We start from the raw sequence: 53,596 nt of genomic DNA, 5'->3' as shown, positions 1-53,596 counted from the left end.
CCCCGCGGGGCGGGGCGAGGGCTTAGGGCGGCGTCAGCGAATAGCTCCGTTCCAGCCGGTACCTCGACCCTGCGTCGGTCACCGCGCTGGAATAGAGGCCGAAGCTGCGCACCTCGAAGGGCGGGGAGCGCAGCAGGTTGTTGGCCTGGATCCACCAGGCCACCTTGTCGGGATCCGGGCGGCGCAGATAGGCCAGCGTGACGTGCGGGCGATAGACCCGGGTCTCGGGCGGCAGGCCCGCGCGGCGGGCGGCGGTCTCGCAGGCCTTGGCGAGATGTTTGAGGGCGGGGGTCTCGTCGACCCCGGCCCAGACGGCGTGGATGTCGTCGGCCTCGCCAAAACAGCCGACGCCGGCCAGTTCCAGGGTCAGGGGCTCGCCCCGGATCGTCGACAGCTCGGCGTCAAGGTCCGCGGCCACGTCCTCGCGCAGGTCGCCGGCGAATTTCAGGGTGATGTGCAGGGTCTCGCGCGGCCGCCAGCGGGCGCCGGGCAGGCCGTTTTGTCGGCGGGCCAGGCCCTCGGCGATCTCATCGGGGACGGCCAGGGCGGCGAACAGGCGGATCATCACCCAAGGCTAGCGGCCCGCGCGCGCCAGGCAAGACCCCAGCCAGATCAAGGGGCGCCTTGCTAAAGCCGCGAAGGGCTCCGATATTCCGGTGTGCGCCCGCTTGGGGCGTGTGAAAGAGGGCTTTGCCTCCGATGAGCGACTCCAACCGCGGCTACACGCGCACGATCCCCGCCGATCGCGCCGACATGTCGGTGGACGCGGGACTTCGCGGCTTCATGCTCGGCGTCTTCAACAAGGTCGGGCTCGGCCTCGTCCTGTCCGCCGCCCTGGCCTATCTGACCGGCGCCTATCCGCCCGTGCGCGACCTGATGTTCAAGGTCAGCCCCGACGGCCGCGCGATCGGTCTCAGCATTCTGGGCATGGTCGTGGCCTTCGCCCCCCTGGCCGTGATCCTGTTCTCCCGCTTCACCAAGAACGTGACCGCCAAGTCGGCCGGGATCACCTATTGGACCGTCGTCAGCCTGATCGGCGCCTCGCTGGGCCTGGTCGTCCTGACCTATACCGGCGCCTCGATCGCCACGACCTTCCTGATCACCGCCACCTCGTTCGGCGCGCTCTCCCTGGTGGGCTACACCACCAAGAAGGACCTGACCGGCATGGGCAGCTTCCTGATCATGGGCGTGTGGGGTCTGGTCGGCGCAATGCTGGTGAACATGTTCCTGCAGCTGCCGGCCATCTCCTTCGTGGTGAACGTGGCCGGCGTGCTGATCTTCGCGGGCCTGACCGCCTATGACACCCAGCGCCTGAAGATGACCTACTACCAGCTGGGCGGTAACCAGGAGGCGATGGGCGTCGCCACCAACTACGGCGCGCTCAGCCTCTATCTGGACTTCATCAACCTGTTCCAGTTCCTGCTCAGCTTCCTGGGCAGCCGCCGCTAAGGCTTTTTCCGAACGGCCGAAACACGAAACCCCGGCGGGTGACCGCCGGGGTTTTTGTTTGCGCCTCAGTCCACCACCTTGAACCTGCCCTTGTCGAAGACCCGCAGGACCTGGTCGAGCTCGTGGCCGCGCTTGAGGATCATGCCGCCGTCGCCGATCACCGCCCAGGCGCCCTGGCGGCGGGCCAGGGCCGGGCGCTTTTCGATCCGGTAGAGCGGGTTCTCCGAGGCCCGGCGATAGACCGAGAACACGCAGACCTCGTCATTCGCGCCGATGGCGTAGTCGCGCCACTCGCCAGCGGCGACCATGCGGCCATAGAGATGCAGGATGCGCGTCAGTTCACGCCGGTCGAAGAAGACCTGGGTCGCGGGGGGCGGGGACGGGTCAAAGGCCATCGACTCAAAGCCTAGACCCAAATCCCTCAGGCTGGCGAGCGTCACCTTGGGGACACAGCCGCCGCGAATTCGGGACATGCCGCAATATCGCGCCGTGAAATGACCTTATTTCGGACCCGTCCCCGCCTGATCCGCCCCCGATAAATACATCGTCGGTTGAACAGAGACACGCGGGTCCCGGATCCTGAACAGCCCCCCCAGCCCCCCTGGATCGTGGGTCCTGGTCAGCCGACAACTCTCTCCCCAAAGTCTGGCCCGCGCGGTTTCCCCCCACCGCGCGGGTTTTGGCTTATCTGGGGCCAGCGTCTGCGTTCAGCGCGCGGCGGCGGCCGGCTCGGCCTTGCGGGCCACGCCCAGGACCTTGCCGCCCTTGGGCGCCTGGACCAGCACCGCCATGGCCAGGCCGTCCTCGGTCGCGGCGGGAATCTTGAAGGTCACGGGCTTGCCGCGCCACAGGCCCAGCTTGGCGATCTCGCGCACCACATTGGTGTGGGCGACGGTCTGGCCCTTGTTGTCGCCCTTCTTGACCACGACGTCCTGCTCGCGCGGATCGAAGCGGACCAGCCAGACCTCGGCCCCGCCCTTAGGCGCGACGCCGGTCCCGACATCGATCCGGCGCAGGCCATGGAACACCATGTCGGGACCGCGACGGCGCGCGTCTGCGGCGGCGGCGACCAGCTTTTCCACCTTGTCGGTCTGCAGCCCCCCGACCTGGGCGCGGCCATCGACCACCACCTGGGGCGTATAGGGCTCGCGCAGGGACAGCTTGGCCACATAGGCCTTCTGACGCAGGGCGAACTCCGGCTTGGCGAAGGTGTCGGCCCAGCCGAGATAGTCCCAGTAGTCGACCGGGAAGGTCAGGGCCAGCACGTCGGGACGCTCGGCCAGCTTGCCCAGATAGGCGTTGGCCTCGCCGCAGGAGGCGCAGCCCTGGGCGGTGTAGAGCTCGACGACCACGGGCGGCCTGGCGGCCAGGGCCAGGACCGGCAGGGCGGCGAGCAGGAGGCTGAGAACGGCGGCGCGACGCATCGGCCCGCACTTAAGCGGAGTCAGGCGCGCGCGGCGTTCAATATGGCGTGAAATGGCGCGGCGCGCGAAAACGGACATCAGTCCGCGAATACGCCACCGCGCCCGGCTGGATGCAACCGGGCGCGGGACGATTTTGGGCTTAACCCGCCTTGGCGAGGTTACGCAGCACGTAGTTCAGCACGCCGCCGTTCTTGAAATACTCAAGCTCGGTGGGCGTATCGATGCGGCAGCGGACCGGGAAGCGGGCGATGCGGCCGTCCGACGGACGGTACATCTCGACGGTCAGCTGGCGGCGCGGCGACAGTTCGGTGAGACCGCGGATGGTGACGATCTCCTCGCCGGTCAGGTTCAGCTTCTGCCAGCCTTCCTGCAGGAACTGCAGCGGCAGCACGCCCATGCCGACCAGGTTCGAACGGTGGATCCGCTCGAAGCTTTCGGCGATCACGGCGCGGACGCCGAGCAGGCGGGTGCCCTTGGCCGCCCAGTCGCGGGACGAGCCGGTGCCGTATTCCTTGCCGGCGAAGACCACCAGCGGGCGGCCTTCGGACTGGTAGCGCATGGCGGCGTCATAGATCGCCATGACATCGCCGGACGGGAAGTGCTTGGTCACCCCGCCTTCGATCTCCGGGGTGATCTTGTTGCGGATCCGGATGTTGGCGAAGGTGCCACGCATCATGATCTCATGGTTGCCGCGACGGGCGCCGTACTGGTTGAAGTCGATCGTCGGGACCTGGTGGTCGCGCAGATAGACGCCGGCCGGAGAGGTCAGCTTGATCGAGCCGGCCGGAGAGATGTGGTCGGTGGTGATCGAATCGCCGAACACGCCCAGCACGCGGGCCTCGACGATGTCGGTGACCGGCGCCGGCTCCATCTGCATGTTCTGGAAGTAGGGCGGGTTCTGGACATAGGTCGAGCCCATGTCCCAGGCGTAGGTCTGACCCCCGGCCACCTTGATGCCCTGCCAGTTCTTGTCGCCCTTGAAGACGTCGGAATAGCGGGTGGCGAACATCTTCTGGGTGACGTGCTTGCGCTGCAGGGTCGCGACCTCTTCCGAGGTCGGCCAGATGTCCTTCAGGTAGACCGGCTGGCCGTCCTTGCCTTCGCCGAGCGGCTCGGTGGCCAGGTCGATCAGCATGGAGCCGGCGAGCGCATAGGCGACCACCAGCGGCGGCGAGGCCAGGTAGTTGGCGCGGACGTCGGGGTTCACCCGGCCTTCGAAGTTGCGGTTGCCCGACAGCACCGAACAGGCGACCAGGTCGCCGGTCTGCACGGCTTCGGAGATGGCTTCCGGCAAGGGGCCGGAATTGCCGATGCAGGTGGTGCAGCCATAGCCGACCAGGTTGAAGCCCAGGGCGTCGAGGCTCTTGGTCAGGCCGGCGGACTTCAGATAGTCGGTGACCACCTGCGAGCCGGGGGCCAGCGAGGTCTTCACCCAGGGCTTCACCTTCAGACCCTTTTCGATCGCCTTCTTGGCGACCAGGCCAGCGGCGATCAGCACCGAGGGGTTGGAGGTGTTGGTGCACGAGGTGATGGCCGCAATGACAACGTCGCCGTTGCCGACGTCGAAGTTCTCACCAACCACCGGGGTGCGGGCCGCATAGTCGTCGCCCTTGCCGAAGTCCTTGCCGAGCGCCGAGCGGAACTCGACAGCGGCGTCGGAGAGCAGCACCCGGTCCTGGGGACGCTTGGGGCCGGCCAGGGACGGCAGCACCGAACCCAGGTCAAGCTCCAGGGTGTCGGTGAACACCGGATCCGGATCGCCGGGCTCGAACCACAGGCCCTGGGCCTTGGCGTAGGCCTCGACCAGGTCGGCGCGGTCCGATTCGCGGCCGGTGGCGCGCAGATAGTCGATGGTCGACTTGGTCACCGGGAAGAAGCCGCAGGTGGCGCCGTATTCCGGGGCCATGTTGGCCATGGTCGCCTGGTCTTCCAGGGTCAGGCCGGCGAGGCCCGGGCCGAAGAACTCGACGAACTTGCCGACCACGCCCTTCTTGCGCAGCATCTGGGTGACGGTCAGCACCAGGTCGGTGGCCGTCGCGCCTTCCGGCATGGCGCCGGTCATGCGGAAGCCGATGACTTCCGGGATCAGCATGGGGATCGGCTGGCCGAGCATGGCGGCCTCCGCCTCGATGCCGCCCACGCCCCAGCCCAGGACCGACAGGCCGTTGATCATGGTGGTGTGGCTGTCGGTGCCGACCACGGTGTCGGGATAGGCGACGGTGTCGGCGCCCTCTTCACCGGTCCAGACGGTCTGGGCCAGATATTCCAGGTTCACCTGGTGGCAGATGCCGGTGCCGGGGGGCACGACGCGGAAGTTGTTGAAGGCCGAGGAGCCCCAGCGCAGGAAGCGATAACGCTCGATATTGCGTTGATATTCGCGATCGACGTTCTCGCCGAAGGCCTTGGCGGTGCCGAAATAGTCGACCATCACCGAATGGTCGATGACCAGGTCGACGGGGGTCAGGGGATTGATCTTTTCCGGGTCGGCGCCGAGGTGGGTCATGGCGTCGCGCATGGCGGCCAAGTCGACCACGGCGGGGACGCCGGTGAAGTCCTGCATCAGGACGCGGGCGGGGCGGAAGCTGATCTCGTGCTCGACCGAGCCCTTGTTGTCGAGCCAGGCGGCGAGCGCCTTGAGGTCGTCGGGAGCGACGGTGTCGCCGTCTTCGTTACGCAGCAGATTTTCCAGCAGCACCTTCATGGAGGCGGGAAGACGCGAAACTCCGGTGAGACCGGCTTCCTCCGCCGCCGGAAGGCTGTAGTAAACGTAGGTCTTGTCGCCCACCGTCAGTTCGCGGCGGGTCTTCAGGCTGTCGTGAGACGCCATGCTAAAGGATCCTTCCTCTGTTCTCGGCCGCTCAACGACCGCATCGGGGATCGCGCGCTTTTCGAGGCGGACACACAGCGTTCGCCCCAGCGCCGCGTACGCCCCCCGAGGCGGCGCCGGCCGCGCGCGTCATAACCCTTAGATTCTTTCCCGTCCATGCAACGGGCGCGCGCGACCGATGATCACACGCCTGGAGATCGAGGGCCTCGCCCTGGCCCGTGGCGGGCGGCGTCTGTTTTCGCGGCTGAGCCTGACCTTGAGCGCTGGCGAGGCCTGCGCCCTGACCGGCCGCAACGGGGCCGGCAAGACCAGCCTGCTGCGCGCCGTGGCCGGCCTGATCGCGCCGGAGGCCGGGCGAATCGGCTTTGGCGACCTGGACGCCGCCGAGGCCCGGGCCAGCGGCCTGCACCTGCTGGGCCACCTGGACGGGCTGAAGTCCGGCCGCACGGCGCGCGAGGAGCTCGACTTCTGGACCCGCTGGAACGGCGGGACGGCCGAGGCGGCGACGGAAGCCGCGCGCCGGCTGGAGATCACCCCCCTGCTGGACCTGGAGATCCGCCGGCTGTCGGCTGGCCAGAGGCGGCGCCTGGCCCTGGCGCGGCTGCTGTCGGCGCCGCGCGCCCTGTGGCTGCTGGACGAGCCGCTCAGTCCGCTGGACAGCGATTGGCGCGCCCGGTTCGGGGAGATCATGGCCGAGCACCTGGCCGGGGGCGGCCTGATCCTGGCCGCCATCCACGATCCCCTGCCGATCCCCGCGCGGGCCGTGGACATCCGCGCCGACGGAGCCGCAGCATGAGCCCGGCCCTGGAGCTGTTCGCCCGCGAGGTGCGCCTGGCCTGGGGCCGGGGCGGCGGGCCCATGGTCTCGGTCGGCTTCTATGCCGGGGTCGCGACCCTCTTGCCGCTGGCCACGGGACCCGAGCCGGCGCGGCTGGCCGCCGTGGCGCCGGGCATGGCCTGGATCGGCCTGGCGCTCGCCGCCCTGCTCAGCCTCGATCGGTTGTTCGAGCGCGACTATGAGGATGGGGCGCTCGACCTGATCACGCTCTCGCCCATGCCGCTCGAGCTGACCTGCGCCATCAAGTGCCTGGGCCAATGGATCGCCACCGGCGCGCCCCTGGCGCTCGCCGCCCCGATCGCCGCCATCGCGCTTGGCGCGCCGCTCGCCTTGGCGCCGCTGATCTTCGCCAGCGCCCTGGTCGGCGGCCTGGCCTTCGCCTTCACCGGCGGGATCGGCGCGGCGCTCAGCCTCGGCGCCCGGCGCGGCGGCCTGCTGACCGCCGTGATCGTCCTGCCGCTGTTCGTGCCGCCGGTGATCTTCGGCGGCGGAGCGCTGGACGCCTTCGCCTCGGGCCTGCCCTGGCGCTCCGGATTCACCCTGCTGGGCGCCTATGCCGCCGCGGCCGTGGCCCTGGGCCCGGTGGCCATGGCCGCGGCCTGCCGCAACGCCCTGAGCTGACCCCCAAACATGACGAAAGCTTAAGGTCCGCCGACCGCCGGAACCGGCCGGGCCATCCGTTAGAGGCTGTAGGGGCGCTGCAACGGAGACACCCATGAACCTGAAATCCTTCCGACCGGCCGCCCTGGGCGCGTCATTGCTGATCCTCGCGGCTGCCGGCGCGGCCGTCGCTCAGACCGCTCCGCCGCCGCCCGGTATGATGGGCGGCGTCCACGACATGGCCGGGCCGGACGGCCATCCCGATCACGCCGCCATGATGCAGCGCCACATCCAGCACCTGCGAGACGTCCTGCAGCTGAGCCCCGCCCAGGAGCCGGCCCTGCAGGCCTTCATCGCGGCCATGAAGCCGCCGGAGGGCAGGATGGACAAGATGCGCGAGGAGCATGAGGAGATGGCCAAGCTGACCACCCCCCAGCGCCTCGACCAGATGAAGTCGCGCATGGCCGAGCACGAGGCGATGATGGACCAGCACATCGCGGCGGTGAAACGCTTCTACGCCCAGCTCTCCCCCACCCAGCAGAAGGCCTTCGACGCCCTGCCGCCGATGATGATGCGCCATGGCGGTCCGCGTGGCGGGATGGAAGGCCGCATGGGCGGCCATCACATGGGCGGACACGGGATGGACGGCGGCCACGAGGGCTGACGTCCGTGAGGACCGGCCGGCCTTCGCCATTGGGTCGGCCGGTCCTCGCGCCGCCTTGATCTAGACCATTGCCCCGGAAGGCCTTGGGGGCTAATCGGCGAGCCATGATTCCGGCGCCCGCGTTCCTGGCCAATCCCGAGCGGTTCATGGCGTTTTCACGCTGGGCCGCGCCGATGTTCGCGGCGATCGCCATCGCCCTGGCCCTGGCCGGACTGTGGCTCGGCTTCACCGCCCCGGACGACTATCAGCAGGGCGCTACGGTCAAGATCATGTTCATCCATGTGCCGGCGGCCTGGATGAGCATGTTCGTCTATGTCTGCATGGGCGTGGCCAGCTTCCTGGCCCTGGTGTTCCGCCACGCCCTGGCCGACGCCGCCGCCCAGGCTGCGGCCCCCCTGGGCGCCGCCTTTACGGCGCTCGCCCTGGTCACCGGCTCGCTCTGGGGCCGGCCCATGTGGGGCGCCTGGTGGGTGTGGGACGCTCGCCTGACCTCGGTCCTGGTGCTGTTCCTGTTCTACCTCGCCTATATGGCCCTGCGCGCCAGCCTCGATGACGAGGCCAAGGCCGCCCGGGCCGGCGCGATCCTGGCCCTGGTGGGCCTGGTCAATCTGCCGGTGGTGCACTGGTCGGTGACCTGGTGGAACACCCTGCATCAGGGCGCCTCGGTGTTCCGCAAGGGCGGCTCGACCCTGGCGCCTGTCTTCCTCACCCCCCTGCTGCTGATGGGCCTGGCCTATATGGCCGGCTTCGGCGCCCTGTGGCTGGTCCGCATCCGCGGCGAGGTCTGGCGACGCCGCGCCGAGGCCGCCGCCCTGCGCGCCGCGAGAGCCTGACCCCATGGCCGACCTGTTCACCGGCAAATACGCCGCCTTCATCGGCCCCGCCTATGCAATCACCGCCGCGACGCTGGCGGCCATGATCTGGACCAGCCTGGCCTATTCCCGCCGCTGGCGGAAACGCACCGAGGCGCTGAACGCCGCCCAGAGGACCGGGCAGGAGACCGAAGCGTGAGCCGCTGGCTGGCGCTGGCGCCCTTGGCGGTGCTGGCGGCGCTCGCCCTGCTGTTCGGGCTCTACGCCCTGCACCATGACCCCAAGGTCGAGCCCCGCGCCCTGGTCGGACACCCCCTGCCGGCGCTCTCCCTGCCCAGCCTCGACGACGGCCGGCCCTTGGCCCTCAGCGAAGCCGCCAGGGGCCCGGCGCTGGTCAATGTCTTCGCCTCCTGGTGCGCCCCCTGCGAGCTGGAAGCGCCCGTGCTGGTCTCCCTCAAGCGCCGGGGCGTCAAGCTGGTGGGCGTGGCCTACAAGGACGCGCCAGAGAACACGCAAGCCTTCCTGACCCGGCTGGGCGATCCCTATGCCGCGCGCCTGGTCGACCGCGATGGCCGGGCCGGGATCGAGCTCGGCGTCACCGGGGTGCCGGAGACCTATCTGGTCAGCGCCGACGGCATGATCCTCGACAAGCATTCCGGGCCGCTGACCGAGGCCGACGCCCAGGCGATGCTGGCCAAGGCCCCGCGTTAACCATATCTTCGGAGCGTCCAGCCCAGGGTAGGGTCTGGTTAACCATGTTTCCGGGGTCCCATGGCCGCGCCGATCCGCCCGAACTTCCAGCCCCAGGCCACGACGACGCCCAACGTCCAGCGGCCCGACGCGACGCGTTCTGCGGCGCAGCGCGCCTTCTTCGAGGCCGCGCTCGGCAAGGCCGCGCCCCAGGCCATCCAGACCCAGACGATCGCCCAGTCGGCTGCGACCCCGCGCACGGCCTCGCCCGCCGTGGCCCAGGCCGCCTATGTGCAAAAAATCCCTACGACCCTGCCGACCGAAGCGCCGACCCGCTACCTGCGGCCGGGCTCGATCCTCGACATCAAGGTTTAGGCGAGCCGTCCGCCCCCATGAAGCGGGGCGAGGATTCAGCTCACGCCGCCTTCTTGGCCTTCTTCTTTTCGGGTTTCGCGGCCTTGGCCGGTTTGTCGGCCTTGGCCTTCTTGGGCTTGTCCGCCTTGGGCTTCTTCGCCGGCTTTTCGGCGACAGGTCCCGGCGCCTGGGCCTCGTCCCCGGCCTTGATCAGGTCGCGCAGCAGGCCGGTCAGGGTCTCGCGCTTGCCGCCGGACAACAGCTTCAACAGCCGCGAGTCGGCGGCGGCCATCTTCGGACGCGCCTCATCAAGGGCGAAGCGGCCGGCTTCGGTCAGGCTGACGGCGTTGGCGCGGGCGTCGGAGGCCGAGCGCTGGCGTTCCAGCAGGCCCTTGGCGATCATGCGCGCGGCCATGTCGGCGAGGGTCGAGCGGTCGATGCCGGTGATCCGCACCAGGTCGGTCTGGGTGAGGCCTTCCTGGGTCTCCACCGCCGCCAGCACCGCGTACTGACGCTGGGTGACGCCGCCCGGACCGAATTCGTCGGCATAGATGTCTAGGGCCAGTTGCAGGGCCCGATGCAGCAGATGGCTGGGAGACCGGTCCAGGACGGGAAGCCCGTCCGCCTTGCCGCCCGACTTGCCCTTAGACATCGACCCAACCTCGCCGCTTGGAGCTGCCGGGAATCTATAGGCCCTTCACGTCTGTTTGACGACAGACGGTCCGTGGGCGGTCCAAAGCCCCTAGTCGGCCTCCGCCTCCAGGGCGTGGCGCATCATCACCGGCGCCTGGGTCAGCGCGAAGGCGACGGTCAGGATCATCAGGCCGGGGAAGCGGAACAGCACCCAGATGGTGTCGGGCTGGGTCCGCCAGACGGCTTCGTTCAGGGCGGCGAGCGCCAGGAAGAACAGGCCGTAGCGCAGGGTCAGCTTGCGCCAGCCGGCGTCATCCATCTGGAAGGCTTGGCCCACCACCAGCTGCAGCGGATTCTTGCGCATCGCCAGGCCGATCAGGAGGCCGCCGCCATAGAGCAGGTTCATGACCGTGGGCTTCATCTTCAGGAAGCGGGCGTCATGGAAGACCAGGGTGAGGCCCCCGAACACCAGGGCCGCGCCACCGGCGATCAGCGGGATGGGGGCGATGCGGCGCTCGAAGATCAGGCCGACCAGCAGTGCGATCGCCGAGCCGGCCATCAGCGCCCAGGTGGCCTGGATCAGGTTGCGGCCGGTGGCGAAGAAGGCGATCAGCCAGACCACCAGCGAGCCATAGTCGACGACATAGCGCACCCATTTGGGCGCAGCGGGCGAGGCGGTCATTGGTCCTCCAGGCCGACGAGGGAGCGGGCGAAGGCCCGGGCGTTGAACGGTTGCAGATCCTCGATGCCCTCGCCCACCCCGATCAGCTTGATCGGACTGTCGGAGGCCTGGGCCACCGGAACCAGCACCCCCCCGCGGGCGGTGCCGTCGAGCTTGGTCATGACAATGCCGGACACGCCGATCTGGTTGCCGAAGATGTTCTCCTGGGCCAGCGCGTTGCGCCCGACCGTGGCGTCGAGCACCAGCAGGGTCTCGTGCGGGGCGTCCGGCTCCAGCTTCTTGATCACCCGGATGATCTTGTGCAGCTCGTCCATCAGGCCCTGCTTGTTCTGCAGCCGGCCGGCGGTGTCGATCAGCACAACGTCGTAGTTCTCGGCCCTGGCGCGCTCCAGGGCCTCGAAGGCGAGGCCCGCGGCGTCCGAGCCGATGGGTCGCGACACGAAGTCGGCGCCGGCCCGGTCGGCCCAGATCTTGAGCTGTTCGACGGCGGCGGCGCGGAAGGTGTCCCCGGCCACGATCAGCACCTTGGCGCCCCGGGTCTTCAGGTCGGCGGCGATCTTCCCCAGCGTGGTGGTCTTGCCCGAGCCATTGACCCCGATGAACAGCACCACATAGGGCCGGGGGCCGGACAGGGGATCAAAATCGCCCTGGCGGGTCGAAAGCTCGTCACCGATGGCCTGGGCCAGGGCCTGCTTGATCTCGTCCTCGTCGACGCTCTTGCCGAATTTTTCCTCGGCGAAGCGCGCGGTGATGCGGGCGGCCGAATGCGGGCCAAGATCGGCCTCGATCAGCATCTCTTCGAGTTCGTCGAGCTTGGCCTGGTCCAGCGGCTGCTTGGTGAAGGTAGCGGCCACCTGCTCCGTCAGCGCCTTGGACGAGCGGGTGAGCCCGCCGGCGAGGCGCTGGAGCCAACCCTTCTTCGGTTCGGTCATGGGCCGCCTTCTAGCGGCTCGGACGCAGCCGGGATAGAGCAGGCTTGATGGATCAGATCGCCACGGCCCTTGTCTGGCTCGACTATGCCGCCGTCGCCGTGTTCGGGGCGACCGGGGCCCTGGCCGCCGCGCGTCGCCAGCACGACATCGTCACCTTCGGCTTCTTCGCCGCCGTGACCGGGGTAGGCGGCGGGACCCTGCGCGACCTCTTGCTCGGCGCCCCGGTGTTCTGGATCGCCAAGCCCGGCTATCTGGCCGCCTGCCTGGCCGCCGCCCTGGCGGTGTGGATCGTCGGGCCGGGGCCCGGGCGGGCCAAGGTGCTGCTCTGGCTCGATGCGGTGGGGCTGTCGGCCTATTGCATTGTCGGCGCAGCCAAGGCCTCCGCCCTGGGCGCCCCGCCCCTGACCGCCGTGGTCATGGGGGTGCTGACCGCCTGTCTGGGCGGGGTGATCCGCGACGTCCTGGCCCACGAACCCTCGGTGCTGCTGCGGCGCGAGATCTATGTGACCTGCGCCATGCTGGGGGCCGGGCTGTTTGTGATCCTGCAGACGTTCGGGGTTGCGGGCCTGCCGGCGGGACTGGCCGGCGCGGCCCTGGCCTTCGGGGTGCGGGCGGGCGCGATCCTGTGGGACTGGAGCTTGCCGGGGTTCCCGGGGCGGCGCAGCGACTAGGCCAATTCCGCCAGCAGCTTGCCGCCCTCGGCGCCGGTGACGCGCAGGGAGACGATCGATCCCACCACCGCTTCGCCCGCGAAGGCGATCTCTGTGAAATCCTCGGCGCGGGCGAGGCCGCCGCGCTCCACCAGACCCTGGACCTCGCGGCCGATCTGACGGGCCAGGTGACGGGCAAGCGCGACCTCGCCGGCGGTGCGCAGCTGGGCGGCCCGGGCCTTGATTACTGGGCGGGTCAGCTGCGGCATGCGGGCGGCGGGCGTGCCGGGGCGCGGGCTGAACGGGAAGACGTGCAGGAAGGCCAGGCCCGTCTCCTCGACCAGGCGGACGGTGTTCGCAAACATCTCGTCGGTCTCGGTCGGGAAGCCGGCGATCAGGTCGGCGCCGAACGCTGTATCCGGGCGCACGGCGCGCACCTCGGCGATCAGCTTCAGCGCATCGGCGCGGCTGTGGCGGCGCTTCATGCGCTTGAGGATCATGTCGTCGCCGGCCTGCAGCGACAGATGCAGATAGGGCATCAGCCGGGGTTCCTGCGCCAGGCAGCGCATCAGGTCCGGATCGATCTCGGCGGCGTCGATGGAGGAGAGCCGCAGGCGCGGCAGCTCGGGAACCAGCCTCAGGATTCGCGCGACCAGCTGGCCGAGCGTCGGGGCGCCCGGCAGGTCGGAGCCCCAGCTGGTGACGTCGACCCCGGTCAGCACCACCTCCTGGTAGCCTTGGGCGGTCAGGCGGCGGATCTGTTCGACCACTTCGCCGGCGGGGGCCGAGCGGGAGTTGCCGCGGCCATAGGGGATGACACAGAAGGTGCAGCGGTGGTCGCAACCGTTCTGGACCTCGACATAGGCCCGCGCCCGGTCCTTCAGCCCGTCGATCAGGTGACCGGCGGTCTCGCGCACGCTCATGATGTCATTGACCCGAACCCGCACCGGCTCGGCCTGGGGGGCGTAGGATCCGGCCTGGGACTTCTCGGCATTGCCCAGCACCAGGTCGACCTCGGCCATGCCGGCGAAGGCGGCGGGATCGATCTGGGCCGCGCAGCCAGTGACGATCAGCTTGGCGCCCGGGCGTTCGCGCCGCGCCTTGCGGATTGCCTGGCGGGCCTGACGCACCGCCTCGCCGGTGACCGCGCAGGTGTTGAAGACGATGGCGTCCTTGAGCCCATCCTCGGCGGCGCGGGCGCGGATGACCTCGCTCTCATAGGCGTTCAGCCGACAGCCGAAGGTCACCACCCGGACGTCGGCATGGGGGTCGTCCTCGCGGACCGGGGCGTCGGCGACCGAGCCGGAATCGAGGAGGTCGTGGTCGCCGCTCACGGCAGGTTCCCGGTGAATTCGAGCTCCAGCGGCCCGGTCATGATCACGTGGCCGTCGCTTTCGCGCCATTCGATGGTGAGCTCGCCGCCGTCGAGCTCGAGCGTCGCCTTGCGGTCGGTGAGACCCCGCCGGGCGCAGGCGACCAGGGCGGCGCAGGCGCCGGTGCCGCAGGCCCGGGTCAGGCCGGTGCCCCGTTCCCAGACCTTCAGCCGGATACGGTCGCGGGCCTTCACCTGGGCGAAGCCGACATTGACGCCTTCGGGGAACAGGTGGTGGTGCTCGATCATCGGCCCGACCTCGCGGACTGGGGCCAATTCGGCGTCGGGCACGAAGAACACCACATGGGGATTGCCCATGGAGACGCAGCCCGGCGTGTGCAGGATCGGCGCGTCGATGGGGCCGACCTGCAGCTCTATGCCCTTGGTGTCCATGTCCTCGGCGAGCGGGATTTCGGTCCAGGCCAGGCGGGGTTCGCCCATGTCGACACTGACCCGGTGGTCGCCGGCGCGGGTGGCCCGCAGGAGGCCGCCCCGGGTGTCGAGCACGGCGGTGTCCGTTCCGCCAGCCTCCATCAACAGCCAGCCTACGCAGCGCGAGGCATTGCCGCAGGCGCCGACCTCGTCGCCATCGGCGTTCCAGAACCGCACCCGGGCGTCGCCCTTTGCAGAGCGCTCGAGCGAGACCAGCTGGTCGCAGCCGATCCCGGCGGTCCGGTCACAGATCTTCCGCACCTCGTCCTGGGAAGGATCAAAGGGGGCGGTGCGGGCCTCGACCACGACGAAGTCGTTGCCGAGCCCGTTCATCTTCAGGAACGGACGGCTCATGATCGGCGCTATATAGGGGAGAACGCGCGCGGGATCACCTTTGGCGAGACAAGTCCTGCCCGGGGCGTTTAACTCACGCGCCATGAAGCCGATCCACGCCGCCCTCGCCGCCGCCCTCGCCCTGCCCGCCCTGGCCCATGCCCAGGCGCCCGGCCAGACCGCGGCCGACCCCTTCCAATGGTTGGAAGACATCGACGCGCCCAAGGCGATGAGCTGGGTGGAGGGTCAGAACGCCAGGACCGCCGGGCGGCTGGAGACCGATCCCCGCTACGCGACCTTCCATGCGCAGGCGCGAGCGATCTTCACCGCCAAGGACCGTATTCCGTGGCCGGAGTTCCGGGCCGGCGGCATCGACAACTTCTGGCAGGACGCCGAGCACATCCATGGAGTCTGGCGCCACGCCGGCCTGGCCAGCTATCGGACGGCCGCGCCCGCCTGGGACGTGACGCTCGACCTCGACGCGCTGTCCAAGGCCGAGGGCAAGAACTGGATCTGGAAAGGCGCGGACTGCCGCAAGCCGGCCGAGACCCTCTGCCTGGTGCGGCTGTCCAATGGCGGCGGCGACGCGGTCGAGATCCGCGAATATGATACGGTCAGCAAAGCCTTCGTGGCCAAAGGCTTCCGCTTCGCCGAGGGCAAGCAGAGCACCGACTGGATCGACGCCGACCACTTGGCCGTGGCCCGGGAATGGACGCCGGGCGAGGTGACCGCCTCGGGCTATGCCTATGTGGTCAAGATCGTCGGCCGCGACGGAAGCGCCCGCGAGGTGTTCCGGGGCGACAAGGCCGACGTTTCCGCCCAGCCGGCGGTGCTGCACGGCGCGGGCGGTAAGGCCGACGCCCTGCTGGTCCGGCGGGGCGTGAGCTTCTTCGAAAGCGAATACCAGCTGATCGGCGCGGCGGGCGCCACCCGGGTTCCGTTGCCGAAGAAGGCGGACCTCGAGGCCTATGTCGACGGCCAGGCGGTGTTCGCCCTGAAGGAGGCCTGGGGCGGGTTCGGAGCCGGGGCGCTGATTTCCTACGACCTCAAGGCGCTGCAGGCCGACGCGGCCCACGCCAAGCCGACACTGATCTTCCAGCCCGGCCCGCGCCAGGCGATCCAGTCGGTGGAGTCCACCGACAGCCGGCTGGTGGTGAACCTGCTGGACGAGGTGAAGGGCGCGGTCGATGTCTACGGCTTCACGGGCGGCAAGTGGTCAGGCGCCAAGCGCCTGCCCCTGCCCAAGGACGCCACATTCACCCTGCGCGCCACGGCCTCGGCCGACGACCAGCTGTTCGTGGCGGCGGAGGGGTTCCTTGATCCCACCAGCCTGTGGCTGGCCGACGCCGGCGCCGTGACAGCGGCCCAGGTCAAGGCCCTGCCGGCCAGGTTCGATGCGTCCAAGGACGGGGTGCGGCAATATTGGGCGACCTCTTCCGACGGGACCAAGATCCCCTACTTCGTGGTCTGGCCGAAGGCGGCCAAGCTCGACGGCTCCACGCCGACCATCATGTACGGCTATGGCGGATTCGAGATCGCCAAGCCGCCGATCTATCTGCCGGAGATGGGCAAGATCTGGCTGGAGCGGGGCGGCGCCTATGTGATCGCCAATATCCGGGGCGGCGGGGAGTTCGGCCCGGCCTGGCACGACGCCGTGCTGCGCGAGAAGCGCCAGCTGTCCTTCGACGACTTCGCGGCGGTGGCCAGGGACATGACCGCGCGCGGCCTGACCTCGCCCCGGCGGCTCGGCATCTATGGCCGCTCGAACGGCGGGGTACTGACCACGGTGTCCCTGACCCAGCATCCGGAACTGTGGAACGCGGTCGTGGTGGAGAGCCCGCTGATCGACATGCTGCGCTATCACAAGCTGTCGGCCGGCGCCTCGTGGATCGGGGAATATGGCGACCCCGACGTGCCCGCCGACGCGGCCTTCATCGGCAAATATTCGGGCTATCAGAACCTGAAGGCCGGGGTGAAATATCCCGAGGCCTATATCACCACCAACACCCGCGACGACCGGGTCCATCCCGGCCACGCGCGCAAGTTTGCGGCCAAGCTCGAGGCGATGGGGGTTCCCTACCTCTATTACGAACAGACTTTCGGCGGCCACGCCAACGACGCCGACCCGGAGCTGAACGCCCGCCGCTGGGCCCGGCACTATGTGTACCTGGCGCAGAAGCTGATGGATTGAGGGTGGTCTAAATCAGGCGGGTCGCAACGCCGAGGGCGAGGCCCGCCTCAGCCACTTTCTGATCCAGGGTCGCCACGGTCAGGCCGTGGTCCGACGCAATGGCCAGATGCAGGGCGTCCCCGGCCCGCAGTCCAAGCTCGTGACGATCGACGAAAGCCGTCGCCGCGCGGAAATGCAGGGGCAGTACAGGCAAGGTGGTCAAGGTGTCCGCCGTGAGCCGATGGTACATCGCAAGCGCCTCGGCCCGGTGAGTGAGATGGATCTGACCGGTTCTGAGCTTGATCGACAGCGCGGAAGAGACCTCTGTCGCCACCCAGTCACTGACGAACAATTCCTCCTCCGCCGCCAGCCAGGACTGGACCCGCCCGGTCGCGACCTCCGGCGTCAGGGCCGCGACCACGAGCGAAGTGTCGAGATAGATCAATAGCGATCCTCATCTCGCATCTGCCGGACGATGCTCTCCGCCGCGATATCCGGCTGGGGCATTGACGCCGTCAGGGCCTGGAGCGCTTCGAGATCCAAGGGCTTGCGCGGCCGGCCAGCGGCGATCAGCTGCGCGGCGGGTTTGCCCCGCCGCGTGATGCTGACCGGGTCGCCGGCCTGAGCCTGGGCGATCAATTCGCTGAGTCGAGCCTTGGCTTCGGCGATGTTGACGCTCGCCATCACGGCCTCCTGACCAACTTGTTGGTCAGATATAGTCGATGTCGACCCCCAGGTCGAGCCGCCCTCCCCCGTCAGACGGGAGAGGGTGGAAGGCCTCAGGTCCGCTCCACCTTGGCTGCGGCCTCATCGATGGCGGCGGCTATGGCTTCGACCTGGGCTTCGGTGACGTCGCCGCGCTGCATGCGCAGGGCGAGCGCGGTGCCGAGGTTCTGCATCGCCCTTTGCAGCTTGGGCCGGGCGCCGGAGGATTGGGTTCCGGCTTCGTCCAGGCGGGCGAAGATGGCGTCCACGCCGGCGCGGTTCTTCTCGAGGGCCTCGCGGCCGGCGGGCGTGATCTCATAGGCCTTGCGGCCGCCCTCGACCCCGACCTGGGCGACGAAACCTTCGTCTTCCAGCAGCGAGAAGGTCGGGTAGATGACCCCGGGCGAGGGCCGATAGGCGCCGCCGGTGCGTTCCTCGAGTTCCTTCATCACGTCATAGCCGTGACGGGGCTTTTCGGAGACCAGCGCCAGGACCACGAAGCGAAGATCGCCGTGCTCCAGGAGGCGGCCGATGCGGCCCTCAGGCCCCCGGCCGTGGCGGCCACGGATGTGGTCGCGGATATGTCCGCCCCAACCATGGCGGCTGTGATGTTCGTGGCGATCCCAAAAGTGTCTGTGCATGTTTCGATCCTATTTCGATATGTCTGATTGCTAGATATATCGGACCCTATCGGACCGCAAGATGTTTTTAGATATATCTGGAATAATCTTTTCAGGCGTCCTGGAGCGTCTGGGCCAGAAGCCGGCCCTCGGCCCCACGGCTGGAGCCGGCGCGCCAGGCGACGACGATCTCGCGGCTGGGGTGATCGGCGCGCAGGGGCCGGACGGAGACGGGCGCTGCGTCGGTCAGGCCGGCGCGCACGGCCATGGCCGGCAGGAAGGTGACGCCAAGGCCCGAGCCCACCATCTGGACCAGGGTCGGCAGGGAGGTCGCGGCGAAGGCCTCCTCGTCGCCCGTAGCCTTGGGCGGCTTGAGGCCACAGGCGGCCAGAGCGTGGTCGCGCAGGCAGTGGCCGTCCTCCAGCAGGATCAGGTCCTCGCCCTCCAGCTCAACAGGCAGGGAGCCGCCGCCGGCCAGCAGCCGGTGATTGGAGGGCAGGGCCGCCATCAGTTCGTCGTCGGAGACGTGGGCGTGGGCGAGGCCGGCCATGTCGAAGGGCAAGGCGATCAGGGCGGCGTCGAGTTGGCCGGCCTTCAGCGCCGCGATCAGCCGCTGGGTCAGGTCCTCGCGCAGGAACAGCCGCAGCTTGGGGAAGCGGGCGCGCAGGATCGGCAGGGCCTTGGGCAACAGGAAGGGCGCGACCGTGGGGATGACGCCCAGGCGGAAGCGGCCGGTCAGGGGCTGGGCGGCGTTGCGCGCCGATTGCACCAGCTCTTCGGCCTCGTTGAGGATGACATTGGCCCGGGCCAGGGCCGCCTCGCCTACGGCGGTGAGGATCACGCCGGATCGGGCCCGGTCGACGACCGGCGCGCCGAGCGTGCGCTCCAGCTCCTGGATGCCGGCCGAGAGGGTCGGCTGGGTGACATGGGCGGCCTCGGCGGCGCGCCCGAAGGCGCCATGCTCGGCGAGGAGCTTGAGATATTGCAGTTGGCGAATGGTGGGGAGCATGGGCGGAATATAGGAATTATCTATGGCGGGGTGAAGAGCGATAGATTGGTCCAACCCCACGCTTAAAAGCCCTCTCCCGCAGAGCGAGAGAGGGAACACACTGGCTCAGGCCGCCTGGGCTTCCGCTTCTTCCGGGGCCAGGCGGATCAGGTGGTCGAAGGCCGAGAGCGCGGCCTTGGCCCCGTCACCGGCGGCGATGATGATCTGCTTGAACGGGGTGGTGGTGGCGTCGCCGGCGGCGAACACGCCGGTCAGAGACGTCGCCCCATGGGCGTCGACCTCGATCTCCCCGCGCGGGGTCAGGGCCAAAGCCCCCTTCAGCCACTCGGTATTGGGGACCAGGCCGATCTGGACGAAGATCCCCTCCAGCTCCAGGCCGTGCAGGCTCTGGTCGGTACGGTCCTGCCAGGTCAGGCCCACCACCTTCTCGCCGTCGCCCAGCACCTCGGTGGTCAGGGCCGAGGTGATGACCGTGACGTTCTTCAGGCTGCCCAGCTTGCGCTGGAGCACGGCGTCGGCCCGCAGCTGGCTGTCGAACTCGATCAGGGTCACGTGGGCGACGATGCCCGCCAGGTCGATGGCCGCCTCGACGCCGGAATTGCCGCCGCCGATCACCGCCACGCGCTTACCCTTGTAGAGCGGGCCATCGCAGTGCGGACAATAGGCCACGCCCTTGTTGCGGTACTGGTCCTCGCCAGGCGCGCCCATCTGCCGCCAGCGGGCGCCGGGGGCCAGGATGATGGTCTTGGCCTTCAGGGTCGCGCCGCTCTCCAGCGCGATCTCGGTCAAGCCGCCCGCCTGCTTCAAGCCCACGGCCTTTTGCAGGTTCATGACGTCGACGTCGTAGTCGCGGACATGGGCCTCCAGGCCGGAGACCAGCTTGGGGCCTTCGGTGTGCGGCACGGAGATGAAGTTCTCGATGGCCATGGTGTCGAGCACCTGGCCGCCGAAGCGCTCGGCCGCCAGGCCGGTGGCGATGCCCTTGCGCGCCGCATAGACCGCCGCCGCCGCGCCGGCCGGGCCGCCGCCCACCACCAGCACGTCGAAGACCGGCTTGGCAGCGATCTTCTCGGCCTCGCGGGCGACGGCGCCGGTGTCGAGCCTGGCCAGGATCTGCTCGACGCTCATCCGGCCCTGGTCGAAGGTCTCGCCGTTCAACAGGACTGTGGGGACGGCCATGACCTTGCGGGCCTCGACCTCGCCCTGGAACAGGGCGCCGTCGATCGCGACGTGGCGGATGTTCGGGTTGAGCACGCTCATCAGGTTCAGCGCCTGCACCACGTCGGGGCAGTTCTGGCAGGTCAGGGAGAAATAGGTCTCGAAGCTGAAGTCGCCCTCCAGCGCCTTGATCTGCGCGATGACTTCTGGCGCGACGCGGGGCGGATGGCCGCCGACCTGCAGCAGGGCGAGCACTAGGGAGGTGAATTCGTGGCCCATGGGCAGGCCGGCGAAGCTGATGCGCGGGGCCACGCCCGGCGTGGTGATCGCGAAAGAGGGTTTGCGGGCGGCGTCGCCGTCCAGGCGGAGCGAGACGTTGTCGGACACCGAGACGATGTCTTCCAGCAGTTCACGCATCTCAGCCGACTTGGGCTGGGCGTCGAGGCTGGCGACCAGCTCCACCGGATGGCGGAGGTTTTCCAGATAGGTCTTGAGCTGGGACTTCAGGCCTTGGTCCAACATGGCGGACTCCTAAGCGGGCGCGGAAACAACGGAAGGCATGGGGGTGCGCCGCCGCCGCCCGGTCTGGGGGGAGACGGGTCGGGTGACGGCGACGCGGGGCAGACTCTCTAGATCTTGCCGACCAGGTCGAGCGAGGGGGCCAGGGTCTTCTCGCCTTCCTGCCACTTGGCGGGGCAGACTTCGCCCGGGTGCGAGGCGACGTACTGGGCAGCCTTGATCTTGCGCAGCAGCTCCAGGGCGTCACGGCCGATGCCGCCGGCGGTGATCTCGACGATCTGGATCTTGCCCTCGGGGTCGATCACGAAGGTGCCGCGATCGGCCAGGCCGGCGTCTTCGATCAGGACGTCGAAGTTGCGCGAGATGGTGGTCGTGGGATCGCCGACCATCACATATTCGATCTTCTTCACCGCTTCCGAGGTGTCGTGCCAGGCCTTGTGGGCGAAGTGGGTGTCGGTGGAGACCGAATAGATCTCGACGCCCAGCTTCTTGAACTCGGCGTAGTTGTCAGCCAGGTCCTCGAGCTCGGTCGGGCAGACGAAGGTGAAGTCGGCCGGGTAGAAGAACACCACGGACCACTTGCCCTTCAGGTCAGCGTCGCTGACCGTGATGAACTTGCCGTTCTGGAAGGCTTCGGCTTTGAACGGCTTGATTTCGGTATTGATAAGGGACATCGCGCACTCACGGTTAGCGTTTCGGGAGGAAACGAGGCCGCTTCTAGAGTGCGCTGCGGCATTGGGGAAATTGATAGTTTTTGGGCTATGGATAGATTTTATCTATCAATCCCACTGTGACCCACCCCGTCGTTCCAGGGACAAGCCCCGGCGATGACGATCGGGGTTAGGCCAGCGTCTTCTGGCCGATCAGGCCGCGCTCGTGCAGCAGTTGGGCGATCTGGACGGCGTTCAGCGCCGCGCCCTTGCGCAGGTTGTCGGCCACGACCCACATGTTCAGGCCGTGCTCGACGGTCGGGTCGTTGCGGATGCGGCTGACGAAGACCGGGAATTCGCCCTGGGCTTCCTTGGGGGTCATGTAGCCCTTGTCGTGGCGCTGATCGATGACCACGAGGCCGGGGCTGTCGCGCAGCAGGTCGCGGGCCTCGTCGGCGTCCAGATGCTCATGGAACTCGATGTTCACGGCTTCCGAGTGGCCGACCATCACCGGCACCCGCACGCAGGTGACGGTGAGCTTGATGTCGGGATCGATCATCTTGTGGGTTTCATTCCACATCTTGGCTTCTTCGTCGGTGTTCCCGTCCTCGTCGAAGGCGCCGATATAGGGGATGACGTTGAAGGCGATCTGCTTGGGGAACTTCTTGGGTTCCGGCGCCCCCAGCACGAAGACGCCCTTGGTCTGGTCCCACAGCTCGTCCATGCCCTCCTTGCCGGCCCCGGAGACCGACTGATAGGTCGAGACCACGACCCGCTTGATCCGCGCGCGGTCGTGCAGGGGCTTCAGCGCCACCACCAGCTGGGCGGTGGAGCAGTTGGGATTGGCGATGATGTTCTTGCGGTCGGCCCACTCGACGTCGTCGGGGTTCACCTCCGGCACGATCAGCGGCACGTCCGGGTCCATCCGCCAGGCCGAGGAGTTGTCGATCACCATCGGACCGGCCTCGCCGATCTTGGCCGCCCACTGCTTGGAGAATTCGCCAGACACGCTCATCAGCACCAGGTCGACGGTGGAGAAGTCGAACTGCTCCACGTCCTGGCACTTGATGATCTTGTCGCCGAAGGAGACCTCGACGCCCATCGACTTGCGGCTGGCGATGGCGTGGATCTTGTCGACGGGGAATTCGACTTCCTCGAGGATGTTCAACATCTCGCGGCCCACATTACCTGTGGCGCCCACGATGGCGACGCGATAGCCCATCGGGGTCTCTCCCTATGAAAAGCGGAGCGTCCCGTTACGCCTATGGGGCGCTGGGCGCAAGGCGAGGCGGCGGAAGACCAGCAAGGACAGGGTGATGGCGCAGGACACCGGAATGCCGTTCTCGAACCTGATGGGGGTCGAGATCACCGAGCGGTCCAAGGACCGGGTGGTGGGGCAGCTGGTCGTGCGGGAGGACCTCTGCACCGCCGGCGGCATATTGCACGGGGGCGCCTTCATGGCTTTCGCCGACGCTCTGGGCGCCATAGGCGGCTTTCTCAACCTGCCGGCCGGAGCGCGGACCACGACCCTGGAGTCCAAGACCAACTTCCTGGGCTCGGCCAAGGTCGGAACCACCGTGACTGGCGAGGCGACGCCGCTGCACATCGGCCGGCGCTCCAGCGTCTGGCAGACCAGGGTCACCAGCGCCGAGGGCAAGCTATTGGCCCTGATCCTCCAGACCCAGATGACGGTGGAGGTTTAGGCCGCCGACATCCCCAGGATCACATCCCATTCCTCATCGGTGATCGGACAGACCGAGAGGCGGAACTGGCGGAACATGGCCATGCCGGCCAGGGCGGGCTCGGCCTTCATCCGGGCGAGGCTGACCGGCTTGGCCAGGGGGCGGACGGGGGCGAACTCCACCGCCACGAAGCGGCCGGCGGAATCGGTGGGGTCGATGAAGGCCTCGCGCACCACCTGCGCGATCCCCACCACCTCGAGCCCCTCCTGGGAATGATAGAAGAAGGCCTGGTCGCCCAGCCGCATGGCCCGCAGATAGAGCGCCGCCTGATTGTTGCGCACCCCGTCCCAGACCGTGCGCCCCTCGCGCACCAGGTCGGCGAAGGCGTATTTCACCGGTTCCGACTTCACCAGCCAATGGGACGGCGTCTGATCCATATGTGCTGCTCCCCGCGCGGCGGCGCCGGCTGATATCGCCGCGCCCGGCTGGGTTTGGCAATCCGCCATGCCACAGCGCGAACAGGTCGTGAACAAAAAGATTGGCGAAACCGCAGTTTTGAGTACCTTGGGTTGCGTGAATGTGAGGGGGACGGCGTGATCTGGAGGGGACGGTCGGGCGGCGCGGCGACGCTGGCCCTGGGGATTCTGGCCTTCGGGGCCATGGCTGCAGCGCCTCCGGCCTGCGCCCAGGCGCCGGCGGTCACCGGGACGGACCTGCCCCAGGACCCGGCGCTCAGGTCCGGAACCCTATCCAATGGCCTGCGCTACGCGGTGATGCGCAGCGCCACGCCCAAAGGGGCGGTCTCGATCCGCTTCGCCGTCGACGTGGGCAGCTATGAGGAGACCGAGGCCGAGCGCGGCCTGGCCCATTTCGTCGAGCACATGGCCTTTCGCGCCACCACCCACTTCGAGGAAGGCCGGTTGGAGCATGACCTGGCCGGTCTCGGCGTGGCGGCCGGCCGCGACCACAACGCCTTCACCCAGATGTTCTCGACCCTCTACCAGTTGGACCTGCCGGACGGCGATGGGGCGCGGCTGGGCCTGGCCTTCCGCTGGCTGCGCGACGTGGCCGACGGCGTGGTCTTCGCCCCCGAGGCGGTGGAGCGCGAGCGCGGCGTGGTGCTGGCCGAGAAGGAGGCGCGCAATTCCAACGACCAGTCGGCTGAGGACCGGGTGACCCGTTTCCAGGGGCCTGACCTGCGCTCCACAGTCCGCTCGCCGATCGGGCTGGAGTCGGTGCTGCGCAGCGCCCGGGCCGAGGATCTGCGCCGGTTTCACGACCGCTGGTATCGCCCGGACACCGCAGTGATCGCCGTCGCCGGCGACCTGCCGGTCGAGACCATGGAGGGCTGGATCAAGGCCGCCTTCGAGACCTGGGCCCCGAACGGACCACCGACCGCGCGGGCGGCCCTGGGCCGCCTGGACCTGAGCCGGGGCCTCGACGCCCTTTCCATCGCCGATCCGGGCCTGACGCCCCAGGTGCGGGCCTGTCGCCTGCGGGTCCCGGAACGGTTTGGGGCCCAGGCGCTGGCCGACCGCCGCCTGCAGGATTTGCAGGACCTTTGGACAGACATCCTGAACACGCGCCTCGCCGACCGCGCCGACCACGACCCAGCGCTGCTGGAGGCCCAGGTCTCGCTCTATGCCGGGAACCGCGACGCCCAGCGCGCCTGCCTGGAGGTGACGCCGAGGGGCGACGCCTGGGCTCCGGCCCTGGCGGCGGCCGACGCCGAGCTGCAGCGGCTGCGCCGGGAGGGGCCGACCGAGCTGGAGCTGGAAGCCGCCCTGGAACGGCGGCGCGCCAGCCTGAGAGGCGCCATCTCGGTGGTCTCCACCGAGACCGCTCCGGATCTCGCCGACGAGATCGTCAACACCCAGCTGGGCCGCCAGGCCTTTGTCGAACCCCGCCAGCTGCTGCGGGCCTACGGGATGGAGGTCGAGGACGTCACGCCCCAGGACGTGCGCCTGGCCATCGATCATGACTGGACCGGGGCCGGCCCGCTGATCGACGCCCAGGGCGAGGCGCCGCCAGGGCGCGAGGCCCTGCTGAGCGCCTGGCGCCAGGCCGAGGCCGCGCCTCCGCTCGCCCCCTTCGCCGATCCGCCCACGCCGAAATGGGCCTATGAGAACTTTGGTCCGGTCGGGCGGATCGCGCGGCGGGAGACCCTCACCGCGCCGGACTTCACGCGGATCACCTTCCGCAACGGGGTGGTGCTGAACCTCAAGTCCACCGGCTTCGCCAAGGACTCGGTCGAGGTCCGGGTGACCTTCGGCGCCGGCCGCCGCGAGATCTCGCCCGGCGATCTGTTCAAGGCCCGGGTCGCTTCCGACCTGATCCTGGTCGGCGGGTTGGGGCGGCAGTCCTACCGCGAAATCGAAGCCGCCCTGGCGCCGCTCGACTGGGCGTTCCAGCTCGACGTGCGCGATCGGGCCTTCATGCTGTCAGCCGCGCCGCTGACCAGCAATCTGAAGACCCAGTTGCAGGTGATGACCGCCTATGTCAGCGACCCGGGCTTCAGGCCGCAGATCGACGCGCGCATCCACGCCGTCATCGACGACGCCTATCGCACCTATCGGACCGATCCCTCGGTCCTGGCCTCCACCGCCCCCTATGCGCTGCTGGCGCCCGGCTCGGGTCAGGCCCCGCCGCCCCGCAGGCAGCTGGATTCCATGGACGCGGCGGACGTCGCGCGGCTGTATCGTGGCCCACTGACCGAGGCGCCTCTGGAGGTCACCCTGGTCGGCGACGTGGACGAAAAGACCGCCACGGACCTGGTCGCCGCCACGTTCGGCGCCTTGCCGCCCCGGGTCGAGCGCGCCCGGGAGCGCCCTGACGTCGTCTTCCTGCGCTATGGCGATGCGCTGCCCGCGCCCCTGCAGTTGCGCCATCAGGGCCCTGGCGACCGGGCCGAGGTCAGCCTGACCTGGCCGCTGTTCGTCGGCACGCCACAGAGCCGCCGGGAGGAAGCCGTGGTCGATCTGTTGGCCGACGTGTTCAGCGACGCCCTGACCCACGCCGCCCGCGACCGGCTGGGTAAGACCTACTCCCCGGACGTCTCGGCCTATGTTCCCGACGCGGGCGACCAGGGCGGTCTGACCGCAGAGGTCGAGACCTATCCCGCCGACGTGGAGATCGTGCGGGCCGAGACCCTGGCGGTCGCCGCGCGCCTCGCCCGGGGCGAGATCAGCGCCGCCGAGCTGGACGCCGCCCGCCAACCTCAGCTGAGCGGCATGGCCTCCCGCCGCCAGACCAACGAGACCTGGGCCGCCATCCTGGCCGGATCGAGCCGCGACCCGCGCAGGGTGAAGGACTTCGCCGAAAATCCGCGCCTGACCACGGAGATCGGGTTGGACGAAGTCCGCGCCGCCGCCGCCCGCTGGCTGAGCCGCGCCCCCCTGCAAGTCATTGTCATGCCTGGCCCCGAGGAGATCGTCCGATGACCCGCGCCTGGCCGCTCGCGGCCTTATTGCTGCTGTTCGCGCCCCTTCCGGCTATGGCCAGGCCGGCGATGGAGGCCTGCGTCACGCCCGATCGACCGCCTGCCGAGACGGTCGCCGCCTGCGGCGACGCGGTCTCGGACCCTGGCCTCTCCGCCGAGCAGCGGGTCAAGGCGCTGGGCCTGCGGGCTGACGCCCTTCTCGCCCTGGACCGCCCCAAGGAGGCGGTCGTCGACGCGACCGCCGCCCTCCAGCTCGCTCCCAATGATGTGCTGGCCCTGGTGATGCGGGCCGAGGGTTTGCAGATGCAACGGCAATACGCCCCCGCGCTCGCCGATCTTCGCTTGGCCCTGGCGCAGCAGCCGCGCGCCCTCCGCGCCCTGCTGAACCTCGGCGTTGTCCTGCAGAGGTCCGGCGCCCCGCCCGAAAGCGCCCGAGAGGCCTTTGACAAGGCCGTGGCCGTGGCGCCCGACAACACCGACGCCCTCGCCAAGCGGGCCGAATGGAGCTCGGAGGCTGGCCGCTGGGATGAGGCCCTTCCCTACCTCGAGCGGGCCCACCGGGTAGCGCCGAACGACGGCTACATTCTGCACCGGCGCGGCGAGGTCTATCGGGCGCTCGGCCGGGACAGCGAGGCCTTGGCCGACTTCAAGGCCGCCCTGAAGGCCGATCCGGCCGATCAGATCGCGCTCTATGGTCTCGGCTATCTGCAGGTCGATATGGGGGATCAGGCCGGCGCCCTGGCGACCGCCGATCGGCTGTTCAAGCTGTCGCCGCAGGACGGCTCGGGGCTGTTCATCCGCGCCCTCGTGCTGCGCGCGCAAAACAAGATTCCCGAGGCCATCGCCGTGCTAGAAGACCTTGTGAAGCGAGACCCCAAGAGCGGCCTCGCCCACAATTCCCTGGGCGAACTCTATCTGGACACGGATCGCGCCGAACTCGCCCAGGCCGAGGCCGCCGCCGCCCTCGCGCTCGACGCCGACGACGTCGACGCCCTGCTGCTGCGCGGCAAGGTCCGCGCGGCGCAAGGTGACTTCAAGAACGCCCTGGCCGACGACGAGCGCGCGATCAGTCTGACGCCGAAGTTCAATTCAATCTACCAGCGCGGACTGCATCGCAGCGCCACCAACGACCACAAGGGCGCGATGGAGGACTATCGCAAGGCGGTGGAGCTGAATCCGGATTCCTCGGGCGTCTGGTATGCGATCGGACGCGAGGCGCGCGAACTGAACGATCACGCCGCCGCCGTCGAGGCTGCGGATCGGACCCTCAAACTGGCCCCCGACGACCCCGACGCCTGGGATCTGCGCGCCGCAATCTACACCGACGCCAGCGATTGGGCCCAGGCCGCACCCGCCTATGAGCGAGCCGGCGAGTTCCTCTATGCCGGCGAGGCCTGGGCGGCGACGGGCGATGTGGCCAGCGCGCTCAAGGCCTATGACCGGGCCGTGAAGGACGATCCGAAATCGGCCCAGGCCTGGCAGGAACGCGGCGATCTGCTGGCCGGCCAGAACCGGCTTCGCGAGGCGCTCAGGTCCTATGACCAGGGCCTGGCGCTCGCCCCCGCCGACGCCCACCTGCTGGTCGGCCGCGCCAATACCCGGGCCGCGCTGAAGGACGGGGCCGGCGCGCAGGCAGACCTCGACGCGGCCGCTAAGGCCGAACCCAAGGCCGCCTTCGTGTTTAGCGCCCGCGGCCTGCTGGCGGTGAATCGCGGCGAGCTGGACGCGGGAATCGCCGAATATGACAAGGCGATCGCCCTCGATCCCAAATATGCCGACGCCTATTACAACCGGGCCTTCGCCCTGATGGGCCAGGATCACAATGACCGGGCGATCCGCGATCTCAACGCGGCGCTTGCCCTGAATCCGAAGGACGCTGAGGCCATGGCGCTGAAGGGCGAGGGCTTCCGCCGATTGGGCGACCACGCCCGGGCGCTGGAGGTGTTGGATGCGGCCATAGCGCTCGACCCGGAACTGGCCATGGCGTTCTGGAGCCGCAGCCAGGTGCAGGCGGCCCTGGGCGACAAGGCCGCCGCCGAGGTCGACCGGGCCCGGGCCCTGAAGCTCGACCCCAGCCTGGCGAAGTCCGACAGCTGAGCGACGGCCGATTTCCGCGACGACCCCGATTGACTTGGGCCGACGGGGCCTGACTTCCTGACATGCCAGTCACCTCGGGGCCGACCATGTCCAATGCCATTCCCGACCGTCCCGCCCTGCAGCGGGCCTTCGACCATGCGCTTGCCTATCTGGAGGATCTGGGCACAGCGCCGGTCGCCCCCCGGGCCACACTTGAGGCGCTACGCGGCGCCCTCGGCCGCCCGCTCGGCGCGCGTCCCCTGGCCGCCCCCCAGGTGATCGACGACCTGGTCGCCGACGTGGCCGGCGGGCTGCACGGATCCCAGGGCGGTCGGTTCTTCGGCTGGGTGATCGGCGGTGGGGTTCCGGCCGCCATCGGCGCCGACTGGCTGACCTCGGTCTGGGATCAGAACGCCTGCCTGCACGCCTCCGGTCCCGCCGCCGCCGTGGCCGAGGAGGTGGCCGGCGCCTGGCTGAAGGACCTGTTCGACCTGCCTGCCGAAGCCAGCTTCGCCTTCGTCACCGGCTGCCAGATGGCCCATGTCACCTGCCTGGCCGCCGCCCGCCACGCCGTGTTGCGCGACCGGGGCTGGGACGTGGAGCGCAGGGGCCTGGCCGGCGGCCCGCCGATCCGGGTGCTGGCCAATGCCGATCGCCATGGCTCGGTCGACGTCGCCCTGCGCATCCTGGGCCTGGGGGTCGACGCCCTGCGGCCGCTGGCGCTGGACGCCGACGGCCGGGTCTCGCCGGAGGTCCTGCGCGCCGCCCTGGCCGAGGGCGATAGCCCGACCATCGTCATCCTGCAGGCCGGAGAGCTGAACTGCGCCGCCTTCGACCCGTTCGGCGACCTCGTGCCCATCGCCAAGGCGGCCGGGGCCTGGGTGCATGTGGACGGCGCTTTTGGCCTCTGGGCCAAGGCGAGCCCGACGCGCCGCGCCCTGGCCGGCGGCATTGAGCTGGCCGATTCCTGGAGCACGGACGGCCACAAATATCTGAACGTGCCCTATGACAGCGGCCTGGCCTTCGTCCGCGACGCCGAGGCCCATCGCGCCGCCATGACCATCGCCACCAGCTATCTGCCCGCCGGCGGCGGGGTGGCGCGCGACCCGATCGACTGGAACCCGGAACTGTCGCGCCGCGCCCGGGGCTTCCCGGTCTATGCCGCCCTGCGCCAGCTGGGGCGCTCCGGTCTGGCCGACCTGGTCGACCGCACCTGCGATCACGCCCAGGCCCTGATCGACGGGGTCGGCGCGCTTGAGGGGGCGGAGAAAATCTCCGGCTCCAGCCTCAATCAAGGGCTGGTGCGGTTCCTGGCGGCGGGACCCGGCGCTTCGGAGGCCGATCACGACCGGCGCACCGACGCGGTGATCGCCGCGATCAACGCCTCGGGCGAGGCGCTGTTCGGCGGGGTGACCTGGCGCGGGCGCCGCTGCATGCGGGTGAGCGTCAGCAACTGGCGCACGGACGCCGACGACGTGGCCCGGGCCGTGGTCGCCGTCCACGCCGCGATGGTCGCCACGAGTTAATTGACTTAGTCAATTATATGGGTGTTTCCTGAGCGCGGAGGCGACGCGCCATGCCCGAAATCCCGCCCGAACCCGTCGCCGCCATCCGGCGCTTCAACCGCTTCTACACCCGCCAGATCGGCGCCCTGGATGAGGCCCACCTGGGCGAGCCCTTCGGCCTGGCGGAGGGGCGGGTGCTCTATGAGATCGCCCAGGCGGGCCCGAACCTGACCCCCGGCCTCCTGGCCCTGCGCACCGGCCTGGACGCCGGATATCTCAGCCGCATTCTCAAGCGCTTCGAGGGCAAGGCCCTGATCGCCCGCGTCCGCTCAGCCGAGGACGGGCGCAGCTGGACCCTCAGCCTCACGGACCCGGGCTGGGCCGCCTATGAGCATCTGCGCCGGGTCGCTGAAGGCGCCGTCGAGGCCATGATCGGGACGCTGGCGTCCGACCAGCGCGCGCGTCTCACCGCCGCCATGGGCGAGATCGAGACCCTGCTCGGCGCCCCGGCCCCAGGCGACATCCGACTGCGGTCGCATCGGGTGGGCGACATGGGCTGGGTGACCGAACGCCACGCCACCCTCTATGCCCGCGACTATGGCTGGGATGAGCGGTTCGAGGCCCTGGTCGCCCGGATCTGCGCCGACTTCGTCGAGCGCCTCGAGCCGGCGCGCGAGCACTGCTGGATCGCCGAGCGTGAGGGCGCGCGGCTGGGCTCGGTGTTCCTGGTCCAGGGCGACCGGCCGGGCCAGGCCAAGCTGCGCCTGCTGCTGATCGAGCCCTCGGCCCGGGGACTGGGCCTGGGCAAGCGGCTGGTGGCCCAGTGTGTCGCCTTCGCCCGGGCTTGCGGATATGACGAGGTCAGTCTCTGGACCCAGTCGATCCTGACCGCGGCCCGGGGCGTCTACGCCGCCGCCGGCTTCGAGCTGATCGACCAGACGCCGCACATGACCATCGGGGTTCCGCTGGTGGGGGAGACCTGGCGGCTGAGGCTCTGAGGCGGCCCATGCATCCCGCCTCCCGGTTCGCGCGTATCCCCAGGGTCCCGTTCGACGGAGGTCCGCGATGCCCCAACCCCTGGACGGTCTGTCCCGCCGCGCCTTGATCGGCATCGGCCTGGCGCTGGGAACGCCGATCGTCGCCTGGGCGACCGCCCCGCGCCGGCTGGTGTTCGGGGTCTATCGCAACGGCGCCCACATCGGCGAACATCAGATGAGCTTCGCCGGCGATCCGGCGGCGCCCCTGGTCACCACCGAGGTGCAGATGCTGGTCAGGCTCGGCCCCGTGCCGGTCTATCGCTATCGCCACCACGCCGTGGAACGCTGGCAGGCGGGCCACTTCGCCAGCCTGGAGACCACCACCGACGCCAATGGCAAGGCCCAGAAGGTCGAGGCCGAGCGCCAGGCCGGCGGGGTGCTGATCCAGACCGCCAAGACCCGCGTCCAGGCCCCGGTCGGCGCTTCGCCCTTCACCCATTGGAACCCCCAGGCCCTGGCCGGCCCGCTGTTCAATCCACAGGAGGGCAAGATGCTGCAGGTGACCGCGCGCCGCCGGCCCGACGGCCTCGCGGCGCCCGGCGGGCGGACAGCCGCGACGCTGTGGTCGGTGCGCGGCGAGGCCGAGATCGACGACTGGTACGACGCCGACGGATCGTGGCTGGCGCTCAAGGGTCGGCTGAAGGACGGCTCGGTGATGGAGTATCGGCGGGTCTGACCGGCTCTAAATCAAAGAGTTAGAGTATTTCCGGATCGGAAACGTGCGTCACACTCTTCGGGAGATGCTCTATCGCCCCAGCCAGACCTCGACATAGCCGGGCCGGACCTGGCTGTCCTGGTACTGCTTCACGGTGAAGGTGCGGCCCTTGAGCGCGAAGTTGACGTGCTCGAGGATCGCCTTGGCGGTATTGGCGTCGTCGGCGAAGAAATAGCGAATCTCAGGCCCGTCCTGGCGGCCAGCGTCGACGATGGTCTTGGCGCCCAGCAACTGGACATGGGCTGCGGACAACTCGGCCTTCAGCACCGTGAAGTCCTCGGCGCGCGCGGCGGTCCCGGACAGCAGATAGACCCGGGTCCCCTCGCTCGGCGGCGGCGGGGCGGACGCGACGGCGGTGGTCGGCTTGACCTGAGGCACGATCCCTGGATTGGCGCTGGCCTCCTTGGCATAGGCCTCGACCCCCTCGCTGACCTCCTTATCCTTGATCAGGTGGGTCTTGGTCAGCATCTGCAGGGTCTTGACCCGCTCTTCCGGCGAGGGCGACTCCAGCGCCTTCAGGACCAGGTCGGAGTAGAACTTGCGCTCGGCGAGGGCGACGTCGGTATTGCCCTTGAGATAGGCCCCGCCCAGGGCGCCCACCACGGCCGAGGCCGCGGCGATCAGCGAGGTCATCACCGCCGCGCGGTTTTCAGGAGTCACGTTCAGCCCTCCGCCGCCTTGTCGGCGAGGGTGACTATAGCGCGCCTTCAGGTTGAGTCGAGACGGCGGCGCTACAGGGCGGCCAGCACCGCATCGCCCATCTGGACCGTGGTCAGGGTCCCACCCAGGTCGCGGGTGCGGGCGCCGGCGTCCAGCGCCGTGACCACCGCCGCATAGAGCCGGTCGGCGGCCTCCGACCGATCCAGCGACCAGCGCAGGGCCATCTCGAAGGACAGGATGGCGGCCAGCGGATTGGCCACGCCTTGCCCCGCGATGTCCGGCGCCGAGCCATGGATCGGTTCGTAGAGACCGGGCTTTCCCGCCGCGCCGAGCGCCGCCGAGGGCAACATGCCGAGCGAGCCGGTCAGCTGGGCGGAAATATCCGACAGGATGTCGCCGAACAGATTGTCGGTGACCATGACGTCGAACTGCTTGGGGTTCTTGACGATCTGCATGGCGGCGTTGTCGGCCAGGATGTGTTCCAGCTCGACATCGGCATAGTCGCGCGCATGCAGGGCGGTGACCACCTGGCGCCAGAGCAGGCCGGAATCCATCACATTGGACTTCTCGGCCGATGTCACCTTGTTGCGGCGACCACGGGCCAGTTCAAAGGCCACCCGGGCGACGCGCTCGATCTCGGCGGTCGTATAGACCTGGGTGTCGACGGCGCGCTGGCCGCCTTCGGCCAGGTCCTCGATATAGCGCGGCGAACCGAAATAGATGCCGCCGGTCAGCTCGCGGACGATCATGAAGTCCAGCCCCTCGACCACCTCGCGCTTGAGGCTGGAGGCGTCGGCGAGGGCGTTGAAGCACAGGGCCGGGCGCAGGTTGGCGAACACCTCCATGCCGGCGCGCAGGGCCAGCAGGCCGGCCTCGGGGCGTTTGTCGCGGGGAACATTGGCCCATTTCGGCCCGCCGACCGCGCCCATCAGCACCGCCTTGGACGCCTTGGCGGCGGCGAGCGCTTCTTCGGTCAGGGGTGTGCCGTGTTCGTCATAGGAGGCGCCGCCGAACAGCCGCTCGCCGATCTGGAGGTCGGGGGTCAGGGCATGGGCGACGCGGCGGACCTGCGCCACGACTTCCGGACCGATCCCGTCGCCGGGCAGGATGAGCAGGTCGGACATGGGGTAACCCTTAGGTGTCTAGAGCGCGCGTTCGGAGGCCGTCTCGTAGGCGAACAGCCGGCGATCGGAAACCCCGAACTGCGGCCAGTGGCTGCGCCAGGTCGCCATATGGGCGGTCTGGAAATGGGCGTCGAGGCAGGCCTGGTCGCGCCAGGCCTCGAACACCCGGATCAGGCCGGGCTCGGCCACGTCCTCGGCATAGGAATATTCAAGGCAGCCGTCCTCGGCCCGGCTGGCCGCAAGCATGGCCAGCATGTGGGGGCGGAAGGTCTCGAGATTCCCAGACGGAACCCGGACCGTGCCGGCGATGATCAGGGTCATGCGTCTTCCAGCCAGGGCCGGTCGAGCGCGCGCTTGCTCTCGAAGACGTCGATGTCGAGCGCCGCCTGCAAGGTTTCGCCGATGGCGTCGAGGCCCTTCAGCATCTTCTCCTTGCGGTTGGCGTCGATCTGGAAGCCGAAGGTCTTGCCGGAGGGAGAGACCACGGTCTGGGCCTCGAGATCGACCGTGACCATGTGGTTGCCGCCCTTGGCCTCGTCCATCAGGGCCTCGACCTCGTCGGCCTTCAGCACCACGGGCAACAGGCCGTTCTGGAAGCAGTTATTGTAGAAGATGTCGGCGAAGCTGGTGGCGACCACACAGCTGATCCCGAAGTCCATCAGCGCCCAGGGGGCATGCTCGCGCGACGAGCCGCAGCCGAAATTGTCGCCGGTGACCAGCACGCCGGCCGACTTGTATTCCGGGCGGTTGAGCACGAAGTCGGGCTTTTCCTTGCCCTCGGGATCGAAGCGGAAGTCGTAGAACAGGCCCCGCGCCAGGCCCTCGCGTTCCACGGTCTTGAGGAACTGCTTGGGGATGATCTGGTCGGTGTCGATATTGGCCAGCGGCAGGGGGGCCAGCTTGGCGTCCAGCTTGGTGAAAGCTTTCATGGGTGCGCCTCAGGCGTTCTGCTGAATGAGGATGGTCGGCACGCCGGCGGCCACATGGCGGGCGGTGAAGACGCGGGTGCCGGGCTTGCGGCCCACGCGCACCTCGGAGACCTCGAAGCCGGCGGCGGCGATCCGGGCCTGGGCGGCCTCGGCGTCGGCCACCCGCCATGCCAGGCCGCCGAACGTGTCGGGAGCGTCGCTGGCGGGCGTCTTCAGGCTGGCGGCCATCTCGACCACTGCGGCGCCGGCACGGAAGAACAGCTGGCGCACCCCCCACTGTTCGTTGGAGCGGTCGAGCCGCAGGTCGAGGCCGAGCTTGGCGCCCCAGATGGCCAGCGCCCGGTCGGCGTTGGCGGTCTGGACCACCACATGGTCGAGCTCGGTGACGGTCGCAGCCGCATCGCCAATCACCGGCGACTGCGGCCAGGGCTCGCCGCTGCGGGGCGGATCGACCAAGAGGATGTTCAGCCCGCCGGTGTCGGCGGCGTTCAGCGCCGAGGTGGTCCAATAGCGCTTGCGACCGTCGTCATGGGTTGAGCGGGTGGGGCCGGGAACCGAGCCGCGCAGGCCGCGGCGACCGACCAGCTTCTGGGCGGCCTCGGCGTTCTCCACCGTGAAGGCCACGGCCCAGATTCCCTCGCCGTGCTCGGCCAGGTGCTTGCGGATGGTGTCGCCGAAAGCGCCCTCGCCGTGCGGGGTGATGACGTCCAGCGCCATGTTGGGGAACTGGAACCAGGCGTGGCGCGCACCGCCGTCGCCGCCTAGCCAATTGGGCTCACGCCCCAGAAGCTCGCGATAGGAGGCCACCGCCGCGTCGAGGTCGTTCACCGCGAGGGCGACATGGTCGAGGGCGGTGATCATCGTCATCACAGGAAATCCCGGACGTCGGCCAGGTGGCCGGCGATGGCGGCGGCGGCGGCCATGGCCGGACTGACCAGGTGGGTGCGGCCGCCCCGGCCCTGACGGCCCTCGAAATTGCGGTTCGAGGTCGAGGCGCAGCGTTCGCCCGGCGCCAGCTTGTCGGGGTTCATGCCCAGGCACATCGAGCAGCCCGGCTCGCGCCAGTCAAAGCCCGAGGCCTTGAAGATGGCGTCGAGGCCTTCGGACTCGGCCTGTTCCTTCACCAGTCCGGAGCCCGGCACCACCATGGCCCGCACATGGGGGGCGACCATGCGGCCATTGAGGAAGGCGGTCTGGACGATGGCGGCGGCGGCGCGCAGGTCCTCGATCCGGCTGTTGGTGCAGGAGCCGATGAACACCACGTCGACCTTGGCCTCGGCGATCGGTTGGCCGGCCACGAGACCCATATAGTCGAGGGCGCGCTCGACCGAGGCGCGCTTGTCCGGCGTGGCGAAACTGGCCGGGTCCGGCACGGTGTCGGTGATGGCGATGACGTCCTCAGGGCTGGTGCCCCAGGTGACCAGGGGCGCGATCTTGGCGGCGTCCAGCCGGACCTCGCGGTCGAACACCGCGTCGTCGTCTGTGGTCATGGTCTGCCAATAGGCCTTGGCCATCTCCCAGGCCGCACCCTTCGGGGCGGCGGGACGGCCCATCATATAGGCGTAGGTCTTGTCGTCCGGGGCCACCAGGCCGGCGCGGGCGCCGCCTTCGATGGTCAGGTTGCAGAGCGTCATCCGCCCTTCCATCGAAAGATCACGCACAGCCTGGCCGGCGTATTCGATCACATAGCCGGTGCCGCCGGCGGTGCCGATCTCGCCGATCACGGCGAGGGCGAAGTCCTTGGCGCCGACACCGGGAGCCGGGGCGCCGTCAATGGTCACCCGCAGGTTCTTGGCCTTCTTGGCGCGCAGGGTCTGGGTGGCCAGCACATGCTCGACCTCAGAGGTGCCGATGCCGTGGGCCAGAGCCCCGAAGGCGCCGTGGGTCGAGGTGTGGCTGTCGCCGCAGACAATGGTCATGCCCGGTTGGGTGCGGCCCTGCTCAGGCCCGACCACATGGACGATGCCGTTGCGGATATCGCCCATCGAAAAGAACTCGATCCCGTTGTCGCGCACGTTGCGCTCCAGCGTCTGGAGCTGGAGCCGCGCTTCCTCGTCCGCCACCTTGTCCACGCCGAGCGCCTGGCCCTCGGTGGGGATATTGTGGTCGGCCACCGCCAGGGTGCGATCGGGCCGGCGCACGGGGCGCTTCGCCGCCCTGAGGCCCGCGAAGGCCTGGGGCGTCGTCACCTCATGGATGAGGTGCAGGTCGATATAGAGGATCGCCTCGCCGTCCTGTTCAGCGACGACGTGGGCGTCCCAGATCTTGTCATAGAGGGTCTTGCCGGACATGGGCCGCATGTAGGGTCTGCGGCCCGGTGAAGTCCAGGGCTGGATTGGGGTATTTCATGCCTCAGGCCGCCATGCGGACGCTGGGTTTGAGGCATCCTTGCCCCTCCAGGGTCCGGCGCAGGGCGATATCCAGGGGCGTGTGCGGCTCGGCGCCCAGTTCGGCGACCAGCTTGCTGTTATCCATCACCACCTCATGGTCCCAGAGGTAGCGCATCTCCATCATCTCGCGCAGCATCTCGACGAAGGGCGAGGCCACGGCCATGGCGAACCAGGGCACGGACTGGCGTTTCAGCTTGCGGCCCGCGACCCGTTGCAGGGCCTGGAACATCTCCTCGCCGGTCACGACGTGGCCGCGATGGTTGTAGAGCGCGAAGGCCTCCAGTTCGGCCTCGCGATCCGCCAGCTGGGCCATGCTCTCGGCCAGGTCCGGCAGATAGGCCCAGTCGTGCGCGATCCCGGCCGGGCCCGGCAGGGCGACGGCGGTGAGCGGCTTGTCCTTCCGCACCCAGCCCTCGGTCAGCCAGGATGAGGCGCTGATCGGGCCGAAGAAGTCTCCGGCCCGGACCACCAGGGTCCGCACCCCCTCGTCGCGAGCCGCGCGGATCAGGCGCTGTTCGAGGGCGACGCGGATCGCGCCCTTGCGGGTCTTGGGGTTCTGCGGCGAGGTCTCGGTGAACATCGGCCAGGCGTCGGGGCCATAGTTATAGACATTGCCGGGCAGCAGGATGCGGGCGCCGCTGGCCTTGGCGGCGGCGATGACGTTCTCCATCATCGGCGGCAGCAGCTTGGCCCAACCGGAATAGCCGGCCGGATTGCCGGCATGGACGATGATCTGCGCGCCCTGGGCGGCGGCGACCAGGTCAGCCTCCACCATGGCGTCGCCCCGGACCCAGTCGCAGGCTTCCAGACCGGCCGCGTCGCGGCGGGCGGCGGCGGGATTGCGGTTCATGGCCCGCACGCGCCAGCCATGGGCCAGCAGGGCGGCGGCGACGGCGCCCCCGATCGAGCCCGTGGCGCCGATCACCAGGGCGAGGGGCGTGTCAGCTTGGGGGGATTGTTCACGCATCGGTCCATCTCCATGTCTCACCGGATGCGTCAGATCCTCGGCCCGGCTCGGCTTGAACGGAATTGCGGTTTGATGTGGAACAGGTATTCATAAGCGCATGAGCGATCCAGCCTGGGACCTGTTTCAAAGCCTGCACGCGGTCATGCAGGCTGGGAGCTTTTCCGGCGCGGCCCGGGCGCGGGGCCTGACCCAGCCGACGCTCGGCCGCCATATCGAGGCCCTGGAGCAGAATCTCGGCGCGCCACTGTTCATCCGCTCGCCCCGCGGCCTGACGCCCACCGACCTGGCCCAGACCTTGAAGCCGCATCTGGAGGAGATGGCCGCCGCCGCCGCCTCGGCCCTGCGCGACGCTTCTGGGGTTTCTGACGCCAAGGGCGGGGTGGTGCGGCTGGCGGCCAGCGACATCATGGGCGCCGAGGTCCTGCCGCAGATCCTGGCGGGGTTCGCCGAGGCCCATCCGGACATCCAGATCGAGCTGGTGCTGTCCAACAAGACCGAGGATCTGTCGCGCCGCGACGCCGACATCGCCGTGCGCATGGTGCGCCCGACCCAGGGGTCGCTGGTGGCGCGCAAGGTGGGGAGCACGGGGGTCGGCTTCTACGCCACCCCGGAATATATAGCCCGGCGCGGCATGCCGGCCAGTCTCGACGAGCTGGAGGCCGGTCACATGCTGATCGGCTTCGACCGCAACCGGCCGACCATCGAGTCCCTGGAACAGATCAATATCGGCCGCGAGATCACCCGCGAGATCTTCAATTTCCGCACGGACAATGACGCCGCCCAGATCGCCGCCGTCCGCGCCGGCCTGGGGATCGGCGCGATCCAGCACGCGCTTGGCCGGCGCTATGGCCTGACGCCGGTGCTGGGCAACGCCTTCGGGTTCGAGCTGGATATCTGGGTCGCCATGCCCGAGACCCTGAAGGGCTCGCGCCGCATGCGGCTGATGTTCGACCACCTGGTCGAGGGCCTGACCCGGTTCTCGCAGGAAGGACGTCAGAGGTAGGCGAACCTGCCCGGTTCGCTTCCACGTCGCCTCAGCATACGAAAACGGCGGCCCCATTGCTGGGGCCGCCGCTGAATTTCCAACCGCGATAGCGGCTTAGGCCTCGGGGGTTTCCTTGGCCGTGTCCTTGGTGGAGGACATCTGGCGCTCGGCGATCCGGGCCGACTTCCCGCGACGATCGCGCAGGTAATAGAGCTTGGCGCGACGGACGACGCCGCGACGCTTCACTTCGATGGATTCGATGTTCGGCGAGTGCAGGGGGAACAGACGTTCCACGCCCTCGCCGAAGGAGATCTTGCGGACGGTGAAGCTCTCATTGATGCCGCCGCCTTGACGGGCGATGCAGACACCTTCGTAGGCCTGAACGCGTTCGCGTTCGCCTTCCTTGATCTTCACATTGACGCGCACGGTGTCGCCGGGCTGGAAGTCCGGGGTGCTGCGCAGGGCGGCGAGGCGATCGGCCTCTTCCTTTTCCAGCTGCTGGATCACGTTCATGGGTTCGGTCCTTGGTTCACTGGGCTTTACTCGCCCTTTGGCTGTTGTTTGGCGAGATGCGCCGCCCAAAGATCGGGCCGCCGCTCCCGCGTCGTCTCTTCCCGCAGCGCGTGACGCCATTTCCGCACCAGGGCGTGATGGCCGCTCAACAGCACCTCGGGAATCTCCAGGCCTTCGAACGTCCGCGGTCGCGTGTACTGCGGATGCTCCAGGAGCCCGTCCTCGAAACTCTCTTCACTCAAGCTCTCAGCCTGGCCGAGGACGCCGGGCACGAGCCTTACGCACGCTTCGATCGCCACCAGGGCCGCCGCCTCGCCACCGGCGAGCACCGCGTCACCGACAGTGACCTCCTCGAACCCGCGCGCGTCGAGCACCCGCTGGTCCACCCCCTCGAACCGCCCGGCCAGGACAATCAGTCCCGGCCCCTTGGCCCACTCCGCAACCCGCGCCTGGGTCAGGGGTCTGCCCCTGGCGCTCATATACAAAAGCGGCCGTCCCCGAGGCTCCACGCTGTCCAGCGCAGCCGCGATGACGTCCGCTCGCATCACCTGTCCAGGACCGCCACCCGCAGGGGTATCGTCGAGGAAGCCGCGCTTATCCTTGGAAAAGCTGCGAATGTCCAGTGTTTCCAAGGACCACAGGCCTTGCTCGCGCCAGGCGGTTCCGATCAGGGAAACGCCCAGCGGCCCAGGAAAGGCCTCAGGGAACATGGTCAGCATGGTGACGTCGAAGGAGGGACGCGGGGACATGGCGGGCTTTTGGACCATTGGGCGCGTTTTCGCCACTGCCCCAGCGCGGATGCGTCGCCTTGCCCCTCGCTCCGCCAGGGACTAGAGCGGGCGCTTTCGCATCGCAGCAATTTTCAAGAGCCTCCCATGGACACCCCCGAGAACCTGGTTGAAACCCTCGCCCTCGAACGGCTGGAGGTGAATCTGTTCCGTGGCGTGAGCCCCGAGGACGGTCCGGGGCGGATCTTCGGCGGCCAGGTGATCGCCCAGTCGCTGCTGGCGGCCTATGAGACGGTCGAGGACCGGGCCTGCCACTCCCTGCACTGCTACTTCATCCGTCCGGGCGATCCGCGTGTGCCGATCGTCTTCGAGGTCGACCGCTCCCGCGACGGCGGCTCCTTCACCACGCGCCGGGTGGTGGCGATCCAGCACGGCCAGCAGATCTTCAACCTCGCCGCCTCGTTCCAGGTGGCGGAGGACGGCTTCGAGCACCAGGCGCCGATGCCGGCCGTAGCCATGCCCGACGACCTGCCCAGCGAGGCCGAGGCTCAGAAGGCGCTGCTGGACAAACTGCCTGAAGAACAGCGCCGGTGGGCGTCGCGGCCCCGGCCGATCGAGATGCGCCCGGTCGACGGGTCCTCGTTGTTCGGCCGACCCAATGTTCAGCCCCGCGAGCCGGAGAGCCAGGTCTGGTTCCGCGCCAAGGCCCCGATCGGCGACGACCTGCACATGCACCAGGTGGTGCTGGCCTATGCGTCGGACATGAACCTCCTGTCGACCGCCATGCGCCCGCACGGGGTGCATTGGCAGACCAAGGGCTTCCAGTCGGCCAGCCTCGACCACGCCATGTGGTTCCACAAGCAGCCGAACTTCAACAACTGGCACCTCTACGCCCAGGACAGCCCCTCGGCCTCCGGCGGGCGCGGCTTCATCCGCGGTTCGATCTATTCGCAGGACGGCGAACTGGTGGCCTCGGTCGCCCAGGAAGGCCTGATCCGGATGCGGAAGGACTAGACTCTGCTGCTCCTCCTCCGGGGGAGCTGGCCCAGGGGGCCAGAGGGGGCCGCCCTCGATTGAGGGCGGTTGGGGCTGACGGTCTGAATCCGTCCCTGCGGGCCGGCCCCCTCAACCGCTGCGCGGCAGCTCCGCCAACAGGGGAGCAGCGACGATCGCGCCTACTCCACCTCGTCGGGACGCACGACGATCAGCTTGCCCTGCGCGATCAGCACCTGAGGCACGGTCTCGCGGGTGAAGGGCAGCCACCAGCTCTGGCCCTTGGGCGGCTGGATCTCCAAGAGATCGCCGGCGCCGAAATCATTGACGGCCTTCACATGGCCCATGGCTGCGCCGTCGGGACTCTCGACGGCCAAGCCCAGCAGGTCGGCGAGATAGAATTCGTCCTCGTCAGGCGCCGGCAAGTCGTCGCGGTCGATGAACAGGGTCATGCCCCGAAGCGCCTCGGCCTGGTCACGGTCCGTAACCTCGGCGGCGCGGGCGATCACCCCGCCCTTCACCGCGCGCGCCTGGGTGATGGTGAGCGCCGGGCTCCCATTCTCGCGCTTCAGGGCCCGATAGCGCGCGAGCGCCAGCGGGTCCTCGGTGAAGGTGGTGATGCGGATCTCACCCTTGACGCCAAAGGCGCCGGCGACCCGGGCGATCTGGAGGAGGCGGTCAGCCATGGGCGATAGCCGCCTCCCTTACAGGTCTCAGCCTTCCGACGTTTCGGCCGCGGGGGCCTCTTCGGCGGGGGCTTCGGCGGCCGGCGCTTCTTCAGCGGCGGGAGCTTCTTCCGCAGCGGCTTCGGCCACGGGGGCTTCCTCGGCCGGAGCTTCGATCACGGCGGGCTCTTCAACCGGCGGGGGCGGCGGGGCGGCGGCGGCTTCCGCAGCAGCGGCGGCCATGTCGGCGTCGCGCTGGGCGCGTTCGGCGGCGCGTTCCTTGGCCTTCTGGCCGGGCAGGCCCTTGGTCGGGTTGTTGCCGGCTTCCCACTTGGCCAGGCCCTGTTGCGACAGGAAGCGAGCGACGCGGTCGGTCGGCTGGGCGCCCTTGCTGATCCATTCCTGGATGCGCTCGACCTTCAGGACCACGCGCGACGGGTCGTCCTTCTTCAGCAGCGGGTTATAGGCGCCGACCTTCTCGATGAAGCGGCCGTCGCGGGGCGAGTGGCTGTCGGCGACGACGATCGAGTAATAGGGGCGCTTCTTGGCGCCGCCACGGGCGAGACGAATCTTGAGCATGATAGTCCTTTGTAAGATCTAGGATTTCTTGAAGGGATTGAAGCCGGGCGGAAGACCGCCGAGACCGGGAAGCTTGGGTGCGCCGGGGCCGCCAAGCCCCGGGAGATTGGGAAGTCCGCCGCCGCCCTGCTGGGCGAGCTTGCCGAGTTCCTCGAGTTGACTGGCGTCCGGCTGGGGCAGCTTGCCGCCGCCCAGCGCCTTGAGGCGGTCCTGGCCGCCGCCGGCGCCCATCATGCCGGCCATGCGGGCGAAGCCCTTGCCGCCGTCCTTGCTCATCATCTTGAAGGCGTCGGCCATCTGGCGATGCTGCTTCAGGAGACGATTGATCTCGGAGACCTCGACCCCGGCGCCCTTGGCGATCCGGCGCTTGCGCGACGCCGCCAGGATGTCGGGCTTCTTGCGCTCCAGCTTGGTCATGGAGGAGATGATCGCCGCCTGGCGGTCGATCATCTTGTCCGAGACATTGGCTTCGGCCATCTGCTTCTTGATCTTCTGGACGCCCGGCAGGAAGCCCATCAGGCCCTCCATGCCGCCCATGCGCTTCATCTGGGCGAACTGGTCGGCCATCATGTCCAGATCGAACTGGCCCTTGGCCAGCCGCTTGGCCATGGCCTCGGCCTTGGCGGTGTCGAGATCCTGGGTGGCCTTTTCGACCAGGGCGACCACGTCGCCCTGACCCAGGATGCGGCCGGCGACACGGGCGGCGTCGAACACGTCCAGCCCGTCGATCTTTTCCGAGACGCCCAGGAACTTGATGGGCAGGCCGGTGACCGCGCGCATGGACAGCGCCGCGCCGCCGCGACCATCGCCATCGGCGCGGGTCAGCACCAGGCCCGTGAGCGGCAGGCGCTCGTGGAAGGCCTTGGCGGTGCGCACCGCGTCCTGGCCGGTCAGGCAGTCGGCGACCAGCAGGGTCTCGGAGGGGTTCGAGATCCGGGCGATCTCGGCCGCCTCGCTCATCATCGCCTCGTCCAGCGTGGTGCGGCCGGCGGTGTCGAGGATCAGGACGTCATAGCCCTGCAGCCGGGCGGCCGACATGGCGCGCCGGGCGATGTCGGGGGCCGTCTGGCCGGCGACGATCGGCAGGCTGTCGACCTCGGCCTGCTTGGCCAGAATGGCCAGCTGCTCCATGGCGGCCGGACGGCGGGTGTCCAGCGAGGCCAGCAGGACCTTCTTGCGCTCCTTGTGGAGCTTGAGGGCCAGCTTGCCGGCGGTGGTGGTCTTGCCGGAGCCCTGCAGGCCGGCCATCAGGATCACGGTCGGCGGGTTGAGCGAGAGGTTCAGCCCCTCGGTGGTCTGGCCGCCCAGCATCTCGACCAGGCCGTCATAGGTGATCTTGACCACCTGGTCGGCAGGCCGGACCGAACGGATGACGTCTTCGCCGCTGGCCCGTTCCTTGGCCTTGGCGATGAACTCGCGCACCACCGGCAGGGCGACGTCGGCCTCGAGCAGGGCCACGCGCACCTCGCGCAGGGCCTCGTCGATGTCCTTCTCCGACAGCACCCCGCGACCGGAGAGCCGGTCGAATACGGAGGACAGCCGATCTGTCAGTGCGTCGAACAAACTTCACCCAATCCAATGGCCCAAACGCAATCGACCCCCGTGGACGATCACGTCGACGGGGGGCCTCGCCGCCCTCGTCCCAAATCAGATATGGGGGTCGTGGCGGTGGAGGGCGCGATTGCTCTGCGCCGGAAGGGCGCGTCTATGCGCGCAAAGGACGGAAAGGTCAAGGAAAGGGGTGGGGCGCTAACTCATCGCCTCGTTGTCTTCGCGCGTCTTGCCGATCAGGCGGCGATGACGCCAGCGACGGCCGCCATGAGGTTTAAGGCGCGGTCCGGCAGTGAGGCTGTCGCCTGCCAGGCTGCGTCACCGCCACCATACCGGGCGTATAAGTCCGCCGTGACGCTACGGCGCCTTGACGCTGAGGCCGACGCCCGGGAGTCTTGGGTTGTAGTCACGCGCCGCGCGCCCTGGACCGATACCCATGACCCTCCGGCGTGCCGCCGACCTTCCGCCGACCGCCGCACTGCTGGTCGAGGGCGGGGATCGCCGGATCGCGCTCAGCGACGGGCGCAACCAGTACGGCCATCCGGCCTCGCCTCGCCCCGGCGAGCTGGCCTTCGGGTCCTCAACCGCCTCGACCATCTCCGAGCCGGCCTTCGCCGCCGCCGAGGCCCTGCGCGGTCGACTGGCCCAGGCGTTGGAGCAGGCCCCGCCGGCCGAAGTCTACCGGCAGGGCATGCGCCGCGTCCGCCGCGCGCTGCGCCGGCTTTGCGGCCTGGAGGCGGGCGGCGGGACAGACGTCCTGATGGCCGCCTCCGGCACCGACCTGCACCTCGTCGCCGCCTGCCTGGTGCGCGCCAGCGCGGCCGCGGCCCTGCAGGTGATCTCGGTGCAGGGCTCCGAGACCGGCAGCGGCCTGGACGACGCCCTGGCTGGCCGGCATTTCGCCCCCCTGGCGGTCTGCGGCGGCGAGGTGGCCAAGGGCGACCTGATCCCCGAGGTCGGCGAGATCGCGCGCGCCGCCTTCGCCATCCGCGACGCCGACGGTGGGCTGATCGATGAGGCGTCGGTGGAGGACGAGATCGATCGGCGGATCGCCGGGGCCGCCGCCGAGGGGCGCCAGACCCTGCTGGTCGCCACCGATGTCACCAAGACCGGGCTGATCGCGCCCGGCGTCGCCACCCTGACGCGGCTCGCGGCCAAGTGGGGCGAGCGGCTGGTCGTGCTGGTCGACGCCTGCCAGTTCCGCCTGTCGCCCGACACCCTGCGCGCCTATCTCGGCCAGGGGTTCATGGTCGCGGTGACCGGCTCGAAGTTCCTGACCGGCCCGGCGTTCTGCGGCGCCCTGTTCGTGCCCCGCCCCCTGGCGGCGCGGTTCGCCGACAGCCGCCCGCCCGCCGGACTGGGGCTCTATGGTCTGCGCGGCGAGTGGCCCTGTGGCTGGGCGGCCGGCGAGGTCGCGCCGCCCGGGTGCAATCTGGGCCTGCTGCTGCGCTGGGAGGCCGCGCTGCACGAGCTCGCCGCCTTCCGCGCCCTGGATCCGCGCGAGCTGCGCTGGAGCGCCTCGCTGTTCGCCGACGCCGCGCGGGACCGGATCGGCGCCGCGCCCGGCCTGAGGGTCGTGGAGACGCGCCCCCTGGACCGCGCGCCGATCGCCCGGGACGACGGTTGGGACGCGACCCAGACCATCTTCTCCTTCCGGGTGCGCGATCCCGGCGCACCGGGCGGCTTCCTGGGCATGGAAGCGTTGGGCCGGCTGCATCGGGCGCTGGCGGCGGAGGATGGGACGGGGCCGGTGGTGCGCCTGGGCCAGCCGGTCGCCTGCGGCCGGGACGGCGCCCTAAGGCTCTGCTTCAGCGCGCGCCACGCCGTCGAGGCGCGCGACGAGGCCGGCTTCTCGCGCCTGCTGGCCTCGGTCGGGACGGCGATGGACAGGGTCGAGGCCCTGGCCGCCGCCCTCGCCCCGCGCGACGCGGCGAGGGTCGGCTGAAGCCGCGTCAGCTGGTGGGGAAGCCCTTGTCGCGCAGATAGGCCTTCACGTCCGGATCACGGCCCCGGAAGGCGCGGTACTGGTCGCCCGGGTCCACCGTGTTGCCGACGCTCATGATCTTGTCATGCAGCCGCTGGGCGACGGTCTTGTCATAGGGCCCGCCGGCCTCCTCGAAGGCCTCGAAGGCGTCGTGGTCCAGCACCTCGGACCAGAGATAGCTGTAATAGCCCGCCGAATAGCCGTCCGAGGCGAAGATGTGCTGGAACTGCGGGGTGCGGTGGCGCATCGGCAGCTCGGTCGGCATGCCCAGCTTGGCCAGTTCCGTCTTCTCGAAGGCGTCGGGATCGATGTCGGCGTCGCCGGCCAGATGCAGCTTCATGTCGATCAGGGCCGAGGCCAGATATTCGGTGACGTCGAAGCCCTGGCGGAAGGTGTGGGCCTTGGTGATCTTGGCCACCAGCTCGGCCGGGATCGGCTTGCCGGTCTGATAGTGCAGGGCGAAGCGGTTCAGCACCTGCGGCGTGGGCAGCCAGTTCTCGTTGAGCTGCGAGGGGAATTCCACATAGTCGCGGGCCACCGCCGTGCCCGACAGGGAGGGATAGACCACCGCCGAGTTCAGGCCGTGCAGGGCGTGGCCGAACTCATGGAACATGGTCTTGGCGTCGTCCCAGGAGACCAGCACCGGCTCGCCTGCGGCGCCCTTCACGAAGTTGGCGTTGTTGGAGACGATGGTGGTGACCGCCCCGTCGAAGGTCGACTGCGACCGATAGGCGTTCATCCAGGCGCCCGAGCGCTTGCCGGCGCGGGCATAGGGATCGAAGTACCAGAGGCCCACATGCTGGCCGCCCGCGCCCTTGACCTCCCACACCGTGATGTCGGGATGGGCGACGGGCACGCCGGTGACGGGGTGGAAGGTGAAGCCATAGAGTTGGCCCGCCGCCCAGTGCATGCCCTCGCGCAGCTTCTCGAGCTGCAGATAGGGCTTCACCTGGTTCATATCGAGGTCGTAGCGGGCGGCGCGGACCTTCTCGGCGTAGTAGCGATAGTCCCAGGCGGCGATCTTGACCCCGCCCTTCTCCGCGTCGGCGATGGCCTGCATCTCGGCCACCTCCTCATGGACGCGGGCGATGGCCGAGGGCCAGACCCGCATCATCAGGGCCATGGCCGCCTCGGGCGTCTTGGCCATGGCGTTCTCGACCCGCCAGTGAGCGTGGGTCGGATAGCCCAAGAGCTTGGCGCGCTCGGCCCTGAGCTTGAGGATCTTCTGGATCAGGGCGTTGTTGTCGTGGGCGTCGCCATTGTCGCCCCGGCTGTAGAAGGTGCGCCAGACCTTCTCGCGCAGGTCGCGGCGGGCCGAATAGGTCAGGAACGGGTCGATGGAGGAGCGGGTGTTGAGGACGGCGAACTCGCCCTTGTGGCCGCGATCCTCGGCGGCCGTGGCGGCGGCGGCGCGGACATCCCCAGGCAGGCCGGTCAGCTCGCTCTCGGTGCGCAGATAGAGGACATAGTCCGTCTCATCGGCCAGCAGGTTCTGGTTGAAGCTGGTGAACAGGCCGGCGAGGTCCTGGTTGATCTGGGCGATCCGGGCCTTGTCCGGCCCCGACAGCCTGGCGCCGGCGCGAACGAAGCGGTTCCAATAGAGCCAGGACAGGCGCTGCTGCTCGGGAGTCAGGCTGGCGCGGGCGTCATAGACCGCCGAGATGCGGGCGAAGAGCGCGGCGTTCTGCAGGATGGCGTCGGAATGGGCCGACAGCTTGGGGGCCATCTCCTTGTCCACCGCCCGGACCTCCGGGGTCGACAGCGTGCCGCTCCAGATGCCGTAGATCGTGCCGACCCGGTCGCTCATGGCGCCGGACTGTTCCAGCGGGACCAGGGTGTTGGCGAAGGTGGGCGGAGCCTTGTTCGCGACGATGGCGTCGATCTCGGTCCGCTCCTGGGCCATGGCCTGGGTCAGGGCGGGGACGAAGTCGGCGACCTTGACCTTGTCGAAGGGCGGGACGCCGCCATAGGGGCCGGTCCAGCCCAGGGTCAGGGGATTGGCCTCAGCCGCGCCAGCGACGGCGGGAATGAGCGGCGCGGCGGCGAAGGCCGCGGACGCGGCGAGGAAGGTGCGCCTTTTCATGGGAATCTCCGGGGGCAGGACTGCCGAGCCGGACAGACTAGGCGGACCTTTGGCCCGCGTCACATGACAGGGCCGTAATGTCAGGCCCGGCCGTGGCCGGCGGCCTCGATCGCACGGACGCAGATCGGCGTCGCCTCGTCGGCCGGCACCCCCAGGGCGACGAGGATCAGCGCCAGCACTTCGGCGGCGTGGGAGACATCGGCCTGACCGCTGGTGATATTGCGGATCGCCGCCCGGGCCGAACCCAGGGCCAGGGCGCGGGCGGCCAGGGGGTCGATGGACCGGAACCGCCCGGCCTCGACGCCGCGCGCCAGGATCGCCTCGAAGCGTAGCACAAAGGCGTTGGGCGGCTGGGTCTGCAGCCGGTCCTGCTGGAGATTGATCCAGGTGCGGGTCGGGTCGCCCACCACCCGGCTGGCCATCATGGCCCCGAAGGTGGCGAAGGCTTCGGCGGGATCCTCGATGGCCTGGATCTGGGCCTCGATCTCGAGGTCCGTGCTCTGGGCCATTTCCGAGGCCACGGCGGAAACCAGCTCCGCCGTCGACTGGAAGTAGTTGTAGAAGGTGCCGCGGGCGATGCCGGCGGCGTTGACGATGTCCTCGATGGTCACACTGTGCGGACCCTTTCGGGCGATCACCTCCGACGCAGCCTCAAAGATCCGCCCCCGGGTCTTACCCCGGCGCAGTTCAGCGTTCAGCGCGCGCGCCTCGAGATTGATCTTCACCAAGCCGGCGGTTCCGTCAGGCGGCGCGGGGCAGGTATTGCTCGACCGCGCGGGCGGTGGCGAGCGATCGGGCGTCGCCCTGCTCACGCAGGACCTTCACTTCCTCGGCGATCGCCGAGGTGATCTCGCGATAGGCCAGCGGCGACAGGTTCAGGAGCGCCTGGGTCGAGGCCTTGGCCAGGATCAGCACGGTCTGGAGATCCAGATCGACCGCCATCGCCCAGTTGGCGTCGGAATGCGGTGCGGCCGCCACGGGGCGGGTGTCTTCGGGCATGTCTATGTCTCAGAATCGAGTTGTGACGCGGGGTAACGAGATCTCGGCCTTGCGTCTCTTGCCGGTCCTCGACGACCCATCAGGCCGTCACCATCACTTGTTGCGCTGCACATAGGTCGGAGTGACACGTATGTCAATCTGACAGTGACACCGGTGACTGTCCTTTTTTACACTTGTTGACAATTCCAGGGTCCCCGGAGCCCGCCGTCACGGACTGGCGCGGGAGCCGCGCGTCGGGTAGGCGTGGGCCATGGCCATTGGCGTTTTCGATTCCGGGGTGGGGGGACTGACCGTCCACCGCCGGCTTGTGGACCGGTTCCCGCAGGCCGATTTCATCTATCTGGCCGATCAGGCCCATGCGCCCTATGGCGGACGGCCGGGCGAAGAGATCGTCGACCTGACCCGGGCCGGCTGCGAGAGCCTGTTCGCCGCCGGCTGCGACCTTGTGGTGCTGGCCTGCAACACCGCCTCGGGCGTGGCCCTGCGCCGCCTGCAACAGACCTGGCTACCCGGCTATCGCAGGACGCTGGGGCGACCGATCAATGTGCTGGGCATCATCGTGCCCACCATCGAGGCGGCCACCGGCCTGCCCTGGGAGCATGAAGCCGAGCGGCGCGGGGACAAGATCGAGAAACTCGACGTGCTGGGGGTGTTCGCCACCCCGGCCACCGTCCGCTCAAGGGTCTATGAAATCGAGATCGACAAGCGCCGCCAGGACGTGGCGGTGTTCTCCGAGCCCTGCCCAGACCTCGTGCCGATGATCGAGGCCGGAGCCGGGGCGGTGGAGCTGGCCACCGCCGTCGAGGCCCATGTGAAGGCCATCTCCAGCCGTATTGGCCGGCCGCCGGACCGGGCGATCCTGGGCTGCACCCACTATGAGATGGTCGCCGATATGTTCCGCGCCGCGCTCAAGCCCGGCACGCCGCTGATCCACCAGCCCGGCGCCACGGCCGATGCGCTGGAGGCCTATATGGCCAAGCATCCGGAATATGACCCCGGCCAATCGGGCCGCCGCATCTTCCTGACCACCGGCCAGGCCGGCCCGCAGAACGCCCTGGTGGAAAGCTTCTGGGGCGGGCCGCTAAACTTCGACGCGGCCTGACGCGGCGGCGCTCAACACCCGGTCCAGCCGGGCGCCTTCCAGATAGAGCCCCAGGCTCGGCGAGACCGGCGTCCCGGCGCTCTGCACGGCGTCCGCGATCCGCTCGCCCACCACCGTCGCGATCGGAATCACCCCGCTCCAGGCGTCCCAGGCGTCGTCGGCCTCGATGCGGGCGACCCCGCCGGACTTCACCTTGGCCGCAGCCTCCTCGATCTCCATCTCGATGATGGAGGTCTGCTTCAGCTCATTGTCGGTCGGCGGGCGCACCTCTCCCGTCCGACCCGGATAGAGCCGATCGACCAGGGCGGCCAGGGCCGCGCGCTGGGCGTCAAGCCCCTCCACCCGCCGGGCGCGACCGAAGGCCATGACCGAGCGGTACTGGATCGAGTGGACAAAGGCCGAGCGGGCGGCGATCAGCCCATCCAGGTGACTGACCGTCACACAGACCGGCAGGCCCTCAGCCTGGGCGCGGATCATCCGGCTGGCGGCTGAGCCATGCCAATAGAGCCGGCGACCCTCGCGCCAGTAGGCGGTGGGGGTCACGAAGGGCTGGCCGTCGATCACATAGCCGACATGGGCCAGGAGGCCGGCGTCCAGCACGGCGTGGACCTGGGCCTCGTCATAGGTGGCGCGGTCCGGATAGCGGCGGGCCCGGCTGCGGGGACTGGTGGGATAGGCGGCGTCAGTCATGGCTTCATCCTCTCGGAGGCCTGTGCTAGGTGGATAGTGGTCTGACTTCGAGGTCCACTTCTCGCACATCGAACAGACCACTCTGGAGCCGCCATGAGCTGGGCCGAGATCTATCCCTGGGAGCCGCCGGCCCCGCCGGTGGTGCGCGGCGTCTATGGCCAGGTGCGCGCCGCGATCCTGCAGGGGGCGCTGGCCCCCGGGGTCCGCCTGCCGTCCAGCCGCGACCTGGCCGCCCGGCTCGGGGTGGCGCGGGCCAGCGTGGTCACCGCCTATGAGCAGCTGCTGGCCGAGGGCTACGCCGTGGGCCGGCCGGGCTCGGGCACCTATGTCCGCGCTGATCTATCCGGGGTGCTGGACGCGCCGCGCGGCCCGACCCTGGTGACCGCGCCGCCCCCAGGCCTGCCCGACAAGGCCCTGGCCTTTGGCGCGACGCCCTCGCCCCCGCCACGGCCGGGCGCGCGAACCTTCAACACCGGCCGCACCCTGATGGACGCCCGCGCCCAGGCCGCCTGGGGCAGGTCCGCCCGCCGGGCGATCCGCGCGCTCAGCCCCGAGGATTTCGGCTATGCAGACCCGGCTGGGGACGCGGCCCTGCGCGGGGCCATCGTCGACTATCTGCGCGCCGCCCGGGGCGTGCGCTGTGAGCCCGACCAGGTGATCGTCACCACCGGCGCCCAGCACGCCCAGGACATCATCGCCCGGGTGCTGCTCTCCGCCGGCGACGCGGTCTGGGTCGAGGACCCGGGCTATCCGGCCACCCTGCGCATCCTGGAAAGCGCCGGGACGCGGCTCATCCCCGTACCGGTCGACGACGAAGGGCTGAACGTGGCCGAGGGGGTGCGCGTCGCCGCGGACGCCCGGGCCGCCTTCGTCACCCCCTCGCATCAGTATCCGCTCGGCGTAGCGCTCTCCATGGCCCGGCGGCTGGAACTGCTGGCCTGGGCGCGGGAGGCCGGGGCCTGGGTGGTCGAGGACGATTACGCCAGTGAGTTCCGCTATGCCGGCCCGCCGCTCACCGCCTTGCAGGGGCTCGATGGCGGCCAGCGGGTGATCTATATCGGCACCCTCAACAAGGCGCTGTTCCCTGGCTTGAGGCTTGGCTATCTCGTCGCGCCCCGGGCCCTGATCGGACCCCTGACCCAGGCGCGGCGGATGATCGACCGCCAGGCCCCGACCCTGACCCAGGCGATGGTGCTGGACTTCATGGCCGAGGGTGAATTCGCCGCCCATATCCGCCGCCGCCGCGTGGCCTATGGCGAACAGCGCGACGCGCTCGCCCAGGCCCTGGAGGCGCAGCTGGGCCATGTGCTGGAGGTGGCCTCTCCCGACCAGGGCCTACACCTGATCGCCTATCTGAAGCATGGCCGCTGCGATCTGGAGGCCGAGGCCCTGGCCGACGCACAAGGGGTGACCGTCCAGGCGATCAGCCGGCTCTATCGGGGCCGCGCGCCACGCTCCGGCCTGCTGCTCGGCTTCTCCGGCTACCCGGTCCGCGCCATGGCGCCGGGCGTAGCGCGGCTGGCCAAGGCCTTGGGTTAGGCGTCCGCCGGCGGGACGGCCTTCGCCCAGGCTTCCGACCACAGGACCAGCGGCTCCAACGCCGCCAACAGGTCGCGGCCCATGGGCGTGAGGCCATAGCCAGCCTCGGTCACCAGCAGGCCTGCGGCCTTCAACTCCTTCAGCCGGACGTTCAGGGTGCCCGGCGGCAGCTCAGCGGCCGAGGCCAGGGCGCGGAAGGTCAGGGGCGCTTCGCCCCGCAACTCCCACAGGATCCGCAGCAGGCCCCGACGGCCGAACAGGTCCAGGGCGGCCATGATCGGCCGGCCCGTCGAGGAGCCCCGGACCGGACGGCCGGGAATGGGCGCTACACTTTTCATAGCAATGACGACTCGCTGATGCTACAAACTTGATAGCACAACATCGGAGCCTGTCATGCAAAGCCGCATCGCCCCCGCCGAAGCCCCCTGGTCGCCCATCGTGGAGAAGCGCCTGGCGACCCTGCCTCATCTCCTGCTGTTCCGGGTGCTGGCCCGGGACGACCGGCTGTTCGCCCGGTTCATGGACGGCGGCCTGCTGGACCGGGGCCACCTGTCCCTGCGCGAGCGGGAATTGACCATATTGACCGTCTGCGCCCGCAACGGCTCGGACTATGAGTGGGGCGTCCATGTGCAGCTGCTGGCCGAGGCCGTCGGGTTCACGGCGGCCGAGATCGCGGCCACGGGCGCGCCGTTCGACACGGGCATCTGGCGCGGTCGCGACGCCCTGATCATCCGACTCTGCGACGCCTTGCAGGCGAGCAGCGAACTGGAAGAGGATTTCTGGGCCGAACTTCGCGCCGAATTCAGCGAAATGGCCTTGCTCGAACTGCTGCTGGTCATAGGTAAGTACCGACAGGTCTGCATCCTCACCAACGCGCTCCGCCTGGAGCCGGAGGCAGGGACCCCCGCCCTTCCCCGCCCCGGATGAGGAACCCCGCTTGACCCAGGACGCGCCCGACCAGAGGACCGCTCTCTTCGCGGGACTGGTCTGTTATCTGATCTGGGGCTTCGTGCCCCTGGCCTTCCAGGCCATGGGCCATCTGGGGGTTGGCGCCTGGGAGATTCTCAGCCACCGCACCCTGTGGGGGACGCCGACCGCTCTGGCCTTCGTGCTGCTGGCCGGCCAGGGCCGACAGGTCG

At 69.2% G+C, this 53,596-nt stretch carries 56 protein-coding genes and 1 pseudogene; 23 read left to right on the top strand and 34 right to left on the bottom strand.

The genetic code is table 11. From position 1 onward, the window contains the following. Positions 1–22: 22 nt before the first annotated feature. Positions 23–565 (bottom strand): RNA 2',3'-cyclic phosphodiesterase, encoded by a 543-nt coding sequence (thpR, locus tag Q7P21_RS00675; RefSeq protein WP_304175299.1) that lies wholly within the window; start codon positions 563–565, stop codon positions 23–25. A gap of 134 nt (positions 566–699) precedes the next feature. Between thpR and Q7P21_RS00670 the strand changes: the two genes are divergently transcribed. Further along, entirely contained in the window at positions 700–1,449 is a 750-nt protein-coding gene (locus Q7P21_RS00670; RefSeq protein ID WP_304171174.1) for a Bax inhibitor-1/YccA family protein, read from the top strand. A 65-nt stretch (positions 1,450–1,514) separates the two neighbouring features. Here Q7P21_RS00670 and Q7P21_RS00665 read toward each other — a convergent pair whose 3' ends face one another. The 3 genes from Q7P21_RS00665 to acnA all read right to left on the bottom strand — a co-directional run bounded on the left by Q7P21_RS00665 (position 1,515) and on the right by acnA (position 5,700). Further along, positions 1,515–1,844, bottom strand: coding sequence for a DUF2794 domain-containing protein (locus Q7P21_RS00665; protein ID WP_304171180.1), 330 nt, complete (start codon positions 1,842–1,844; stop codon positions 1,515–1,517). A gap of 312 nt (positions 1,845–2,156) precedes the next feature. Then, positions 2,157–2,873: a thioredoxin family protein gene (locus tag Q7P21_RS00660; RefSeq protein WP_304175297.1), complete on the bottom strand. Its 717-nt coding sequence runs from the start codon at positions 2,871–2,873 to the stop codon at positions 2,157–2,159. Between the two features lie 139 nt (positions 2,874–3,012). After that, entirely contained in the window at positions 3,013–5,700 is a 2,688-nt protein-coding gene (gene acnA / locus Q7P21_RS00655; RefSeq protein ID WP_304175295.1) for an aconitate hydratase AcnA, read from the bottom strand. 178 nt (positions 5,701–5,878) lie between these two features. Between acnA and ccmA the strand changes: the two genes are divergently transcribed. From ccmA to Q7P21_RS00620, 7 genes are all read left to right on the top strand, one after another. Next, on the top strand, positions 5,879–6,496 hold the full coding sequence (ccmA, locus tag Q7P21_RS00650) for a heme ABC exporter ATP-binding protein CcmA (RefSeq protein ID WP_304175293.1): 618 nt from the start codon (positions 5,879–5,881) through the stop codon (positions 6,494–6,496). Further along, on the top strand, positions 6,493–7,158 hold the full coding sequence (ccmB, locus tag Q7P21_RS00645; RefSeq protein WP_304175291.1) for a heme exporter protein CcmB: 666 nt from the start codon (positions 6,493–6,495) through the stop codon (positions 7,156–7,158). The genes ccmA and ccmB overlap by 4 nt, the downstream gene beginning before the upstream one ends. 94 nt (positions 7,159–7,252) lie before the next feature. Further along, entirely contained in the window at positions 7,253–7,801 is a 549-nt protein-coding gene (locus Q7P21_RS00640) for a Spy/CpxP family protein refolding chaperone (RefSeq protein ID WP_304170049.1), read from the top strand. 104 nt (positions 7,802–7,905) lie between these two features. Continuing rightward, positions 7,906–8,634, top strand: coding sequence for a heme ABC transporter permease CcmC (ccmC, locus tag Q7P21_RS00635; protein ID WP_304170050.1), 729 nt, complete (start codon positions 7,906–7,908; stop codon positions 8,632–8,634). Between the two features lie 4 nt (positions 8,635–8,638). Continuing rightward, entirely contained in the window at positions 8,639–8,812 is a 174-nt protein-coding gene (gene ccmD / locus Q7P21_RS00630) for a heme exporter protein CcmD (RefSeq protein WP_304170051.1), read from the top strand. Beyond that, the gene (locus Q7P21_RS00625) at positions 8,809–9,324 is read left to right on the top strand and encodes a DsbE family thiol:disulfide interchange protein (RefSeq protein WP_304170052.1); all 516 of its coding nucleotides are present in this window, start codon (positions 8,809–8,811) and stop codon (positions 9,322–9,324) included. Before ccmD ends, Q7P21_RS00625 begins: the two co-directional genes overlap by 4 nt. Before the next feature lie 60 nt (positions 9,325–9,384). Further along, positions 9,385–9,678, top strand: coding sequence for a hypothetical protein (locus Q7P21_RS00620; RefSeq protein ID WP_304175289.1), 294 nt, complete (start codon positions 9,385–9,387; stop codon positions 9,676–9,678). 40 nt (positions 9,679–9,718) lie between these two features. Here the strand turns inward: Q7P21_RS00620 and Q7P21_RS00615 are convergent, their stop codons facing one another. The 3 genes from Q7P21_RS00615 to ftsY all read right to left on the bottom strand — a co-directional run bounded on the left by Q7P21_RS00615 (position 9,719) and on the right by ftsY (position 11,904). Beyond that, positions 9,719–10,309, bottom strand: coding sequence for a MarR family winged helix-turn-helix transcriptional regulator (locus tag Q7P21_RS00615; RefSeq protein ID WP_304175287.1), 591 nt, complete (start codon positions 10,307–10,309; stop codon positions 9,719–9,721). A gap of 90 nt (positions 10,310–10,399) precedes the next feature. Continuing rightward, the gene (locus Q7P21_RS00610; protein WP_304170055.1) at positions 10,400–10,972 is read right to left on the bottom strand and encodes an inner membrane-spanning protein YciB; all 573 of its coding nucleotides are present in this window, start codon (positions 10,970–10,972) and stop codon (positions 10,400–10,402) included. Further along, positions 10,969–11,904 carry a signal recognition particle-docking protein FtsY gene (gene ftsY, locus Q7P21_RS00605; protein WP_304170056.1) on the bottom strand — a complete coding sequence of 312 codons (936 nt, stop codon included), beginning with the start codon at positions 11,902–11,904 and terminating at the stop codon, positions 10,969–10,971. The genes Q7P21_RS00610 and ftsY overlap by 4 nt, the downstream gene beginning before the upstream one ends. A gap of 47 nt (positions 11,905–11,951) precedes the next feature. On the opposite strand from ftsY, the gene Q7P21_RS00600 reads away from it, so the two are divergent. Beyond that, positions 11,952–12,575: a trimeric intracellular cation channel family protein gene (locus tag Q7P21_RS00600; protein ID WP_304170057.1), complete on the top strand. Its 624-nt coding sequence runs from the start codon at positions 11,952–11,954 to the stop codon at positions 12,573–12,575. Here Q7P21_RS00600 and mtaB read toward each other — a convergent pair. Continuing rightward, on the bottom strand, positions 12,572–13,888 hold the full coding sequence (gene mtaB / locus Q7P21_RS00595) for a tRNA (N(6)-L-threonylcarbamoyladenosine(37)-C(2))-methylthiotransferase MtaB (protein ID WP_304175285.1): 1,317 nt from the start codon (positions 13,886–13,888) through the stop codon (positions 12,572–12,574). The genes Q7P21_RS00600 and mtaB overlap by 4 nt on opposite strands. Beyond that, a complete protein-coding gene (gene dapF, locus Q7P21_RS00590) occupies positions 13,885–14,712 on the bottom strand; it encodes a diaminopimelate epimerase (protein WP_304170059.1) in 828 nt (275 codons plus the stop codon). The genes mtaB and dapF overlap by 4 nt, the downstream gene beginning before the upstream one ends. An 82-nt stretch (positions 14,713–14,794) precedes the next feature. Between dapF and Q7P21_RS00585 the strand changes: the two genes are divergently transcribed. Further along, positions 14,795–16,882 (top strand): prolyl oligopeptidase family protein, encoded by a 2,088-nt coding sequence (locus tag Q7P21_RS00585; protein ID WP_304175283.1) that lies wholly within the window; start codon positions 14,795–14,797, stop codon positions 16,880–16,882. Positions 16,883–16,889: 7 nt separating this feature from the next. Here Q7P21_RS00585 and Q7P21_RS00580 read toward each other — a convergent pair whose 3' ends face one another. The 7 genes from Q7P21_RS00580 to Q7P21_RS00550 form a co-directional block, all read right to left on the bottom strand. Beyond that, on the bottom strand, positions 16,890–17,306 hold the full coding sequence (locus Q7P21_RS00580) for a type II toxin-antitoxin system VapC family toxin (RefSeq protein WP_304175281.1): 417 nt from the start codon (positions 17,304–17,306) through the stop codon (positions 16,890–16,892). Next, complete coding sequence (locus tag Q7P21_RS00575; protein ID WP_304175280.1) at positions 17,303–17,545, bottom strand: type II toxin-antitoxin system Phd/YefM family antitoxin; 243 nt, start codon at positions 17,543–17,545, stop codon at positions 17,303–17,305. The genes Q7P21_RS00580 and Q7P21_RS00575 overlap by 4 nt, the downstream gene beginning before the upstream one ends. A 95-nt stretch (positions 17,546–17,640) precedes the next feature. Continuing rightward, the gene (locus tag Q7P21_RS00570) at positions 17,641–18,207 is read right to left on the bottom strand and encodes a PadR family transcriptional regulator (protein ID WP_304175278.1); all 567 of its coding nucleotides are present in this window, start codon (positions 18,205–18,207) and stop codon (positions 17,641–17,643) included. A 91-nt stretch (positions 18,208–18,298) separates the two neighbouring features. Further along, complete coding sequence (locus tag Q7P21_RS00565) at positions 18,299–19,195, bottom strand: hydrogen peroxide-inducible genes activator (RefSeq protein WP_304175276.1); 897 nt, start codon at positions 19,193–19,195, stop codon at positions 18,299–18,301. A gap of 105 nt (positions 19,196–19,300) precedes the next feature. After that, positions 19,301–20,875 (bottom strand): alkyl hydroperoxide reductase subunit F, encoded by a 1,575-nt coding sequence (gene ahpF, locus Q7P21_RS00560; RefSeq protein WP_304175274.1) that lies wholly within the window; start codon positions 20,873–20,875, stop codon positions 19,301–19,303. A gap of 107 nt (positions 20,876–20,982) precedes the next feature. Next, positions 20,983–21,546, bottom strand: coding sequence for an alkyl hydroperoxide reductase subunit C (gene ahpC, locus Q7P21_RS00555; RefSeq protein WP_304170664.1), 564 nt, complete (start codon positions 21,544–21,546; stop codon positions 20,983–20,985). 166 nt (positions 21,547–21,712) lie between these two features. Further along, on the bottom strand, positions 21,713–22,744 hold the full coding sequence (locus Q7P21_RS00550) for an aspartate-semialdehyde dehydrogenase (RefSeq protein WP_304170666.1): 1,032 nt from the start codon (positions 22,742–22,744) through the stop codon (positions 21,713–21,715). A 94-nt stretch (positions 22,745–22,838) separates the two neighbouring features. Between Q7P21_RS00550 and Q7P21_RS00545 the strand changes: the two genes are divergently transcribed. After that, positions 22,839–23,225: a PaaI family thioesterase gene (locus Q7P21_RS00545; RefSeq protein ID WP_304170667.1), complete on the top strand. Its 387-nt coding sequence runs from the start codon at positions 22,839–22,841 to the stop codon at positions 23,223–23,225. Here the strand turns inward: Q7P21_RS00545 and Q7P21_RS00540 are convergent. Beyond that, complete coding sequence (locus tag Q7P21_RS00540) at positions 23,222–23,641, bottom strand: EVE domain-containing protein (RefSeq protein ID WP_304170668.1); 420 nt, start codon at positions 23,639–23,641, stop codon at positions 23,222–23,224. The genes Q7P21_RS00545 and Q7P21_RS00540 overlap by 4 nt on opposite strands. A gap of 156 nt (positions 23,642–23,797) precedes the next feature. Here Q7P21_RS00540 and Q7P21_RS00535 point away from each other — a divergent pair, with 156 nt between their 5' ends. The 5 genes from Q7P21_RS00535 (at position 23,798) to Q7P21_RS00515 (ending at position 31,937) form a co-directional block, all read left to right on the top strand. Next, positions 23,798–26,644 (top strand): pitrilysin family protein, encoded by a 2,847-nt coding sequence (locus Q7P21_RS00535; protein ID WP_304170670.1) that lies wholly within the window; start codon positions 23,798–23,800, stop codon positions 26,642–26,644. Beyond that, entirely contained in the window at positions 26,641–28,740 is a 2,100-nt protein-coding gene (locus Q7P21_RS00530) for a tetratricopeptide repeat protein (RefSeq protein ID WP_304175271.1), read from the top strand. Before Q7P21_RS00535 ends, Q7P21_RS00530 begins: the two co-directional genes overlap by 4 nt. A gap of 86 nt (positions 28,741–28,826) precedes the next feature. Next, positions 28,827–30,245 carry a pyridoxal-dependent decarboxylase gene (locus tag Q7P21_RS00525; protein WP_304175269.1) on the top strand — a complete coding sequence of 473 codons (1,419 nt, stop codon included), beginning with the start codon at positions 28,827–28,829 and terminating at the stop codon, positions 30,243–30,245. A 50-nt stretch (positions 30,246–30,295) separates the two neighbouring features. After that, positions 30,296–31,222, top strand: a complete 927-nt coding sequence (locus Q7P21_RS00520) for a bifunctional helix-turn-helix transcriptional regulator/GNAT family N-acetyltransferase (protein ID WP_304165867.1) — start codon at positions 30,296–30,298, stop codon at positions 31,220–31,222. A 67-nt stretch (positions 31,223–31,289) separates the two neighbouring features. Next, on the top strand, positions 31,290–31,937 hold the full coding sequence (locus Q7P21_RS00515; RefSeq protein ID WP_304175267.1) for a DUF6134 family protein: 648 nt from the start codon (positions 31,290–31,292) through the stop codon (positions 31,935–31,937). Between the two features lie 69 nt (positions 31,938–32,006). Here Q7P21_RS00515 and Q7P21_RS00510 read toward each other — a convergent pair whose 3' ends face one another. The 7 genes from Q7P21_RS00510 to Q7P21_RS00480 form a co-directional block, all read right to left on the bottom strand. Beyond that, positions 32,007–32,636, bottom strand: coding sequence for a hypothetical protein (locus tag Q7P21_RS00510; RefSeq protein WP_304165862.1), 630 nt, complete (start codon positions 32,634–32,636; stop codon positions 32,007–32,009). A 71-nt stretch (positions 32,637–32,707) separates the two neighbouring features. Beyond that, complete coding sequence (leuB, locus tag Q7P21_RS00505; protein WP_304165858.1) at positions 32,708–33,760, bottom strand: 3-isopropylmalate dehydrogenase; 1,053 nt, start codon at positions 33,758–33,760, stop codon at positions 32,708–32,710. Positions 33,761–33,778: 18 nt separating this feature from the next. Further along, positions 33,779–34,081 carry a putative quinol monooxygenase gene (locus tag Q7P21_RS00500; RefSeq protein WP_304165855.1) on the bottom strand — a complete coding sequence of 101 codons (303 nt, stop codon included), beginning with the start codon at positions 34,079–34,081 and terminating at the stop codon, positions 33,779–33,781. Beyond that, entirely contained in the window at positions 34,078–34,689 is a 612-nt protein-coding gene (gene leuD, locus Q7P21_RS00495) for a 3-isopropylmalate dehydratase small subunit (protein ID WP_304165853.1), read from the bottom strand. The genes Q7P21_RS00500 and leuD overlap by 4 nt, the downstream gene beginning before the upstream one ends. Before the next feature lie 9 nt (positions 34,690–34,698). Next, positions 34,699–35,556, bottom strand: coding sequence for a VOC family protein (locus tag Q7P21_RS00490; RefSeq protein ID WP_304165847.1), 858 nt, complete (start codon positions 35,554–35,556; stop codon positions 34,699–34,701). Further along, a complete protein-coding gene (leuC, locus tag Q7P21_RS00485; RefSeq protein WP_304175324.1) occupies positions 35,556–36,980 on the bottom strand; it encodes a 3-isopropylmalate dehydratase large subunit in 1,425 nt (474 codons plus the stop codon). Before leuC ends, Q7P21_RS00490 begins: the two co-directional genes overlap by 1 nt. 61 nt (positions 36,981–37,041) lie before the next feature. Continuing rightward, the gene (locus Q7P21_RS00480) at positions 37,042–38,046 is read right to left on the bottom strand and encodes an NAD-dependent epimerase/dehydratase family protein (protein ID WP_304165844.1); all 1,005 of its coding nucleotides are present in this window, start codon (positions 38,044–38,046) and stop codon (positions 37,042–37,044) included. A 97-nt stretch (positions 38,047–38,143) separates the two neighbouring features. Between Q7P21_RS00480 and Q7P21_RS00475 the strand changes: the two genes are divergently transcribed. Next, positions 38,144–39,049, top strand: a complete 906-nt coding sequence (locus Q7P21_RS00475; RefSeq protein ID WP_304165843.1) for a LysR family transcriptional regulator — start codon at positions 38,144–38,146, stop codon at positions 39,047–39,049. 96 nt (positions 39,050–39,145) lie between these two features. On the opposite strand, the gene rplS is transcribed toward Q7P21_RS00475, so the two are convergent. Next, complete coding sequence (gene rplS / locus Q7P21_RS00470) at positions 39,146–39,544, bottom strand: 50S ribosomal protein L19 (protein ID WP_304165840.1); 399 nt, start codon at positions 39,542–39,544, stop codon at positions 39,146–39,148. A 26-nt stretch (positions 39,545–39,570) separates the two neighbouring features. Further along, positions 39,571–40,293 (bottom strand): tRNA (guanosine(37)-N1)-methyltransferase TrmD, encoded by a 723-nt coding sequence (gene trmD / locus Q7P21_RS00465; RefSeq protein WP_304165837.1) that lies wholly within the window; start codon positions 40,291–40,293, stop codon positions 39,571–39,573. A gap of 126 nt (positions 40,294–40,419) precedes the next feature. Here trmD and tesB point away from each other — a divergent pair, with 126 nt between their 5' ends. Further along, complete coding sequence (tesB, locus tag Q7P21_RS00460) at positions 40,420–41,286, top strand: acyl-CoA thioesterase II (RefSeq protein ID WP_304175265.1); 867 nt, start codon at positions 40,420–40,422, stop codon at positions 41,284–41,286. Between the two features lie 161 nt (positions 41,287–41,447). On the opposite strand, the gene rimM is transcribed toward tesB, so the two are convergent. Genes rimM through ffh form a run of 3 tightly spaced genes read right to left on the bottom strand, consistent with a single transcriptional unit; the run spans position 41,448 to position 44,072 of the window. Then, positions 41,448–41,951 (bottom strand): ribosome maturation factor RimM, encoded by a 504-nt coding sequence (gene rimM / locus Q7P21_RS00455; protein WP_304175263.1) that lies wholly within the window; start codon positions 41,949–41,951, stop codon positions 41,448–41,450. Between the two features lie 27 nt (positions 41,952–41,978). Then, on the bottom strand, positions 41,979–42,509 hold the full coding sequence (gene rpsP / locus Q7P21_RS00450; protein ID WP_304165827.1) for a 30S ribosomal protein S16: 531 nt from the start codon (positions 42,507–42,509) through the stop codon (positions 41,979–41,981). A gap of 18 nt (positions 42,510–42,527) precedes the next feature. Beyond that, on the bottom strand, positions 42,528–44,072 hold the full coding sequence (gene ffh / locus Q7P21_RS00445) for a signal recognition particle protein (RefSeq protein WP_304175261.1): 1,545 nt from the start codon (positions 44,070–44,072) through the stop codon (positions 42,528–42,530). A 424-nt stretch (positions 44,073–44,496) separates the two neighbouring features. Here ffh and Q7P21_RS00440 point away from each other — a divergent pair, with 424 nt between their 5' ends. Further along, positions 44,497–46,005, top strand: a complete 1,509-nt coding sequence (locus Q7P21_RS00440) for a hypothetical protein (protein WP_304175259.1) — start codon at positions 44,497–44,499, stop codon at positions 46,003–46,005. Between the two features lie 7 nt (positions 46,006–46,012). On the opposite strand, the gene Q7P21_RS00435 is transcribed toward Q7P21_RS00440, so the two are convergent. From Q7P21_RS00435 to Q7P21_RS00425, 3 genes are all read right to left on the bottom strand, one after another. Next, on the bottom strand, positions 46,013–48,127 hold the full coding sequence (locus Q7P21_RS00435; protein WP_304175257.1) for a M3 family metallopeptidase: 2,115 nt from the start codon (positions 48,125–48,127) through the stop codon (positions 46,013–46,015). 80 nt (positions 48,128–48,207) lie between these two features. Next, a complete protein-coding gene (locus tag Q7P21_RS00430; RefSeq protein ID WP_304175322.1) occupies positions 48,208–48,852 on the bottom strand; it encodes a TetR/AcrR family transcriptional regulator in 645 nt (214 codons plus the stop codon). A 16-nt stretch (positions 48,853–48,868) separates the two neighbouring features. Next, entirely contained in the window at positions 48,869–49,126 is a 258-nt protein-coding gene (locus Q7P21_RS00425) for a hypothetical protein (RefSeq protein ID WP_304165813.1), read from the bottom strand. 250 nt (positions 49,127–49,376) lie between these two features. Between Q7P21_RS00425 and Q7P21_RS00420 the strand changes: the two genes are divergently transcribed. Then, positions 49,377–50,228 carry a glutamate racemase gene (locus Q7P21_RS00420; protein ID WP_304165811.1) on the top strand — a complete coding sequence of 284 codons (852 nt, stop codon included), beginning with the start codon at positions 49,377–49,379 and terminating at the stop codon, positions 50,226–50,228. On the opposite strand, the gene Q7P21_RS00415 is transcribed toward Q7P21_RS00420, so the two are convergent. Beyond that, positions 50,208–50,918 carry a pyridoxamine 5'-phosphate oxidase family protein gene (locus Q7P21_RS00415; RefSeq protein ID WP_304165809.1) on the bottom strand — a complete coding sequence of 237 codons (711 nt, stop codon included), beginning with the start codon at positions 50,916–50,918 and terminating at the stop codon, positions 50,208–50,210. The two genes, Q7P21_RS00420 and Q7P21_RS00415, sit on opposite strands and share 21 nt — an antisense overlap. A 93-nt stretch (positions 50,919–51,011) precedes the next feature. On the opposite strand from Q7P21_RS00415, the gene Q7P21_RS00410 reads away from it, so the two are divergent. Further along, positions 51,012–52,457 carry a PLP-dependent aminotransferase family protein gene (locus tag Q7P21_RS00410; RefSeq protein WP_304175255.1) on the top strand — a complete coding sequence of 482 codons (1,446 nt, stop codon included), beginning with the start codon at positions 51,012–51,014 and terminating at the stop codon, positions 52,455–52,457. On the opposite strand, the gene Q7P21_RS00405 is transcribed toward Q7P21_RS00410, so the two are convergent. Further along, complete coding sequence (locus Q7P21_RS00405) at positions 52,454–52,795, bottom strand: helix-turn-helix domain-containing protein (RefSeq protein WP_304175253.1); 342 nt, start codon at positions 52,793–52,795, stop codon at positions 52,454–52,456. The two genes, Q7P21_RS00410 and Q7P21_RS00405, sit on opposite strands and share 4 nt — an antisense overlap. Before the next feature lie 55 nt (positions 52,796–52,850). Here Q7P21_RS00405 and Q7P21_RS00400 point away from each other — a divergent pair, with 55 nt between their 5' ends. Both Q7P21_RS00400 and Q7P21_RS00395 read left to right on the top strand, forming a co-directional pair. Then, the gene (locus tag Q7P21_RS00400) at positions 52,851–53,384 is read left to right on the top strand and encodes a carboxymuconolactone decarboxylase family protein (RefSeq protein WP_304175251.1); all 534 of its coding nucleotides are present in this window, start codon (positions 52,851–52,853) and stop codon (positions 53,382–53,384) included. A gap of 10 nt (positions 53,385–53,394) precedes the next feature. Further along, positions 53,395–53,596, top strand: a pseudogene (locus Q7P21_RS00395) (EamA family transporter RarD); the annotation flags it as partial.

The sequence above is a fragment of the Phenylobacterium aquaticum genome, assembly GCF_947378715.1.
GTDB lineage: Bacteria > Pseudomonadota > Alphaproteobacteria > Caulobacterales > Caulobacteraceae > Phenylobacterium > Phenylobacterium aquaticum_A.
The sequence above is the reverse complement of the archived record's forward strand: the minus strand, read 5'-3'. Positions and strand labels throughout refer to the sequence as shown.

Excerpts from the sequence above, each read along its gene's own strand:
- Q7P21_RS00570 (WP_304175278.1), bottom strand. The coding sequence starts at position 18,207 with ATGCACAGACACTTTTGGGATCGCCACGAACATCACAGCCGCCATGGT.
- Q7P21_RS00520 (WP_304165867.1), top strand. The coding sequence starts at position 30,296 with ATGCCCGAAATCCCGCCCGAACCCGTCGCCGCCATCCGGCGCTTCAAC.
- tesB (WP_304175265.1), top strand. The coding sequence starts at position 40,420 with ATGGACACCCCCGAGAACCTGGTTGAAACCCTCGCCCTCGAACGGCTG.
- Q7P21_RS00615 (WP_304175287.1), bottom strand. The coding sequence starts at position 10,309 with ATGTCTAAGGGCAAGTCGGGCGGCAAGGCGGACGGGCTTCCCGTCCTG.
- Q7P21_RS00490 (WP_304165847.1), bottom strand. The coding sequence starts at position 35,556 with ATGACGATGATCACCGCCCTCGACCATGTCGCCCTCGCGGTGAACGAC.
- Q7P21_RS00400 (WP_304175251.1), top strand. The coding sequence starts at position 52,851 with ATGCAAAGCCGCATCGCCCCCGCCGAAGCCCCCTGGTCGCCCATCGTG.
- Q7P21_RS00660 (WP_304175297.1), bottom strand. The coding sequence starts at position 2,873 with ATGCGTCGCGCCGCCGTTCTCAGCCTCCTGCTCGCCGCCCTGCCGGTC.
- Q7P21_RS00515 (WP_304175267.1), top strand. The coding sequence starts at position 31,290 with ATGCCCCAACCCCTGGACGGTCTGTCCCGCCGCGCCTTGATCGGCATC.
- acnA (WP_304175295.1), bottom strand. The coding sequence starts at position 5,700 with ATGGCGTCTCACGACAGCCTGAAGACCCGCCGCGAACTGACGGTGGGC.
- Q7P21_RS00480 (WP_304165844.1), bottom strand. The coding sequence starts at position 38,046 with ATGCGTGAACAATCCCCCCAAGCTGACACGCCCCTCGCCCTGGTGATC.
- ccmD (WP_304170051.1), top strand. The coding sequence starts at position 8,639 with ATGGCCGACCTGTTCACCGGCAAATACGCCGCCTTCATCGGCCCCGCC.
- Q7P21_RS00530 (WP_304175271.1), top strand. The coding sequence starts at position 26,641 with ATGACCCGCGCCTGGCCGCTCGCGGCCTTATTGCTGCTGTTCGCGCCC.
- Q7P21_RS00475 (WP_304165843.1), top strand. The coding sequence starts at position 38,144 with ATGAGCGATCCAGCCTGGGACCTGTTTCAAAGCCTGCACGCGGTCATG.
- Q7P21_RS00640 (WP_304170049.1), top strand. The coding sequence starts at position 7,253 with ATGAACCTGAAATCCTTCCGACCGGCCGCCCTGGGCGCGTCATTGCTG.
- ahpC (WP_304170664.1), bottom strand. The coding sequence starts at position 21,546 with ATGTCCCTTATCAATACCGAAATCAAGCCGTTCAAAGCCGAAGCCTTC.
- rimM (WP_304175263.1), bottom strand. The coding sequence starts at position 41,951 with ATGGCTGACCGCCTCCTCCAGATCGCCCGGGTCGCCGGCGCCTTTGGC.
- Q7P21_RS00435 (WP_304175257.1), bottom strand. The coding sequence starts at position 48,127 with ATGAAAAGGCGCACCTTCCTCGCCGCGTCCGCGGCCTTCGCCGCCGCG.
- Q7P21_RS00420 (WP_304165811.1), top strand. The coding sequence starts at position 49,377 with ATGGCCATTGGCGTTTTCGATTCCGGGGTGGGGGGACTGACCGTCCAC.
- rplS (WP_304165840.1), bottom strand. The coding sequence starts at position 39,544 with ATGAACGTGATCCAGCAGCTGGAAAAGGAAGAGGCCGATCGCCTCGCC.
- Q7P21_RS00550 (WP_304170666.1), bottom strand. The coding sequence starts at position 22,744 with ATGGGCTATCGCGTCGCCATCGTGGGCGCCACAGGTAATGTGGGCCGC.
- trmD (WP_304165837.1), bottom strand. The coding sequence starts at position 40,293 with ATGTCCCCGCGTCCCTCCTTCGACGTCACCATGCTGACCATGTTCCCT.
- Q7P21_RS00600 (WP_304170057.1), top strand. The coding sequence starts at position 11,952 with ATGGATCAGATCGCCACGGCCCTTGTCTGGCTCGACTATGCCGCCGTC.
- ahpF (WP_304175274.1), bottom strand. The coding sequence starts at position 20,875 with ATGTTGGACCAAGGCCTGAAGTCCCAGCTCAAGACCTATCTGGAAAAC.
- Q7P21_RS00610 (WP_304170055.1), bottom strand. The coding sequence starts at position 10,972 with ATGACCGCCTCGCCCGCTGCGCCCAAATGGGTGCGCTATGTCGTCGAC.
- leuB (WP_304165858.1), bottom strand. The coding sequence starts at position 33,760 with ATGTCCGACCTGCTCATCCTGCCCGGCGACGGGATCGGTCCGGAAGTC.
- ccmA (WP_304175293.1), top strand. The coding sequence starts at position 5,879 with ATGATCACACGCCTGGAGATCGAGGGCCTCGCCCTGGCCCGTGGCGGG.
- ccmC (WP_304170050.1), top strand. The coding sequence starts at position 7,906 with ATGATTCCGGCGCCCGCGTTCCTGGCCAATCCCGAGCGGTTCATGGCG.
- Q7P21_RS00565 (WP_304175276.1), bottom strand. The coding sequence starts at position 19,195 with ATGCTCCCCACCATTCGCCAACTGCAATATCTCAAGCTCCTCGCCGAG.
- Q7P21_RS00440 (WP_304175259.1), top strand. The coding sequence starts at position 44,497 with ATGACCCTCCGGCGTGCCGCCGACCTTCCGCCGACCGCCGCACTGCTG.
- Q7P21_RS00620 (WP_304175289.1), top strand. The coding sequence starts at position 9,385 with ATGGCCGCGCCGATCCGCCCGAACTTCCAGCCCCAGGCCACGACGACG.
- Q7P21_RS00405 (WP_304175253.1), bottom strand. The coding sequence starts at position 52,795 with ATGAAAAGTGTAGCGCCCATTCCCGGCCGTCCGGTCCGGGGCTCCTCG.
- ccmB (WP_304175291.1), top strand. The coding sequence starts at position 6,493 with ATGAGCCCGGCCCTGGAGCTGTTCGCCCGCGAGGTGCGCCTGGCCTGG.
- leuD (WP_304165853.1), bottom strand. The coding sequence starts at position 34,689 with ATGAAAGCTTTCACCAAGCTGGACGCCAAGCTGGCCCCCCTGCCGCTG.
- Q7P21_RS00670 (WP_304171174.1), top strand. The coding sequence starts at position 700 with ATGAGCGACTCCAACCGCGGCTACACGCGCACGATCCCCGCCGATCGC.
- thpR (WP_304175299.1), bottom strand. The coding sequence starts at position 565 with ATGATCCGCCTGTTCGCCGCCCTGGCCGTCCCCGATGAGATCGCCGAG.
- Q7P21_RS00665 (WP_304171180.1), bottom strand. The coding sequence starts at position 1,844 with ATGGCCTTTGACCCGTCCCCGCCCCCCGCGACCCAGGTCTTCTTCGAC.
- Q7P21_RS00415 (WP_304165809.1), bottom strand. The coding sequence starts at position 50,918 with ATGACTGACGCCGCCTATCCCACCAGTCCCCGCAGCCGGGCCCGCCGC.
- ftsY (WP_304170056.1), bottom strand. The coding sequence starts at position 11,904 with ATGACCGAACCGAAGAAGGGTTGGCTCCAGCGCCTCGCCGGCGGGCTC.
- Q7P21_RS00525 (WP_304175269.1), top strand. The coding sequence starts at position 28,827 with ATGTCCAATGCCATTCCCGACCGTCCCGCCCTGCAGCGGGCCTTCGAC.
- Q7P21_RS00540 (WP_304170668.1), bottom strand. The coding sequence starts at position 23,641 with ATGGATCAGACGCCGTCCCATTGGCTGGTGAAGTCGGAACCGGTGAAA.
- Q7P21_RS00410 (WP_304175255.1), top strand. The coding sequence starts at position 51,012 with ATGAGCTGGGCCGAGATCTATCCCTGGGAGCCGCCGGCCCCGCCGGTG.
- Q7P21_RS00500 (WP_304165855.1), bottom strand. The coding sequence starts at position 34,081 with ATGACCCTGATCATCGCCGGCACGGTCCGGGTTCCGTCTGGGAATCTC.
- dapF (WP_304170059.1), bottom strand. The coding sequence starts at position 14,712 with ATGAGCCGTCCGTTCCTGAAGATGAACGGGCTCGGCAACGACTTCGTC.
- Q7P21_RS00425 (WP_304165813.1), bottom strand. The coding sequence starts at position 49,126 with ATGCCCGAAGACACCCGCCCCGTGGCGGCCGCACCGCATTCCGACGCC.
- leuC (WP_304175324.1), bottom strand. The coding sequence starts at position 36,980 with ATGTCCGGCAAGACCCTCTATGACAAGATCTGGGACGCCCACGTCGTC.
- Q7P21_RS00585 (WP_304175283.1), top strand. The coding sequence starts at position 14,795 with ATGAAGCCGATCCACGCCGCCCTCGCCGCCGCCCTCGCCCTGCCCGCC.
- Q7P21_RS00545 (WP_304170667.1), top strand. The coding sequence starts at position 22,839 with ATGGCGCAGGACACCGGAATGCCGTTCTCGAACCTGATGGGGGTCGAG.
- rpsP (WP_304165827.1), bottom strand. The coding sequence starts at position 42,509 with ATGCTCAAGATTCGTCTCGCCCGTGGCGGCGCCAAGAAGCGCCCCTAT.
- Q7P21_RS00575 (WP_304175280.1), bottom strand. The coding sequence starts at position 17,545 with ATGGCGAGCGTCAACATCGCCGAAGCCAAGGCTCGACTCAGCGAATTG.